43 protein-coding genes and 1 pseudogene (1 of these 44 running past the window's edge) are annotated in these 57,671 nt (G+C 46.7%); 10 read left to right on the top strand and 34 right to left on the bottom strand.

Annotated features, from left to right (window positions below; translation table 11 throughout):
* The 7 genes from AAHF22_RS18325 to AAHF22_RS18295 all read right to left on the bottom strand — a co-directional run.
* Positions 1-581: the 5' portion of an agmatine deiminase family protein gene (locus AAHF22_RS18325; RefSeq protein ID WP_347326473.1), read on the bottom strand. Its footprint begins 448 nt before the window's first position; 581 of the gene's 1,029 nt are visible here — the first part of the coding sequence; its start codon is at positions 579-581; the stop codon falls past the left edge of the window.
* Positions 582-883: 302 nt separating this feature from the next.
* Entirely contained in the window at positions 884-1,756 is an 873-nt protein-coding gene (locus AAHF22_RS18320; RefSeq protein WP_347326472.1) for a carbohydrate ABC transporter permease, read from the bottom strand.
* 14 nt (positions 1,757-1,770) lie between these two features.
* On the bottom strand, positions 1,771-2,679 hold the full coding sequence (locus AAHF22_RS18315; protein WP_347326471.1) for a carbohydrate ABC transporter permease: 909 nt from the start codon (positions 2,677-2,679) through the stop codon (positions 1,771-1,773).
* Between the two features lie 194 nt (positions 2,680-2,873).
* Positions 2,874-4,253: an extracellular solute-binding protein gene (locus AAHF22_RS18310; protein ID WP_347326470.1), complete on the bottom strand. Its 1,380-nt coding sequence runs from the start codon at positions 4,251-4,253 to the stop codon at positions 2,874-2,876.
* Positions 4,254-4,335: 82 nt separating this feature from the next.
* The gene (locus AAHF22_RS18305; RefSeq protein WP_347326469.1) at positions 4,336-5,646 is read right to left on the bottom strand and encodes a glycoside hydrolase family 125 protein; all 1,311 of its coding nucleotides are present in this window, start codon (positions 5,644-5,646) and stop codon (positions 4,336-4,338) included.
* Positions 5,647-5,967: 321 nt separating this feature from the next.
* The gene (locus tag AAHF22_RS18300; RefSeq protein WP_347326468.1) at positions 5,968-7,200 is read right to left on the bottom strand and encodes a GntR family transcriptional regulator; all 1,233 of its coding nucleotides are present in this window, start codon (positions 7,198-7,200) and stop codon (positions 5,968-5,970) included.
* A gap of 297 nt (positions 7,201-7,497) precedes the next feature.
* Entirely contained in the window at positions 7,498-7,698 is a 201-nt protein-coding gene (locus AAHF22_RS18295; protein WP_017813974.1) for a cold-shock protein, read from the bottom strand.
* 589 nt (positions 7,699-8,287) lie between these two features.
* On the opposite strand from AAHF22_RS18295, the gene AAHF22_RS18290 reads away from it, so the two are divergent.
* A complete protein-coding gene (locus AAHF22_RS18290; RefSeq protein WP_347326467.1) occupies positions 8,288-9,412 on the top strand; it encodes a GGDEF domain-containing protein in 1,125 nt (374 codons plus the stop codon).
* Between the two features lie 373 nt (positions 9,413-9,785).
* Here AAHF22_RS18290 and AAHF22_RS18285 read toward each other — a convergent pair whose 3' ends face one another.
* From AAHF22_RS18285 to AAHF22_RS18260, 6 genes are all read right to left on the bottom strand, one after another.
* On the bottom strand, positions 9,786-13,007 hold the full coding sequence (locus AAHF22_RS18285; protein WP_347326466.1) for a DUF5704 domain-containing protein: 3,222 nt from the start codon (positions 13,005-13,007) through the stop codon (positions 9,786-9,788).
* A 217-nt stretch (positions 13,008-13,224) separates the two neighbouring features.
* Positions 13,225-14,268: a copper amine oxidase N-terminal domain-containing protein gene (locus AAHF22_RS18280; RefSeq protein WP_347326465.1), complete on the bottom strand. Its 1,044-nt coding sequence runs from the start codon at positions 14,266-14,268 to the stop codon at positions 13,225-13,227.
* Positions 14,269-14,666: 398 nt separating this feature from the next.
* Positions 14,667-15,644 carry an aldo/keto reductase gene (locus tag AAHF22_RS18275; protein ID WP_347326464.1) on the bottom strand — a complete coding sequence of 326 codons (978 nt, stop codon included), beginning with the start codon at positions 15,642-15,644 and terminating at the stop codon, positions 14,667-14,669.
* Between the two features lie 431 nt (positions 15,645-16,075).
* Positions 16,076-18,844, bottom strand: coding sequence for a stalk domain-containing protein (locus AAHF22_RS18270; RefSeq protein ID WP_347326463.1), 2,769 nt, complete (start codon positions 18,842-18,844; stop codon positions 16,076-16,078).
* Positions 18,845-18,850: 6 nt separating this feature from the next.
* Complete coding sequence (locus tag AAHF22_RS18265) at positions 18,851-19,012, bottom strand: hypothetical protein (RefSeq protein ID WP_347326462.1); 162 nt, start codon at positions 19,010-19,012, stop codon at positions 18,851-18,853.
* 493 nt (positions 19,013-19,505) lie between these two features.
* Positions 19,506-20,459 carry a CorA family divalent cation transporter gene (locus tag AAHF22_RS18260; protein WP_347326461.1) on the bottom strand — a complete coding sequence of 318 codons (954 nt, stop codon included), beginning with the start codon at positions 20,457-20,459 and terminating at the stop codon, positions 19,506-19,508.
* A gap of 377 nt (positions 20,460-20,836) precedes the next feature.
* On the opposite strand from AAHF22_RS18260, the gene AAHF22_RS18255 reads away from it, so the two are divergent.
* Positions 20,837-22,573, top strand: coding sequence for a glycoside hydrolase family 13 protein (locus AAHF22_RS18255; RefSeq protein ID WP_347326460.1), 1,737 nt, complete (start codon positions 20,837-20,839; stop codon positions 22,571-22,573).
* A gap of 132 nt (positions 22,574-22,705) precedes the next feature.
* On the opposite strand, the gene AAHF22_RS18250 is transcribed toward AAHF22_RS18255, so the two are convergent.
* From AAHF22_RS18250 to AAHF22_RS18200, 11 genes are all read right to left on the bottom strand, one after another.
* Entirely contained in the window at positions 22,706-23,959 is a 1,254-nt protein-coding gene (locus AAHF22_RS18250; RefSeq protein WP_347326459.1) for a DUF445 domain-containing protein, read from the bottom strand.
* A 221-nt stretch (positions 23,960-24,180) separates the two neighbouring features.
* Complete coding sequence (locus AAHF22_RS18245) at positions 24,181-25,605, bottom strand: sensor histidine kinase (RefSeq protein WP_347326458.1); 1,425 nt, start codon at positions 25,603-25,605, stop codon at positions 24,181-24,183.
* Positions 25,596-26,258, bottom strand: a complete 663-nt coding sequence (locus AAHF22_RS18240; RefSeq protein ID WP_347326457.1) for a response regulator transcription factor — start codon at positions 26,256-26,258, stop codon at positions 25,596-25,598. The genes AAHF22_RS18245 and AAHF22_RS18240 overlap by 10 nt, the downstream gene beginning before the upstream one ends.
* 39 nt (positions 26,259-26,297) lie before the next feature.
* A complete protein-coding gene (locus tag AAHF22_RS18235; protein WP_347326456.1) occupies positions 26,298-27,068 on the bottom strand; it encodes a lantibiotic immunity ABC transporter MutG family permease subunit in 771 nt (256 codons plus the stop codon).
* Between the two features lies 1 nt (position 27,069).
* Complete coding sequence (locus AAHF22_RS18230; protein WP_347326455.1) at positions 27,070-27,822, bottom strand: lantibiotic immunity ABC transporter MutE/EpiE family permease subunit; 753 nt, start codon at positions 27,820-27,822, stop codon at positions 27,070-27,072.
* Positions 27,819-28,535 (bottom strand): lantibiotic protection ABC transporter ATP-binding protein, encoded by a 717-nt coding sequence (locus AAHF22_RS18225; RefSeq protein ID WP_347326454.1) that lies wholly within the window; start codon positions 28,533-28,535, stop codon positions 27,819-27,821. The genes AAHF22_RS18230 and AAHF22_RS18225 overlap by 4 nt, the downstream gene beginning before the upstream one ends.
* 12 nt (positions 28,536-28,547) lie before the next feature.
* Positions 28,548-29,036, bottom strand: a complete 489-nt coding sequence (locus AAHF22_RS18220) for a NisI/SpaI family lantibiotic immunity lipoprotein (RefSeq protein ID WP_347326453.1) — start codon at positions 29,034-29,036, stop codon at positions 28,548-28,550.
* 158 nt (positions 29,037-29,194) lie between these two features.
* On the bottom strand, positions 29,195-29,368 hold the full coding sequence (locus AAHF22_RS18215; RefSeq protein WP_347326452.1) for a gallidermin/nisin family lantibiotic: 174 nt from the start codon (positions 29,366-29,368) through the stop codon (positions 29,195-29,197).
* A 124-nt stretch (positions 29,369-29,492) separates the two neighbouring features.
* On the bottom strand, positions 29,493-30,830 hold the full coding sequence (locus tag AAHF22_RS18210; RefSeq protein WP_347326451.1) for a lanthionine synthetase C family protein: 1,338 nt from the start codon (positions 30,828-30,830) through the stop codon (positions 29,493-29,495).
* The gene (locus AAHF22_RS18205) at positions 30,812-32,650 is read right to left on the bottom strand and encodes an ABC transporter ATP-binding protein (protein ID WP_347326450.1); all 1,839 of its coding nucleotides are present in this window, start codon (positions 32,648-32,650) and stop codon (positions 30,812-30,814) included. Before AAHF22_RS18205 ends, AAHF22_RS18210 begins: the two co-directional genes overlap by 19 nt.
* Positions 32,641-35,754, bottom strand: coding sequence for a lantibiotic dehydratase (locus tag AAHF22_RS18200; protein WP_347326449.1), 3,114 nt, complete (start codon positions 35,752-35,754; stop codon positions 32,641-32,643). The genes AAHF22_RS18205 and AAHF22_RS18200 overlap by 10 nt, the downstream gene beginning before the upstream one ends.
* A gap of 275 nt (positions 35,755-36,029) precedes the next feature.
* On the opposite strand from AAHF22_RS18200, the gene AAHF22_RS18195 reads away from it, so the two are divergent.
* The 3 genes from AAHF22_RS18195 to AAHF22_RS18185 all read left to right on the top strand — a co-directional run bounded on the left by AAHF22_RS18195 (position 36,030) and on the right by AAHF22_RS18185 (position 37,609).
* Entirely contained in the window at positions 36,030-36,539 is a 510-nt protein-coding gene (locus AAHF22_RS18195; RefSeq protein ID WP_347326448.1) for an antibiotic biosynthesis monooxygenase family protein, read from the top strand.
* Between the two features lie 228 nt (positions 36,540-36,767).
* The gene (locus tag AAHF22_RS18190; protein WP_347326447.1) at positions 36,768-37,112 is read left to right on the top strand and encodes a TM2 domain-containing protein; all 345 of its coding nucleotides are present in this window, start codon (positions 36,768-36,770) and stop codon (positions 37,110-37,112) included.
* A gap of 41 nt (positions 37,113-37,153) precedes the next feature.
* Complete coding sequence (locus AAHF22_RS18185) at positions 37,154-37,609, top strand: NINE protein (RefSeq protein WP_347326446.1); 456 nt, start codon at positions 37,154-37,156, stop codon at positions 37,607-37,609.
* A 335-nt stretch (positions 37,610-37,944) separates the two neighbouring features.
* Here the strand turns inward: AAHF22_RS18185 and AAHF22_RS18180 are convergent, their stop codons facing one another.
* The 3 genes from AAHF22_RS18180 to AAHF22_RS18170 form a co-directional block, all read right to left on the bottom strand.
* Complete coding sequence (locus tag AAHF22_RS18180; RefSeq protein WP_347326445.1) at positions 37,945-39,798, bottom strand: ABC transporter ATP-binding protein; 1,854 nt, start codon at positions 39,796-39,798, stop codon at positions 37,945-37,947.
* Complete coding sequence (locus AAHF22_RS18175) at positions 39,779-42,013, bottom strand: ABC transporter ATP-binding protein (protein ID WP_347326444.1); 2,235 nt, start codon at positions 42,011-42,013, stop codon at positions 39,779-39,781. Before AAHF22_RS18175 ends, AAHF22_RS18180 begins: the two co-directional genes overlap by 20 nt.
* A 155-nt stretch (positions 42,014-42,168) precedes the next feature.
* On the bottom strand, positions 42,169-42,870 hold the full coding sequence (locus AAHF22_RS18170; RefSeq protein WP_347326443.1) for an FHA domain-containing protein: 702 nt from the start codon (positions 42,868-42,870) through the stop codon (positions 42,169-42,171).
* A 428-nt stretch (positions 42,871-43,298) separates the two neighbouring features.
* Between AAHF22_RS18170 and AAHF22_RS18165 the strand changes: the two genes are divergently transcribed.
* Both AAHF22_RS18165 and AAHF22_RS18160 read left to right on the top strand, forming a co-directional pair.
* Entirely contained in the window at positions 43,299-43,487 is a 189-nt protein-coding gene (locus tag AAHF22_RS18165) for a hypothetical protein (protein WP_347326442.1), read from the top strand.
* Positions 43,488-43,709: 222 nt separating this feature from the next.
* The gene (locus AAHF22_RS18160) at positions 43,710-44,147 is read left to right on the top strand and encodes a DUF6376 family protein (RefSeq protein ID WP_347326525.1); all 438 of its coding nucleotides are present in this window, start codon (positions 43,710-43,712) and stop codon (positions 44,145-44,147) included.
* A gap of 109 nt (positions 44,148-44,256) precedes the next feature.
* Here AAHF22_RS18160 and AAHF22_RS18155 read toward each other — a convergent pair whose 3' ends face one another.
* Entirely contained in the window at positions 44,257-44,604 is a 348-nt protein-coding gene (locus AAHF22_RS18155; protein WP_347326441.1) for a DUF4870 domain-containing protein, read from the bottom strand.
* A 256-nt stretch (positions 44,605-44,860) separates the two neighbouring features.
* Between AAHF22_RS18155 and AAHF22_RS18150 the strand changes: the two genes are divergently transcribed.
* On the top strand, positions 44,861-46,234 hold the full coding sequence (locus tag AAHF22_RS18150; protein WP_347326440.1) for a tetratricopeptide repeat protein: 1,374 nt from the start codon (positions 44,861-44,863) through the stop codon (positions 46,232-46,234).
* A 219-nt stretch (positions 46,235-46,453) separates the two neighbouring features.
* Here AAHF22_RS18150 and abnB read toward each other — a convergent pair whose 3' ends face one another.
* The 3 genes from abnB to AAHF22_RS18135 all read right to left on the bottom strand — a co-directional run bounded on the left by abnB (position 46,454) and on the right by AAHF22_RS18135 (position 51,401).
* Positions 46,454-48,982 (bottom strand): arabinan endo-1,5-alpha-L-arabinosidase AbnB, encoded by a 2,529-nt coding sequence (gene abnB / locus AAHF22_RS18145; protein ID WP_347326439.1) that lies wholly within the window; start codon positions 48,980-48,982, stop codon positions 46,454-46,456.
* Positions 48,983-49,837: 855 nt separating this feature from the next.
* Complete coding sequence (locus tag AAHF22_RS18140) at positions 49,838-50,917, bottom strand: C40 family peptidase (protein ID WP_347326438.1); 1,080 nt, start codon at positions 50,915-50,917, stop codon at positions 49,838-49,840.
* Between the two features lie 31 nt (positions 50,918-50,948).
* The gene (locus AAHF22_RS18135; RefSeq protein WP_347326437.1) at positions 50,949-51,401 is read right to left on the bottom strand and encodes a hypothetical protein; all 453 of its coding nucleotides are present in this window, start codon (positions 51,399-51,401) and stop codon (positions 50,949-50,951) included.
* A gap of 433 nt (positions 51,402-51,834) precedes the next feature.
* On the opposite strand from AAHF22_RS18135, the gene AAHF22_RS18130 reads away from it, so the two are divergent.
* Positions 51,835-52,680 (top strand): AraC family ligand binding domain-containing protein, encoded by an 846-nt coding sequence (locus tag AAHF22_RS18130; protein WP_347326436.1) that lies wholly within the window; start codon positions 51,835-51,837, stop codon positions 52,678-52,680.
* Positions 52,681-52,892: 212 nt separating this feature from the next.
* On the opposite strand, the gene AAHF22_RS18125 is transcribed toward AAHF22_RS18130, so the two are convergent.
* Entirely contained in the window at positions 52,893-53,921 is a 1,029-nt protein-coding gene (locus AAHF22_RS18125; protein ID WP_347326435.1) for an AraC family transcriptional regulator, read from the bottom strand.
* A 280-nt stretch (positions 53,922-54,201) separates the two neighbouring features.
* On the opposite strand from AAHF22_RS18125, the gene pyk reads away from it, so the two are divergent.
* Positions 54,202-55,617, top strand: coding sequence for a pyruvate kinase (pyk, locus tag AAHF22_RS18120; protein ID WP_347326434.1), 1,416 nt, complete (start codon positions 54,202-54,204; stop codon positions 55,615-55,617).
* 233 nt (positions 55,618-55,850) lie between these two features.
* Here the strand turns inward: pyk and AAHF22_RS18115 are convergent, their stop codons facing one another.
* A complete protein-coding gene (locus tag AAHF22_RS18115; protein WP_347326433.1) occupies positions 55,851-57,383 on the bottom strand; it encodes a methyl-accepting chemotaxis protein in 1,533 nt (510 codons plus the stop codon).
* Positions 57,384-57,518: 135 nt separating this feature from the next.
* A pseudogene (locus AAHF22_RS23915) lies at positions 57,519-57,671 on the bottom strand (methyl-accepting chemotaxis protein); the annotation flags it as partial.

Below are 57,671 nucleotides of genomic sequence, written 5' to 3'. Positions count from 1 at the left end.
ATGATCTGTTCTACATTCGTATAGTCCTTCACATACTGCTCAATCTGTGCACGGCTCAGCTCTGGATTACGGTTTACGTTCAGCAGACATTCTTCGGTCGTCAGCAATGTGCCTTCGCCATCCACATGAATAGAGCCGCCTTCCAGTACAAGTGGTGCATCGAATTGACGTAAGCCTAGATGCTTCAACACTTCCGGTGCAACCGCGTTATCCAAATCCCAGTTTTTATATTTACCACCCCATGCATTAAAACCCCAATTAATACCGGCACGCTCACCCTGTTCATTCATCACGATCGTTGGTCCATTATCGCGCATCCAGGCATCATCATGCTCCAGTGGCAGGAAATCGACAGCTTGACCGACAAACAGACTCTGTACCTTTTCCAGATCATCCGGACTTACGACAAGCGTAACCGGTTCAAATTCAGCAATCGCGCTGATCAGCTCCTGATAGCCATTGCATACATCCGCATAATCATCTGGATATGACATCGAACCGATCATTGGCCAGGCAAGAATTGTTCTTTCGTGTGCTTCCCATTCGGCAGGCATCATATATTTCAAATCGATTGGTTTCATGATCTATGTTCACCTTTATTCATCATAGGATAGTCCGTTGGCGACCCGGCTCAGCATCAATATGAACCCTACGCCTCGGAACAACCTATATCATACAATATGAGCGCGGTTGTACCAAGCGATTTTCGTAAATTTTATGCAAGTACGCGTGAAAAAGCCTGTAGCACATTCCGCTACAGGCTCATCCATTGCATAACCAATTATTTCCATGTTCGACTTCTTGCTATCTGTCTGTACGCTTCGTATCGAAATGGATCGACAGCGTACTGAGAGACTCCGCAATCGCTGTTCATCCCGCGAAATCAACCTTTCGATGCACCGCCAAAGCTAAAGCCTTGCGACATGTAGCGTTGACCGATAATATACAGCGCAACTGCTGGAATCGTATACAGCACCGAGAACGAAGCGAGCATACCGTATTGCACCATACCATTTTGACCAAAATACTGATAGATCGTAACCGCCGCAGGCAGCTTATCCGCACTTTGCAGCAGGATGAACGGAACGAGGAAGTTGCCCCAGCTACCGGAAAAGGCGAAGATCCCAACGGTGAAAATACCTGGCAGCATCAGTGGCACGATGACCAGACGCAGTGTCGTCCAGATCGATGCGCCATCGACCCATGCCGCTTCTTCCAGCTCAATCGGCACCGAATCCATAAAGTTTTTCATCATCCAGATCGAATACGGCAATGCCGAAGCGGTCAGGAACAAAATGGTGAAAAAGAGTGAATCCTGCATACCGAAGTACAGGAAAAATTGATACACTGGCACCATTACAGCCGTCAATGGCAAGCCAGTTGCGAACAAAATAACATACATAAATGGACGTTTGTAACGCATCTGATAACGGGACAGCGGATACGACGCCAGACCAGCTACAATAACGACGAGCAATGCTTGCCCAACCGCCAGAATCAGACCGTTGGCAAAGGAAAGTTGATTCTCATGATTCGTTACCGTATCCCGATAGTTATCCAGTGTAAATTGAACCGGAAACTTAAGTGCCAGTGTTGCGTCCTTGTCAAACGATGCAAAAATTAGCCATAACAGCGGAAGCAAAAACAGAACACCAATAATCGTCAAAATGATATAAGGCAAAACCCGTGCAACCGCGAACCGATTCAGTTTGCGCTTGCGGGTGGTTGTACGTGGGGCATCATGTACTGTGCTCATCTGTTTTCCTCCTTTTACAGCTTCACTTTAAGCATTCGCATATACACAAGGCTGGCAATAATACCGATCAACAGCAGCATCAGCGAGATCGCTGTTCCATAACCTAACTGATAATTAACGAAAGCCTGATGATACATATAGATAGGGAGCGTCTCGGTTGCAAGACCTGGACCACCGCCGGTTAGAGCATAGATCAGTGTAAACGATCCGAGTGTTTGCAGCGTAACGAGTACCATATTGGTCGTGACGGAGCTTACGATCATCGGAAGCGTAATCCGTGTCAGACGTTGCCATGCATTCGCGCCATCGATCATCGCGGATTCTTCCACCTCACGCGGCACATCGCCAAGCGCTGCCTGAAATACCATCATCGAAAAGGCAGTACCATGCCAGATGTTGGCAATAATAACCGATACCATCGGGAACGTGTACAACCAGGCGATCGGTGTAATGTTAGCCGATTGCAGGAATGTGTTCACCGTACCGGTATCATTCAAAAATGCAAACCATACAAACGCACACACCACTTCCGGTGCAACCCAGCCCGCGATCACAATCGAGCCGATCACACTGCGAAAGACGCGACTGCGTCCGTTCATCAATACCGCGATAATAAAGCCCATCACCTGCTGCCCCACGACTGCCGAAAAGATCAGGAAAATGATCGTATTCCAGACAGATGTGCGGAAGCTGGCATCCTGAAACATATTTTTAAAGTTCTCAAAGCCGACAAATTGCGTATCCGCTGCCGCAGCACCGGTCAATGCCATATTCGTAAAAGCAAAATAAAACGTCAGAATGGTCGGTACGAAAAAGAACGCCAGCAGCAAAACAAAGCTTGGCGACAAAAATACCAATGCCCGCCATTGTTCAGCATTATTTCGGCGTTTGCTCGCAGTGTTGCGCGCTTGTACAGCCTCCATCTTCAGTCTCCTCCTCCATTGCGCGATCAGGTCCCTTCACCGACACGTTTTGTGCCAGCTTATGCACAGCCCCATCACGGTTTCTCTATCGTTCCTATACGCTCCATCCGTAAACAGATCAGGCAGCCGGGCTGCCCTGCAACCCTGGCGACCGGCTACCTGTCTGAATCGGCTACATTACGTAAACTTCGTCGTTAGTTAGCTGCTGGCGCTACTTTGTCAGCACCGAGGCTTCGCTGTACACTTTGCGTGAATTGATTCATCGCATCCTGTGGACTTGCTCCACCCGTTACGACGGTTTCGACCATTTGTTGAATCGCTGTCGATACAACCGGATAGTCGGAGTTACTTGGACGAACGTGAGTATACTTAATGAAATCAGCTGCTTTTGCATACAGTGTGCCTGGCTGACTCAAATACTCTGAATCTTTCGCTACATCTGTACGTGGAGTCAGTGCGCTATCCAGCATGGCGTATTCTTTGTTGTACTTCTCGTTAACTGCCATCTGGATAAATTTCCAACCGAGGTCTTTCTGTTGAGCTTTCGCGCCTACAGCGAGTGTCCAACCACCGGACATCGAAGTGTAACCAGGAGCCTGACCGTTTTCTGTTGGCATTTTCACGAAATCATACACATCCAGCGCTTGTGGCCACGGTTTGCTGCCTGTGGATGCCCATGTAGATGGCAACCAGCTACCGTTCAGTACGATACCTACTTTTTGATTTGGCATCAGATCGGTTTCCAGTACCTGTCCAGCTTGCGCTGTCATAATTTGAGACAATTGTGGACCCAGACCTTTGCTGTATACATTATTGATAAATTGCAGGGAGTTCAGCACACCAGGGCTTTGTGTTACCCATTTGTTGTTTTCAAACAGTGTGTTTTGAGTTCCGTACAACAGCATTTCGAACGTCTGCATCGTTGTTGCTTCCTGTCCGGCTTTGCTGGAGTTCATCCAGAATGGGATGATGCTTGGTTCTTTATCTTTTAACGTTTGCGCAGCTGTCAGGATATCCTGCCAGTTTTTCGGTTGCCACGGTACAGGCAGACCGGCTTTTTTGAATAGCTCTTTATTGTAGTAGAGACCACGCACGTCAGTGGAGAATGGAACGCCATAGCTCTTATCGTCTTTACCTACAACGGCTGCTTTAATGCCGTCATTGAACTTGCTCCAGTCACTCCACTGGTCAACAGCGAGTGGCTCCAAATAACCGGCAGCACTATCTGCATTGATCATAAAGGAATCTTCAGCGAGCACTTCAGGTGCGGTTTTTGGGTCGGACATGAGCAGCGGAATTTTCGTTGCATATTGTGCGCCCTGGATAGGCTGCAACTCTACAGTCACGCCTGGATTTTCCTTTTCAAATTCCGTTTTAACATCGGTCAGCCATTTGCCCCATACGTCGGTATCGTTCCATTTGCCGTAGGCGACTTTGACCACTTTGCTGTTGCTGGAAGATGAACTACTGTCAGCAGAACCTGTTGTTGCTGTGCCGCCGGAAGAACAAGCTGCGGTGAATACGGATAGAGTGAGTAGCATACCTGCTGCCCATTTGTAACTTTGCTTTTTCATACTGATCGCCCCTTTGTGGAAATGGTAATTCAGTAAGTCTCGCTTCTTCTATTCACGAATCCATTGTTAGGTGAACAATCTTTTATTTTAGCTTGCTGCTTGGCACATCATAACCACAATGCGTCAAGATCAACTCGCTAAATAATGAATTCGCCCAGGAAAACCATTCCCGAGTATATTGTGCCGGGTTATCGGCGTGGAAGCCTTCATGCAAAAATCCAGTGTCTGCGTCGGTGTTTTCCAATAGGGTGAGCAGCTGTTCCTGCTCTTCCGTATGGAGTGAAGTGAGCGCTTGCATCGCCAGTGAAATATGCCAGATATACTGTGGTGGCGTATGCGGACTGCCGATTCCTTTCGCTGCTGAACCGCTGTAATAATACGGATTGTGCTGGCTCAGGATAAAGCGCCTTGTATTTAAATAACGTTCATCATCCGGTTTGCAATAGCCTAAATACGGCAAGGATAGCAAGCTCGGTACGTTGGCATCATCCATCAGATTGTAATTGCCGTGACCGTCCGTTTCGTAGGCATACATCGGTCCAAATTCGGGGTGGGTAACGATTCCATACTGCTCGATGCCCTCACGAATTTCCGCTTGTAATGCGGCAGCCGATTGGGTCAGCTCATGATCGCTGTATACGTCAGTGGCAATCTGTTGCATATAGCCCAGTACAACGACTGCAAACATATTAGCAGGTACGAGATAACCGTATTCGCACGCATCATCACTTGGACGAAAACCTGACCAGGTCATGCCTGTGACAGCGACCGGATTGCCTTTGCCCTCGTGTGGAAGCGTATCCGAAGCCGGACAATCAAAACGTTCAAATCGATAAGCGGAATGGACATCGTGATTTTGCTCGGTGCGCCATACATCCAGAATCGTCAGACATGCCTGACGGAATTCATCATCAAAGTGATCGGTGCGTCCTGTCTTCTGCCAGAGCAAGTAAGCAAGCTGAAGGGGATAGCAGAGCGAATCAATTTCGTACTTGCGTTCCCAGATCCACGGGGTCATTTCCGTTCGATCGTCCTGATGGCCACTACCATCGGCACTTTCATTAAAGGCATTTGCATAAGGGTCCTGTAAAATATAACGAATCTGCCGCTTCACTACACCGCTGACCAGATCGCCAAGCCCTTCATCTTCATTCGCCAGTAGCAGATAAGGGCGTACCTGCGCGGCAGAATCGCGTAGCCACATCGCCGGAATGTCGCCGGTAATGACGAATACCGTGCCGTCTTGCTGAGGTCGTAATGTCGTCGTTAACGTATTGCGAATACAATTGCCGAACATATGCGCCAGCTTCGGTCGTTGTTCCAATTTGCTAGCGACACTGGATATGAGTTGTTCCACAGAAAAGGGGACAATCGCTTGTTCCTGTTCGTTCATACCTTGCCTCCTTGTGTAAAGCGCTTTCATTTATGGCATTATCATAATTCACTCTAAATAACATGTCAATATATTATATTATAATATTTAAATTAAATTACGCAAAACACCGGATAATATTGTCATATCATCCGGTGTTTTGTATATCCTATTGTATTATCCAATTATTGCGTATACATTGCTGGTCAACTGCACAGTAATGTTACGTGATTTTCTATATATATCTTATCGTACCAAGCAATGGGTATTCGGGTATTCGGGTATTCGTTCAGTCTGTTATGCGATAGATATATCGCTTAACATAGGCACAGTTACTCCCGTTTAATCGGTTCCGGTTGCTCGCTTGGACTGCATAGCTCCAGGCAGTTGTGGTGCGGGTGCTGTGGACAGACCGTGAATCAGATCCGCAGTGAGCGATAGGCGTCCAGGTAATGTTTCGCCGGCAATAAGCTTGAGTACATTTTCTACCGCAAGTCGACCGAGTGAATGCTGATCCTGTTGCAGATGTGTAAACGGATACAATGCTGCACTCGCCTGTGGGCTATCAAAGCAGATGAGCGAAATTTGCTCCGGTATTTTCACACCAGCATGCTCCAGCGCCTCTTTCGCAAATAGTGCTAATTCATACTGCATCGCAAAAATAGCTGTCATTTGCGGATGCTGCTCCACCATACGCTGGATAGTATCCACGTTGTTGCGCACACGTTCCTGTTCTTCCGCTTCCGTCTCCCCGTTCCACGTCATATCGGTTAACCAGTACGAGCGATCCAGTATGACGCCGCGTTCTGCATGAGCACGTACAAAGCCCTCAATCCGCTCCTCGATCGCTACATTGTCCATTACTTTGGAGGCAAGCAGACCGATATGACGATGTCCCAGATCAAGCAAATGATTCGTCCCCTTGCGCGCTGCCTCTACATTGTCTGTGCTGATCGAAGCCGATTCCGTCCCTTTAAAATAACGATCGACCAGTATATGCGGGAACCGATCAATCACAAGCCGTAAAATTTCTGGATTGAAGCTCTGTCCCCGTGTCGGATAAATAATGAGTCCGTCCACTCCATATTCACGCAGACTACGAATCGCATTTTCCTCAATATCCGGCTGTGAAAAAGACATACGAATCATCAGATACACATTCAGACGCTGAGCCGTGCGTTCCATCTCGGCCAGCATTTCTTTACCATAGCTATCGCTAAAATCTTCCAGAATCAAGCCAATGACGACCTGCTTGCTGGCAAGTCGACGCTGCGTCCCCGTCTGTTCCTGCGGCTCAAAAGGCAACCTGGCTGGAGCAGTATACGCTTCAATCGGCTCTTCACCTGCCCGAATCACAAACGATCCACGACCCGGCTGGCGCACAATATAGCCCTCCTGCACAAGCATATCGAGCGCCTTTTTTGAGGTGATCCGGCTCACGTCAAACTGCTTCATTAGCTCTTTCTCGGAAGGAAGCTTGTCGCCTACACCGTAAATCCCCTTTTGCAAACGTGAACGAAGCTCAATATACATCTGTTCATACCGTGGTTTTAAAGATAATGGGCTATCTAGCATAATATCACCTTTGGATTAGGATTTATGTTTAATATTAACATATATTATAATATGTTATATCATTTATGTAAATCATAATAAAAATAAGCCGGACTGATGTAGGTTGAAAGGAGATATTATTGATACAATAGTGTGGTTGCCTACATCCCGATGTAAGCATAGAAAATAAATACGGAAAGTAAGCACAAATAGTAAACACAAATAGTAAACACAAATGGTAAACATAAATAGTAAACATAAATAGTAAACACAAAAAAACACCCTTAACGATTGTTAAGGGCGTTTTTATAAGCTGAATTACAGTTTTACAACGTTCTCAGCTTGTGGTCCACGGTTACCTTCAACTACGTTGAATTCTACGCGTTGACCTTCGTCCAAAGTTTTGAAACCGTCGCCTTGGATTGCGGAGAAGTGTACGAATACATCGTTGCCGCCTTCAACTTCGATGAAGCCGAAACCTTTCTCAGCGTTGAACCATTTAACTGTACCTGTTTGCATGTGGGGTACCTCCAAAAATTAAATTTACATGACCTTCTTTATTCAGAAAAAAACATCCGATAAAATGAAAAATCACATATAACACAAGGTTATTGGTTTTACAAAATAACAACCCTCTGCCATATGTGAGTTCAGGTCACGATTTCGTTATACTCATTATAACCGATCATTCTCTTAAATACAATCACCGGAAGGGAATTTTTGTAATTTAATTTTAAAAAAAGAAACCGCTTTTACTTGCGCCCCTATTGCGTTTGTCGATTTTCGGCTAATCGGGATTATGGGACTATGAAAACGCTCCTATTTCTCAGCCTAAGGTCTATATTCGTCTTGATCTGGCGTCCATTTATACCTCCATCTGTTCCATAAATAGTTCTATCGTTGGTATCTCATTCGTATTCTGTATGTATAGAATGACATCTCAAGTATAAAATTCTCAAAAATTTGTCAAAAAAGCGCTAATTCTCACGTTTTATACTGTATACTGTGCCAAAAATTAACTTCTTTCCGGCGAAGTAATGATCTATAATAACTAGGTAAATACGTATATGGCTTGGTAATTTAACTAATGAGGCAGTATGGTGATGTTATGAAATCCTCAGATTCTGTGTTTGACCATCTGGAGCACATCAATAAGCGGCAAAAATGGATTCGTAATTTCCTGAGGTCCTACTGGGTGGTTGTTTTTATTCACTTTTTTGCCCAGCTTGGGGCTTTTTTATTTTTGGACTATCCGGCAACTGCTTATCACTTTTTCGTTCATATTTTATTGATTCCGACGTCGTGCATGGTGTTGATGATCGTATGGGCTGATTGGATTCATCGCACCCGGTTACAGTTTTCGTTCTATGCTTTATTTTCAACGAGTACATTTATTACATGGACGATTATTTATTTGAACTACGATATCCGTATCATTACTGCCCTCTGCCTGATGCCCATATTCTCGGCAGTCATTTTTTTTAATAAAAGGTTGATCTGGATTCCGGCATTTTTGCAGATGTTTGCATTCCTGACCCTATATTTCGCCGATCCCCACTTTCGCTGGTTTTTAACTCCTTTTGATGTTATTTCGATCCCTTCATTTATACTGGGAGGTACATTTGTTGCGCATGTCATCGTCTCAAGTGGTAGCGAGATTTTAAGCGATTTGCATCATACGATGCAATCCAAGCAGGATCTAATCGTCAAAAACGCAATTATGAGCAAAATTTCCAAAACGGACGGTCTGACTAATCTGTACAATCAAGTTTCGTTTAAAGACTATTATGATACCGCGTTTGATTATGCCAGCCAGGGCGTTACACTGCATCTCGCTTTGCTTGATATTGATAACTTCAAGCTGATCAATGATACGTATGGTCATCAGATTGGCGATAAAGTGCTGGGAACCGTAGCACAGATTATTCAGCAGCATATCCCTTCAAGCGATATTGCGGCACGCTATGGCGGCGAGGAATTTGCCCTGCTTATTTTTGACAAAACGTTTGACGAGGCTTACGCGCTCGTTGAAAGTATACGCCAGTATCTAGCTCGCCTTCACTGGCAAGAACTGGACAATCAAACGGTAACGATTAGCATCGGGCTACATAGCTGCGAACCAGGATTGGATAAAGATCAATTGTTCGAACAGGTCGATCAATATTTATATCATGCCAAGCGTTCCGGTAAAAATAAGACGATCACCGCTAAAAGTGTCGGTGATATCGCCTGATGAAATACAATCATGGAACCGTTTATGATCAAAAAGCACCGTCATGCCATAGGCATGACGGTGCTTTTTTGTAATTCCGTCCATGTGTCGACTTGCTTATGACTTTACGTACAGTTGCTTCCTTCTTCACGAGTCGTCTATTTACGTTGACTACAACAACATTCTTGTACTAGCTTCCTTGCTGATATGACTACGATTGTTGAACTGATTCATGTAATTTCTGTCATTAGTATAATTTTTTCGCGGTTTTTAATTGTTCAATGTTACTACGCACTTTTATACTTAGTATTTTCATATTTAATATTTTTATATTTAGCATTTTTATATTCAGTCTAAGGTATGTTGACCGATATATAAGTTTATCGAATCAAGCTTAATGTGTACCACGGCTAGTGTAATCATCATAGACGCTATGGTCGGTATCGTAGAACAATACGTCTCCATCAGCTATTTCATACTGCACACCGTAGGGGTCGGTGATCTGGTGATCACGCTTCCCATCGGTGCCGTCATAGCCTTCCATGTGCCACCACTGGTTACTCAGCGGCGCATGGATGTATTGCAGGTGCGGATGGGCTGTATCGCCATTCACAATCGATTCAATGTCCAGGTTGACCACGATAAAGCCCTGCTTTAAGAAAATCGGCGACTTTTCATCCAGCATATGACGGCGTCCGTAGGCGGCCAGATCGGTGCCTTGTGGCACCGCGTACACCCGAGCAGGCAGACTGTATTCGCCATACCATTGCTGGACACTTGCATTCACACGGGCTGGACTCGCCGAAGCCTGCGCTGGGCGACTTGGTGGCTGAATGAATGTGCGCAGCGGTGAGGGCAGGATCTGAACATCATAGCCGCCGGTGTACGTAGGTTGACTCGCTCGTTTGAGGAAATGGGCGAGATACTGCTCCTTCGAGATCAGCCAACCGCTGGTGAGGGCGTAGATCGATGTGGCGGTTTGCTGTAAGTCTGCTAATGGCACATTGCGCAGCCGCTCCTTTAGCGTCACCTGTCGTCGCTGCACATCCGCCGCTGAACCGATACGAATAAACGATTCGGTGTCCGAATGGTAATACAGGTCGACCGGAATCCGCTTCGGTGATGTCGCTGCCGAGCGATCCTGGTAGTAAAAACGTGGCGTGAGCCGAATCGCATCCCGATCGCCAAACATATTGCCGATCGTTTTTAGATCGAATTTGAAAGGGTAGCCCGTTTTGACGGTTACGTTTTTGAAGCCGGGCTGGGGGTGACTGCCGCGTACAATCGGTAGCACATAGGGACTCGTATGACCACGTGGCTCACCATCGATGGTGTTCGGTCCGACCCAGTATGAACGTCTCGTTGGGAGCGGACGGCCTACCGCTTGCCGAAACACCGTTTCCCACGCGAAATCAGCGATATCGGTGACATGGAAATCGTATAATCGTCCGATCACCTCCACGTTGATCGTATCTTTGGCCACATGATGACTGAGGCTAGTATTGGCATCCTGCTGGGCGGTAAAGCGAGTCGGTGCATTCTCAGCGACCGTGCGAAAAGCGATCGTATAGTGGCCTTCATCGACCCAGACGGGAAGCTGAAACACGGTATCCAGTTGCTGCACCGGAATGTCGATCCACGTTTGCTGCGGATAGAAGGTACTTCGGTCTTCGCTGTACACGTCAAACGGGAACCAGACCTGTTTGACCTGGATATATTTCGCATAGTCTCGTTTGCCATAACCCGGATAGTCACTACTGTCCAGATGTTGTCCAATCGTGGGGATACGCACGATGAAAGGACGATTCAGGATTAGTGCCATGCGATCCGTGCTTGGAACGGTTTTCTGGTTGTGGGCTTGGTCGTCGGAGACGGATGCGTAGTCGACGACGGGTGTATGTACGGTGACATTGTTGATATTCGTAATTGGATAGCTCTGATCGCCTTCTCCATTCACATCGCTATCTACCATCGTATAAAAAATGACGCCGCTTGATGCAGTATTGGCTTTGTTCACGAGTCGTTTGCTAATGAGCTGTGAACCTTTGTAAAGAATTTGCTCGCTTCCATCTTTGTAGGAACGGAGCTTCGTAGGTGCTGGAATTGCCTTGGGTGCTGGTGTCGTCGCTTGGTTCCAGTCGCCGTTCATGACTTCAGTGTCCTGGTTTTTATAACTAAACTCAATCGCATCATTACGAACGTGAGGTGCATCCGTTTTGCCTTCGGCCCTACTTTTGAGCTTACTACGATCATTCGGTACGGACGGGCGACCGTTTCGTCCTCCATCGATTGTACCCGGACTATAGCTAACATCGCCTGTCTTTGCTGGACGAACATGATCCTTCGTTTCCGCACTGGCTTCCGTAGTTAAAGCAGGTGGGGTGTAATTGGCTACTTGCAATGTGACCGCGCCACATGGCAAAGCATAGTTATGTAGCTTCGCAGAATCAATACCTAGCACTTGCAGTTGATTGATCTGCCAGTACGAATAATCTCGGGTAAAGTCAAATGTATACGTTTTAGATTCGCTCGCGGTTTTCGTCTTCCACTGGTCTTTACTATTTTTCTCTTTCCACTTCAGACTATAGCGCACCTTCACTTCACAATCGTACTTGATCTTGCCCTGCATTTCACTGAATTTGTACTGGAATAAGTAGTCATAGCCCCAGGCATTGGCGTATAGATTCTCACTCGTAGGAATGCCTTTGGTTGCATCAAAATGACGTCCATTCGCGCGATCATCAGCTAAAATATGACCAGCAGCCTCTGGATTCATCAGCCCTTTGGTTACTTCCTGTGATGGAGTTGGCGGTAGAATCGTATATTCACAAGCTCCCATTCCATCCGAGGGCAAGTCGGGATCATCGCAGTTCTCGTTCTCTGCATTCGTTTGGCCAGGTTTACACGGTTCTCCAACCTCGTAATATTGATAGATCCGGTATTGTTCAAAATTACCTTTGTAGGGATCTAGTTTCGGTGGATCACCTTTAGTAATCTCTTTCGCTTTAGAAGGATCACTTCCATCCGTAGTTTTCTTGTAGCCAGCATAGGTATAACCCTCATGTGTTGGTGGCTCAAACGTATACGATTGGCCTGGCTTCATTTCTTCGATACGTGGTGGGAAGATGTCATTCAGTGACTTGCCATCCACAGTTTTGTAGTAGACGCTGAGGTCAGCGGCTAGCTCGATTTTAAATAGAACGGCAGCATAGATTCGATGACCTTCTACACCTTTATTACAGCGATCTTTACAAAGAAATGTGATATCTTGTTCTGTTCCAGATTTAGTATCTAGACCAATTTCTAACTCTACAGGTACTGTAGCTGTATCTGTGCCAATGCCAGATATAACAGGTTTGATTTTAAGAGCATCACTTCGCATGGTACTACTGATAAATTCCGAATAATCATACCAATCATCAGTGCGCGATTCAGTAAAATATTCTAGCAATTTTTCTTTTTCAGCTTTTTTAGCTGGCTCTTCAGGAGGATCAAATACAACGGCCTCAACACTTTTTACAGTACGATTCGGAAACTGAAACGCATATTTTTGTTCAGCTATTCCATAATTTCCTCTTTGTGGAGCCTTATTATCCCATGTAGATCCTTTCCACATATCGAAGTACATCATACCTACAAAATATCTGTAGTTAGCCTCTGTAGTGTTTGCATCTTTATCTTTGTAATACTTTAATGGAGTAATTGCTTGGGTCTCTTCTTCTGCATATAATTTAGGTGTTGAAGGAATAAGAAGATTACATAAAATACAAATAACTATAGCGACAGAAACATAGCTCTGATAACGCCGTATCCAGCGTGTAATATTAGTCATTTTAACTTTTCCAAGGACTCTCAAGAAGAATCATAGAATCCATATTGGCATATTTAATTAAAATAAAATTAAAGTCCTTAGGAGAAAGGGGCGTTGCATCTGTAATTCCTAGACGATCTGAATCGTACCAAGAATCAATTTTAAAATAGTTAAATCGTGTACCATCTGGATTCTTAGTCTGCAATTGACTAATTGCAGAACGATTACGGTAATCTTCTTTTTTTGTTAAATACGCAATATGAAAGTTTCGCAGGTCACTTCGGTTACGAATAGCAGAAATTCCATCTACTTTTACTTGTTGTACATCAAACAAAGTTCCGTCATCAAACTTAATAGGCAAATCTGATTGTTTTAAGATGATCACATTTTTATACGGTTCTTCATATAAGTTGTTCAAGTAATAAGAGTCTTTACGTTGATCGAAGTATTTAGTTATAGTCGATACTGGTTGTTTCTTCAAATTCAATTCCTCCAGCGTCGGCACATCCTTACTCCCAATCCACACCCACTTCCCAACCTGATCCCAATCCACCGACTGCCCCAGCCCTTCACTCACCAATCGCAAAGGTACATACGTCCGCTGTTGCTTCACAATAATCTTACTGTCATACGTCTTGCTCTCTCCATCCACCACAGCAGAGGCAGAATCGACAGTCAGTGTCACACTATGCTTATCCGTTTTCAGCGTAACCGTTTGTTTCCCACTGCTCTGTTGATACCCGACCTTCGCCCCCAGCTTTTCCGAAATAAAGCGAATCGGTACCATCACGGCACTATTCTCATCCTGAAAAGGTTTCGCATCCGGGAAAGCCATTTTACGAGCATTCAGTAATACTTCCACTTGTTGCGTTGGCACCGTAATATTATAGGCAGCATGCGCTTGCGGATTACATACAGGTATTGCGGCTAGGATCATACTGACAGCAAGTAGCGATACCATTCTTTTTTTCCATCTTTGTCGTCTCCATTTCACATTTTGTTGTCTAACCGATGTTACACGTAGTTTTTTATTTGCGGATAATAGTGTAGCTAGTTGTACTGTCATATGGATTGCCCCCTGAAATGAGATATAGTTTTGATCTTTGTCCTATTAAAAGTTAATCCTTCTGTCTTATATCTGTCTTATCAGTAATGTTGTTTACTAAACCGCTCTAATTCTAGTACTCCCCTCCCCTATCTCCTATTTGACCTATGAAAAAGTAAACTAAAATGTATGTATGCAAGCAAAAGAATATATGTTTGATAACGATGAATAGACGATTCCTATCGATTGTACTTCTTCTTTTTATCGGTAGTCTATCCATTTTTTGTGACCAGTTCTATACATGAACGCTAAAAAGCACACACGATCCCTATGTCGGATCATGTGTGCTTCACATGTTAATAGCTATTTAAATTACTGGTAGCCTAAACGATTTAGCCGGTTTTGTCAATAGATTACGACTAGAACCCGGTCACCGGATGCGGCACATAAGGTTCTTCCAGCCGTGCGATCTCCTCCGCTGTCAGCTTAATATCCAGTGCGGCAACAGCGTCCTCCAGATGGTGTAGCTTTGTTGCGCCGATAATTGGTGATGTTACAGCAGATTGCTGCAACACCCATGCAAGTGCAATCTGAGCGCGTGGTACGCCTTGCTCAGCGGCGATCTCAGCCACACGTCCTACCACTTCACGGTCGGCATCGACCGCCGCTGTATAGAGCGTTTTACCAAATGCATCGCTTTCAGAACGCGCCGTCTGATCATCCCAATCGCGGGTTAAGCGTCCGCGTGCCAGTGGACTCCACGGAATAACACCGATCCCTTCCTCCAGACAGAGCGGAAGCATTTCGCGTTCTTCTTCACGGTAGATCAGATTCACATAGTTTTGCATCGAGACGAAGCTCGCCCAGCCGTGATGACGTGAAATGTCGAGCGCCTTCATAAATTGCCATGCGTGCATGGAAGAGGCTCCGATATAACGTGCTTTTCCAGCGCGTACAACATCATTCAACGCTTCCAGCGTCTCCTCAATCGGTGTCAGCGGGTCCCAGCGGTGAATCTGGTACAGATCAACATAGTCGGTGCCCAGTCGGCGCAAACTGTTATCGATCTCGCTCATAATGACTTTACGCGATAAGCCGCCGCCGTTCGGACCAGAGCGCATTTTGCCATGTACTTTGGTGGCGATGACGATATCATCTCGATGCGCATAATCTTTGAGCGCACGACCGACGATCTCTTCACTCGTCCCATCTGAATACACATTTGCCGTATCAAAAAAATTGATGCCCAGCTCCAATGCCTGTCGGATAAAAGGACGACTTGTCTCTTCATCCAGTGTCCACGGATGAGCACCCCGATCTGGAATGCCATAGCTCATACAGCCTAGACAGAGTCGTGATACTTCAAGACCGGTACGGCCCAGTTTAACATAGTCCAATATAATTCCCTCTTTCCGCCACAGGGGCACAGGATAATATGACCTGCTCCTATCTTACCCTTTTCCGGGTGCTTACAGTCAATAGTAGTGCTGTGAAGCGATGTTATCATTCGTAAAAGGTAAGCTGTAGCTCCAACATACAACGAGCAAAGCGATAGAAAAAATACAGACGCTCGTATAACATTAGATCGTCTTGCTCGATAATATGCAAAAAGCCGGCTTGCTCTCTGGAATAAAGAGCAAGCCGGCTTTACATAAACTGTTCACCTTCGTGTTTCTCTAGCGTTTCTTGATGTTTCTCCAGTGCTTTCTTTATGCTTCTTTCATTCTTTGTTAATGTCTCATTCGTGTATATGCGTTAAACGTCAGCGCTTATTAAATATTTTCCCTGACGATACTCCATCCTGCTGCTTCCTGTGCTGTACTCATTTTTATTGCGGAACAATCGTCGCTTCACGTGATGCGACAGACAATGCATTCACCGTAGCGGTGCTACCGTTAGCAATGGACAATACGAATGCACGATATGCGACATTGGCACGAATCGCATTACCGGATGTATCGGTATTCATCGTCGTGAATGACCATTCGCTATACGTGGAGCCTGTTGCCGTCTTGTAATTCGGTGCAGTCACTCGATTGGCATCGGCCAGCGTAAAGTTATTTGCATTACCGGATGGCACGAGCATAATCGCATACGAGCTAATGCCGGCCGTATTCGCTGGTGGTGTGAAACTCACGCGAATCGCGCTATTGTTGTTCACGAGGTCAGCAGATACCGAAGTTACTGCTGCCACTGCTTTTTCAGTCAGTGTAAACTCACCGGACGCAGCGGACAATGCGTTTACCGAACGAACCAGTCCGTCCGCTACAGTCAGCACATACACACGGTAGCCCACATTACGTACAATCGCGTTGCCGTTATTGTCGCGTGTAGCAGAGGTAAGCGCCTGTGTAACAGCTGCCCCTGTCTTCGCAATACGTGTATAGTTGGCGGTGGCTACACTATTGGCTGCTGCCAGATTAAACGAGCTTGCCTGATCGCTACGCACTACGATCATGCGGTATTCCGACACGCCCGCATCATTAGCAGGAGTGAAGCTTACCGTAATATCAGACGCATCACCACGTGCACCGCTGTTCGTTGCCGTTACAGCGGATACAGCCAGAACTGCGGTGCTACCGGACAATGTTGCCGTGCCGGATGCGGAAGACAGTGCATACGTATCGGCAGCATCGCCTGTACCGACCGCCATCACAAATGCACGGTAAGTCACGCCATTTTTGATGGGATCGCCATCGGTGTCACGTGCGCCAGTCGTCAGCGTGACCGTCTGATTCGAACCGTTTTTGTTAACTGACGTATAACGGGAACTGGTCATGCTCTGTGCTTGACTTAGTGACAGGGAACTGGACGATTTGGTAATAAAAATACGGTACTGACTCACCAGGTTCTCGTCACTCGCTTTAGTAAAGCTTACCTGCACGTCGCGTCCATCCCCATAATCACTCACATCACTTAGTGTCACACCGCTCACACTGCCAACGGTCTTGCTGCTAGCCGATAAGGTGATCGTAGAAGATGCAGAAGACAATGAATCGCCATACGAACCTGTACCGCGGCTCATAATGTACACACAATAAGGGACATTGTTCACAATCGCATCACCATTGCTATCTTTCAGTCCTGCCGAAAGTGTCACAATACGCGAATCGCCGGTTTTGGACACATCCATATAACGAGCAGAAGCAAGCGAGCTAGCCGTGGTCAGATTGAAGTTGCTCGAATCTTTGCTGCGCACAACGAAAATGCGATAACCGCTAATTCGCGATTCATCGGACACTTTATCAAACGATACTTGCAGGTCGCGTGAATCGCCAAAGTTGCTCACATCGGCTACTTTAGTAATCGTTGCTACCGGTGCAGCATTGCCCAGCGTAATGCTGTTGGACATTGCTGATAGACCGATGCCATCATTGGCTGTATTGATCGCCATTACATACGCGGTGTAGGAAATTCCACTTTGAATAATCATGCCCGATGTATCGCGTGCTGTCGATTGCAGACGCACCGTTTGATTAGAACCTGTTTTACTGGCAGCGGTGTAGTTGGCTACAGGCATAGCGGTTGCCTGGGACAGATTGAAGCTGCTCGCACTATTCGTTCTAACGATAAACACACGATAGCCAGATACCTGACTTTCGTCAGAAGCCTTATCAAAAGATACGGACAGATCCCGTCCATCATTAAAGTCGGCGACATCCACCAGCTTCACATTGCTCGGTGTTGCCGTTGCAGATACAACACCGCCGATCGTAATGGAGGATTGTGCTGGTGTCAGTGCGCTCGTGTATCCTGTGCTCCCTACAGCCATAACGTACACACGGTAAGATGTGCCTTTTTGAATAAATGCACCATCAATATCGCGCGATTGTGGCGTTAATGAAATCGTATAGGCACTCGTTGTACCTGCCGGAATCGCCTGATAGTTAGCTGCTGGAATCGTCAATGCACGTGATACGGTGAATGGATTGGCATCTGACGTTTTGGCAACGAAAATGCGATACTGGCTCAGCCCGGTCGTACTTGAAGACGATGGGAAAATCACCTGAATATCGCTACCATTGCCCTGTTGTGCAATGACACTTGCATTCACAAATGCCACCGGCATCACCGCACCTGATGGAGTCGGGGTTGGCGTTGGGGTTGGAGTAGGCGTCGGCGTTGTTGTTTCAATCGTGACGGTCTGTGTAGATGAATTCCAATCCACTTTGCTGCCCATCGCTTCGGTTACAAAGCGAAGCGGCACCATCGTCCGTCCTTTGATCACTTTGGCAGGTACATCCATTGTGGTCGTTTTGCCATTGATTTGGGCGGTCTTCGAGCCTACGGGCAAGACGACCGTTGTTCCATTTTTGCTAGCGGTTACGGTACGTGTGCTCTGCTTCCAGTCTACCGTCGTATCCAGTGCTTCAAACACACCTCGCAACGGTACCATTGTACGACTTCCCGACATGACGGCAGGTTGATCTGTGTTCAGCTTCACTCCGTTGATTACAATTTGAATCGGCGGCGTTGCCGCGACCGCGTACGGTATATGAACGCTTCCACTTACAGTTAATGCTGCTGCTATTACGGCCATACTCATTTTCTTTTTCACTTTGTCATCCCCTGTCCCCTGATTACAAACTTTTTCCATATTCCCCTATCCTCTGGCATGCTGACCACCATCATGATACTGACCAGGCGCTCCTGTCTCTATACAGCTGTGTATAGAGACGCTAACGATCAGACGAGAGTCGGTATGTTCTACATCGGCTTTGTTCCAGCAATGACGTACTGCCAATGCGCCATCTAAGCCAATCATGTAGATGCGTTCTGCCCGGACTCTAATGTACGTTATCATCGTTATGATCAGCGAACAACCTGAGTAAAGTTACAAATGGAAACAATTCATTTACTAAAAAGTGAGATGTTTTGCTGTGCAAAAATCCCCTTTCGCTACACCTCGTGTTAGGAAATAACTAACACTAGAGCAGTACGATATTTTGCTGTGCAAAAATCCTTTTTCATTGCACCTCGTGTTAGGAAATCGCTAACACTAGAGCAGTACGATATTTTGCTGTACAAAAATCCCCTTTCATTGCACCCCGTGTTAGGAAATCACTAACACTAGAGCAGTACGATATTTTGCTGTGCAAAAATCCTTTTTTATTGAACCCCGTGTTAGGAAATCACTAACACTAGAAGCAGTTCTATACGTATAACACGCGAAACATCGGAAATGTTACATCCCGTTGCAATAAAAATAGCCTTTCTGTAGAAAGGCTATTTTCGCTCCATGATCAGGACATAGGAAGTTAGAGATTATCCTCATCTCCGTCTTTAATGTTGATTTTCAAAATGTCATCGGTTAGACCTGTACTCTTGAGCCACAGATATGTGATCAATGTGGTCAGACCAATCAGTCCAAGTGCTCCAGCATAGCCCCACGACCAATCCAGCTCCGGCATGTTTTTAAAGTTCATGCCCCAGATCGCGCCCAATGCGGTCATCGGTGTGAGCAAAACGGTGAATACGGTCAATGTCTTCATAATCATGTTAGAGCGATAATTGCCGATATTGTCATCAACTTTGAGCAAGGAATCGATCTCGTGCTCATAATTTTGCTGGAGCATACGGATGCGTTTCAAATAAATTTGCATAATCCGGCATGTGTTGGAATGTTCGATCGTATCGGGAAACGTCTCTTCAATCGCATATTCAATTTCGCGCAGCGCAATCGTATGTAAATTCCAGCGCGTCAACTGATTGCGCAGATCGATAATTTCTTTCAGTAGTCTGCTGCCGTTATTGCTCTGCATCCGATCCTCAATCTTCATTAAATTTTGCTCGATCGTATCCATACGTGAGAAGAGTGCACGAATGAAGGAATTAATAATAAAAATAAAGCCTTCAATCGGACTATGCTGATTCCGCACATACTCCTCCCATTCCGTTACCCCAATGACTTGTTCTAACCAATCGGTATCCCCTGTAGTAATGAGCTTGTTGTCATTCACATAATAATGAAAAATCCAGCCGTCTGCCGCACTATCTGCCAGCCGGGCAATTAGTGTGCCATTCATCGCATTGTTTCCTTCTACATACGAGATCGTCGAAATATGATTATGCCGACACATCACACTGTCAGACGCCCATGCCTGTATACGCTCATCAAAATCTTCATGCTCAATCAATTGCCTGCTGTCTTGCAGACGATACCATGTCCACTCATGCTTAGAATGGATAACTTCAAGCTCCGGACTACCCATTTGGATCATCTCCCCGATCGTATCTGTTTACTATATACCCATATTCACTTCCACTCGCATTCGTTTCGGATTAATCCGAATCGATATCGAGCAGATCGAATCTGACATCACCGATTGCACGGTGCGGGAACAGGGTATTTACAACTAGAGGCTGTATTACATTTTGCACAATAGATTGGATAGCAATTATGAGCAGGCAGAAACAGCATGATTCTCTGCTAACTGCTCTGTTCAACACTCGCGATCATGCCTATACCAATAAAATGATCAACAGACAGACGTAGCCATGAGTCCGGCGTACATCCCACGTACACGTACCGCACAGTAGATGCGCCCCTATCATAGCTTAATTCATTATAGGAATAGGAGAACCGTATATGAAAAAAATAATGAAGCCTGAATTTTGGAAGGAAAGTGTCGTGTACGAAGTGTATCCGCGCAGCTTTCAAGATAGTAACAATGATGGTATTGGTGATCTGCCTGGTATTCTATCCAGACTTGATTATTTGCAAGATCTGGGGGTCGATGTCGTCTGGTTACCGCCGATCTACCCAACGATGAATGTCGATTACGGATATGATGTGATCGACCATTGTGACATTAATCCAGAATATGGAACGATGGAGGATTGGGAACAGCTGTTAGACGAGTTGCATCAGCGCAATATGAAGCTAATTATGGATCTGGTCGTCAACCACACCTCGGATCAGCACGAATGGTTCAAGCAAGCCCGTTCTTCTCGTGACAATCCATATCGTGACTATTATTTCTGGCGTGATCCGGCACCGGATGGTGGCCCACCGAACAATTGGACTTCATTTCTCGGTGATTCGATGTGGCAGTATGATCAGGAGACCGAGCAATATTACCTCCACTCTTATAGTGTGCATCAGCCGGATCTGAACTGGGATCATCCAGATGTACGACGTGAAATGCACAATATGATGCGTTTCTGGCTCGACAAAGGCGTAGATGGCTACCGCATCGACGCGGTTAATGCCATTTCCAAAGATACAAGCTTTCCACCGGCGACCGATACGGATAAAATGCAGGCGAACTCGTCTGAGTTTTATAAAAATGGGCCGCATATTCATCAATACTTGCACGAGATGTACACCGAGGTATTTTGCCATTATAAAATGTTCACTACAGGCGAAGCATCGGACGTATCGCTGGAAGATGTGAAGGAATATACGAATCCAGAGCGCGAGGAAATGAATATGGTACTCATGATCGAAGCGTCCAAAATATGCGATGATCCAAAAGATATGTGGAAGAGCAAGACATGGGATTTGCACGAGCTAAAAGAAATTGTCGCCAAGTGGCAAAACGATCTGTACGGTGAAGGCTGGATGGGTACGTATTTGAGCAATCATGATCATCCGCGGCTCGTTTCCTATCTTGGTGATGAGGGCGAACACCGGGTCGAATCGGCGAAAATGCTCGGTATTTTCCAGTTGACGTTGCGCGGAACACCGTATATTTACCAGGGTGATGAGATCGGGATGACGAATGCCGTCCATTTGCATACGATCGACGATGTAACGGAGCAGCAGGCGCGCATGTATTACGAGCTAATGGTGAATGAGCATGGCGAAGACTCGGAGAAGATTATGAAGCGTATCCGTACCAAAGCGCGCGATAATGCACGGACGCCGATGCAGTGGGATGATAGCACCTATGCTGGCTTTTCCGAGCATCAACCGTGGATGCCAGTTAATCCAAATAAGGATGAAATCCATGTGCAAGATCAAGTCGATGATCCGCAGTCGATTTTTAATCTGTATCGCACCCTTATCCATCTGCGTCGCAAAAGTGCTGCGCTATTGTACGGAAAATACGAGTGTATGTTATCGGAGCATGATCATATTTTCGCGTATACACGGGAATGGAATGATGAGCACTGGTTTATTGTATTGAACTTCTCACGCTCGGAGACGGAGCTACAGCTACCGCAGGAATTAGCGTCACGGCTGGAAACGGCGGAGTTGATTTTGTGCACGCATGAGGATCATTCACGCGATGTGGCACGGGCGTTAATTTCGCAGCAGCCGGCGACGATGAAGCCCTATGAATCGTTGGTGTTCAGGGGGATTTCGATTTTGGACAGCTGAATGGTGTGTTGTCACATTAGATGGTGTGAAGGTACAACATATAAAAGCCCATCTGCGACATTCGGGGAGAAATCCCCTGATGTGCAGATGGGCTTTTGCAGTTGTGAAGCGGTGATCCATATCACTAAAGTGTTACAGTGCGCCTAAGCTCAGATGAATGAGCGACAGGATGATACCGACGATAAAGCCGCAGATGGCGCCGTTGACGCGAATCCATTGTAAATCCTGGCCGACTTTTTCCTCTAGCATATGGACGAGTGTGTCGTTGTCCATCTGGTCAAGGTTTTCTTTGACAAGTTGACCGAGCCGGTAATGGTTGCGGCTAACGGCATGGATGATCCCGTTACGCAGGCGGTCTTCCCAGCTGTGTACTTTCTCCTCGTCTTTGCCCAGCTCGCGCACGACGGTGCGGTACACGCGGAACAGGTTTTTGCCGCCGGTATCGCGTTCTTGTTCCAACATGCGAATCGCCATGCCGCGTACTTCTTCCAGACGCTCGATGATGAACAGTTGAGCGGCTTCGCCGCGCAGCATGTCGCCTGCCCAGTCTTTGACGCGTATCCATGTGTTCTCGTCGTCGACGACCTGGAACATTTGTACACGCATTTCACGCAGCAGGGATTCACGGTATTCATTGCTAGGCTGTTGCAAATTATCCATCGCGGATAGGATCGCATTTTGCAAAATGCCGCCGACCATTTCCTCGTTGATCATACCGGCGAATGCTTGGAAGGCAAAGCCTTTAAAGCCGCCGAGGTTGATATTTTCTAATTGCTCCATCGCGAGTTTACCTAGTTTATCGCGGTTTTGCGGCTTTCTTGCCCAGTTATTCACCTGTTTGAGAATATGATCGAGCGCCTTTTCATCGTAGCGTTCGGTCAGCATATGAGTGAGCACTTTGTTGCCTGCGGCTTGCAGATCGGCTTTTTGCATATAATCGGCCAGACCGGATGTGACAAAATGGGCGATCGGCTGCATATCCATCCGCTGGACGGGTGGAATGACCAGATTCACCAACTCACGCCGAATCGCTTTTTTACCAAGCTGGCGTGTGATCGCAGACAGGGCAAACGGAAATAGTTTGAACTGACGCAGTTTATTTTCAATACTTTCCTTATTCAGCAATTCGTTCTCCATCGCTGAGATGAGCAAGCGAATAATCTTCTCGCGATTGCGGGTTAATAGCGATGTATGCGGGATCGGCAATCCAAGCGGATGCCGGAACAGCGCAGTAACGGCAAACCAGTCCGCAATCCCGCCGACCAGCCCGGCTTCAAAGCCGCCCTGAATCAGCAACACGAGTGTCGTTTGCGGTAGAAACAGCGTTGCAATAAATCCGGCTGCCATGACCGCAAGCGAAATACTCGCCAAATACCTTGAGTTCATAAGTTTCCTCCTCCAACGCTTCACTCCACGTCGACCAAGTGGCCGGATGTGCAATAGTATAGCACACTTCAAAATCCCACATACTATTAAGTCAATCCGGCGCAGCATGAATCAACAGCGGTTGTGCTCTAAATATAGATACGTTGAGAAAGGGCTACAGGGTGTCGTTTATTTATTGGCAACCTATCTATACTCTATACTGTACAGCCTGAACGTAAACGTTATACGCCTCCATCGTCCACGGCAGGCGCAGGCTGTGTATCCTCCGATATCACCGGCAGGCGAATCGTCACCTGTCCGCCTCCGCCTTTCAGATCGTTTTGCAATTGTAACGATCCATGATGCAGTTTGATAACATATTCGGCAAACGTCAGTCCCATCCCGTAATGACCATCTGCATTGCGACCTTTGTCGCCCCGGTAAAATAGCTCGGTCGCCTTTTCCAGCGCCTCTGGTGTAAAGCCTGGCCCGCTGTCCGTAATGACGATCGTTAACCTGTGTCGATCACAATGGATATGAATATGCATGCTCGCACCTTCCGGCGTGTGATCCAGTGCATTGGCAATAATATTCATCAGTGCACGGTGAAATAACTGCTTATCCAGTGGCACGACGCTATCGATACACTGTGCTTGCTGTTCAATCGCGATATGTTTGCAGCCTGCATATGCACGGGTATCACTCAACAGTTCATTCAACCAGTCTTGAATGACGATATTCTCTTTGTTTAGCGTCAAACTGCTGCCGGTACGCGACATCATAATCAACATGCGCACATGCTGGTCAATTTTGTCACTGGCATTCAAAATGTACCGGGTGTACATGTCCTGCTCCTGATTTTGCTCGGATAAACTGAGTAATTCCGCATTGCCACGAATGATCGTGACCGGAATTTTGATATCATGGGCAAGCGCGGCAATTTGTTCCTGCTTCGTCTGTTCCATTTTCCATTGCGTCTCCAGCGATTGCTGCAAAGCATCCTTCATTTCCAGCAATGCCTGTGCCACATCATCAAACTCTTTGATGCCTGATTTCTTTTCCGCAAAATCGAGATTTTGATTTTGAATATGACGGGTAATGCGCGTTAGCGTTTTGAGGCTATTTTGAAATCTTCTGGCAAATATAGTCGTCACCAGAAAAGAAATGATCACAATCGATAGCCCTAGCAGCACATTGCCTGTTAATTCATAATTGGGCAGATGACTGCGTAAATAAGGCGAGCTGAATTGTGGACGCAGATCGGATTGCAGCACACAGTAATCGTTAGGACGATCGATCAGGGTGTACACGGTCTGTCCATAATACGCGGGAGATCGTCCGTTCACGAGTTGACTCGCCAGCTTGATCTCGGCATCATCCATATTGCCATACAGCACAGCATGAGTCTGTTTATCCAACACGACGTATTTGGAGCCAAGCGGAAGCATATCTTCACGAACCGTTGGAGCTTCGCGTATGATCGATTCACCCTGCTTGATCAGTTGTTCACTGTAGTTGGCAGGGAACACCCAGCCTGCACTAATGGCAAACGTTGTGAGTGCCAGATACAGACCGATGATCAGCACAAAACTGAGTCCGAGCGAAATCAGGTACTTGAACAATTCTCGACGCAGTGTCGTTTTGCGTGTATGTAGTTTTATTCCCACCGGTATCCAACACCCCAAACGGTTGTAATCGGCATTCGGTTATGTTCTTTGCATTTTTTGCGGATCGACCGGATAAATTCCGTAATGGTCGAATACAGTGCATTACCGTCCATACCGTAAATTTCCTCGTAAATTTCTTCCCTCGTGAACACATGATGACGATTACGAGCCAGACATTCGCATATTTTATATTCGTTTTTGGTCAATTGTAATGGCAGATCGTCGATCCAGATTTGCCGCAGATCAAAATCAAAAGTGAACGCGCCAATCTGCTGGCGAGACGGTCGTTTCTCCCGTTTCTCCCGTCGCAAATGCGCATTCACTCGTGCTCTTAATTCTTTGACACCGAACGGTTTCGTAATATAATCGTCGGCTCCGGTCATTAGCCCTTGCACGATCGCTTCCTCTTCCGAACGTGCCGTCAAAAATAAAATAGGACAATCGACCGCATCTCGAATGGTCGAGCAAAAATCAAAGCCACTCAGTTGCGGCATCATCACATCAAGCAAAATCAAATCATATCCTTGCACATCTTCAATTGTAAGTTGATGAACCTGATCATGAACCGTAATAAGATGCTGATCCAATTGCAAAATATTACGGATCAGTGTAAGAATATCCCGATCATCATCGATCGCTAGTATTTTGAACATGACCATCACCCCTACCTCGTAATTGGTCTCCAGTTCTGCTTATTCATACGCTCGTTTTCCTTCCCAGTGACGGAACCACAATAGACTGCCCAGTAGCGTAATGATGCTGGCTACGATGACCCACAGCCATCCTGTGGCCATATCCTGTTCCAGATACGACTGTACCGTTCCGGTCAATGTGGACATATGCAGCAACGCAATACTGTCGGTCATACGCACTCCCCAAGCCCAGGGAATATAGTGCCAAATATGATCGCCCAGACCGGTGATCATAATCGCAGCAATCAACGTACCTGAACCGCCCAGTAAAATAGACGCTCCGATACCGAATGTAAAACTTACCCATAACTGGATTACATACAGTATAACACTAGTGAGCAGCAAATAGACGGCTCCCAGCAGAAATGCCGCATACGGAACTTGCACCCCTGGCAATAACAGCATAATGCCGCCGCCAAGCAGCAAGACGGATAAAATAATTGCCAAACTGCCGCTGCCCCACACAAGTAGCAATTTGCTGACATATCCGGTTTCTTTAATCCGCGTGCGGGTCAATACATTTTGAAAATGACCTGCCTGCTCTTCCTGTGTGGCGACCATACCGCAAATGATGCCTGATAATAGCGGCATCATCGCCCCCAGCACTTCCATATAGCCGGTATACACATTGACCATCGTATACGTTCTTCCTTGCACATACAGCAAATACACAAACGTCCAGAACAGCGGCAAACCGATATGCATCCACACAAAAGGCGTTCGTTTCACTTTGTACCAATCTGCATGAAGACAACGCCAGACTGCGATCATCTTAATTCACCTCCGTTTGCATACGGGATGAGCGCGCCACCCCTGCGAATACAAATCCCGTCCAGACGATCATCAGGACAAATAACACAAGTGCCAGTGGCGTAGCGATCGAAATGACCGCTGGATTCCACAGTGCATCTCCCGGTGCAAGCGGTACCCCATTCGGATGCACGCCAATCGTCGGACACATCATCCGAATCGACCAGCTCCACGGATTGAGCCACCATAGAGACAATGGTGCAACATACGTACCTAAACCAATGCCACCGACAGCGTTAACGAGCAGCGCCGTAACCAATCCCCATTTGCGTGCCAGCCATAAGCAAAATGGAATTTGCCATAGTGTACCGATCCAGAGCATGCCTGCGGCAAGCAGTGTCATCGACCATTGGCCGCCGATCGGCATGACCATTTGAAACAGCAGCAAGATCACTTCGAAAAAAATCAGCATCGCCAGCGTATAGCCGGCAATCACGATCACTTTGGCATACCACACTTTAGACAACGATACCGGCAGCGAAAAGATGCGGTTATAGCCGACCGACCGTTCCTCTCTCTGATGAGATAAGCCGCTGAGCAGCGCAATCACGAGTGGCATAAAGAAAATAGACCACCAGTTAAACGTATTCGTCACCGTATACATCGGATTCATAAAAAAGGAAAATAGCAGCACCAGCACAGGCACGACCAGCAGCAATTTGCGCGAAAATGTTTTTTTGAATTTGAGATGTTCTGCACGCACATAGCGAATCATACAGTTACTCCCTCCTTCATACGGTCTGCCTGTACCACATTCATAAACAGCTGTTCCAGATCATCATCTGGATGAATTTCGCCCTGATAGCCCAGTTTCCCATTGTTGATAATGCCGATATGGTCAGCAATCAACTCCACTTCAGATAAAATATGACTGGATAAGATCACCGTCATCCCCATTTGCGGAAAAGAACGGATCAATTCGCGCAATTCTTGAATACCGATCGGGTCCAGACCGTTCGTCGGTTCATCCAAAATCAACAGCTGCGGATGATTCAGTAAGGCGATCGCGATGCCAAGCCGCTGCTTCATCCCCATCGAAAACTGCCCTGCTCTTTTGCGGCCGGTATGATGAAGAGCGACCATATCCAGCACTTCGTCAATGCGTTTATCAGGTAGTCCGAGCAAAATGCTATGCACTTTTAAATTTTCGCGCGCAGTCAAATTGGCATACAGTGGTGGTGATTCAATCAATGCGCCGATCCGACTCAAATCGCGCCGACTCCACCGATGATCATCAAATATGATGTTACCGGAAGTCGGTGATAACAATCCTGTTAACATTTTCAAAGTGGTCGATTTCCCGGCACCGTTAGGTCCAAGCAGACCGTACACGCTATTGCGCCGAACTTGCAGACTGACATCGGCAACAGCCGTCTCGCGTCCAAACGTTTTGGAGAGCTGTTGCGTTTCTAAAATATATTCACTCATATGATCCATCCTCTATCCTTTAGATTTGCTAGCCAGCATATATTGATCATTGAAACGAATGATGACCGATTGATGATCAGCGTTAGCTTCTGCCTGTTTAAGCCCATAGACGACTCCGTATTTTAATGATTTTTTCTCGCGTACATGTTCTGGATTAGAATATACATACGGCTGCTTCAATTCCTGCTTGCTCCACCGTTTGCCCTCTTGATCCACAAAGTACATTTCACCCACTGATCCAAGTGCACGTCCAACTTGATCGGATTTTACCTCATGCTGCATCTGATATACTTCGCCATTAAACACAAAACAATCCAAACGACCACTATCAATCAATTGTTCCATCGTTATAGGCTCCACATCTGGATCAACCGTGTAACTGGCTGTTTTCTCCGTTTCGGTAATGACTTTTTGCTTGTATTCATCTACACTCTGACAGCCCGTAGATACGGCAACGAGCAGCATACAAACGACTACAGATATCCCTTTAACCGCATTCATTGCTTCACCCTCCTTGATCCCATATAAAGTTCAAACGATATAAAAAAAGCGGAGTACGCCGCTTACCGTAAAGGTAGCTCTCGTCCCCCGCTTGCAATCATTTCATACACAGGTCGTGCCCTAAGTTTATAGTATACGTATGTATACGACCTGTTTGATTACTTACTGATATGACAGTTGCAAGTCGCAGTTTGGATAAAACAGGTTTGCAGTGCACCGGTTACACAACCTGGTGTACAGAAACTTTTGCTTTTCCATTGCGGCTCGACGCCCAGCGAAGATTGCTGCGGGTTTTTCACCAGATCCAGATCGAAATCATCGAATTTTGCCATTGTACTCACTCCTTTTGTTTGGGATGAGTTCATTGTATCCGGCAAATATCAGGATTTTATCAGAATATGGAATTAAATTATATATTTTTCAAATGAGTAAAATTAATACTCGCACAACCTCTCTTCACAGCATAAATGCCTGCTGCCACGGTGTACGTTGCCCCAATTCCAGATGCAATAATGTTAGTAGCGTACCGGCAGTGCCATCCAACAATCCCGCATATTGCACAGCTGTCATTCCTCGTTGCTGGAAATGCTCCAGATTGGAAAATCCAAACGCATACTGTGGATCATCGTGTTCCATCATCGTCTCTTTTAAACGATCCAGATGTGTTTGTATTTGAGTTGATCCGCTCCACAGCTTGAATTGGCTGGCGATTTGAGCGATACCTGCAAACCCGTGGCAAAAGGTCGGCGAATAAATATGATGAATATCTTCCAGCGTATGCTGAAATGTATCCAGTGCGAGCTGCTTCCAATCGTCCCGTGGCAGCACTTCTCCGGCATGCCAGAGTGCCACACATACCCCTGGGCTGCCGTAGCACCATGCGTCGCGCCGAAATTCCGTCTGTGCATGGGCTTTGCCTTGCAGGAATTCATCCATCCCAATACAGCCTTTCCAGAATAGATGTCCGGATGGATCGGTACTGGCAAATTGGATTACGAACGCTGCCATATTCTGAATAGCTTCCAGCTGGTTCGTTCTGCGCACACCTTGTTGCCAGGCTTTGCATAAAATTAATAGCGGACCTGGAATACCATGCGACAAACCAAGATTGAAATTACCGTCTGGATATTGCTCTTTCTCGCGCTCACTAAATTGGTTCTCCGCTGGAATATGCCAGCCCGGTACAATGTGATGTCCAACTTGAACAGGCTGTGCTAGCTTGATCAAATCATCCAGCACCCTTTCTAGCAATGGCCGAATCTGCTCATCTTGCTGGAACAATAACAGATAAGCAGCGATGCCGCTCAAGCCTTCGATCACATCATAATCTCCACTACGCACACTGCCTGTTTTGGCATGGTGTAGCATAAGGGGAACATGCACGAGCAAGTAATCATGAATACGCTGCGTAAATTTGCCGTATAGCTGCCCATTTTGAGAGAGACAGACCGTAGCCAGACCGATTCCGGCCGCTCCCGAAAAGAGCGATGGGCTATGTATTCCTTCACTGGCGATATGCTGCACCAGAATGGACAGATAATGATGCCCCCTTTGATCCCAGCCTTCTTCAGGAAAATGAGCATGCAGTTCAGCGTATAACATACAGATGCCCGGAATCCCATGACTTAATGAAGACACATTCCACGGACTCATCCGCTCATTACCAATCTGCACATCGTTATGAGGATGCGTAACGATATCCAGCAAGCGATCATAGTCCTGCATATTGAGCGCGATCTGCTTGATCCGATCGACGATCGGCAAACCGGTTGCGGTTATTGCACTTGTTTCCATTCGGCTTCACCTCCCATATCAATCTCGTAATTTTCCGATTCATACATTTGCCGGTAGACTGGACAGTCTTGTAGCAGCTGTTCATGTACACCTTCGCCCACAATTCGTCCCTGATCCATCACGATAATTCGGTTGGCTTGTTGTGCGGCTACGAGCCGATGCGAGATAAAGATACCGATCTTGTGCCGGGATAATCGGAAAAAGGTATCAAACGTTTCTTTTTCTGCAATCGGATCAAGCGCTGCACTCGGTTCATCCAAAATATATACCGAAGCGTCGCGGAAATAAGTGCGCGCAAGTGCGATCTTTTGCCATTGTCCACCGGAAAGTTGACGTCCTTCGTCAAACCATAAGCCAAGCTGCATGTTCAAATTGTAATCGCCATTTTCTTTCACAAAATGAGCCTGCATCCGTTCCAGCGTCGCTTTCATATTGTCAGTGTCCTGCATGCGATCCACCTGACCGAAGCCGATATTTTCTTGCAGCGTCATCTCATATTTCATATAATCCTGAAACAATACCGCCAGCTGGTTGCTATAGTCGGCGGGATGAATATGTTCCATGTCATGACCGTTAATCCGAATACGTCCGTGCTGCAACCGATACAGACCCGATAATAGTTTGATCAATGTACTTTTGCCTGAACCATTCGGTCCGACAATCGCCACCCGTTCACCTGCGCGAAAGGTAAGACTGATATGTTCCAAACTGCGTTGTTCACTGCCTGGATAAGCAAAGCTCACATGTTCAATTTCAATCTCGCGGATCGCTTCCTTATACTCCCCTGCTTGCAGATGCTCGGCAATGACTTCCTCCCGATATTCCAGAAATTCAAACAGCTGATTCATATACAGATTGCTATTATAGATCGCATAAATCTGATTAATGATCGCCTGCGAATTGCTTTGCACCATGCCGACAGAACGAATGCAGCTTAGCACGTTACCGACCATAATCCGACCGGCATAAGCGGACAGAATCGCCAGCAAGATGACAGCCGCCCCGACCAGCTGCACGATAATCTCATACGTAAAATTAAACGCCGTCTTGCGCCGCAGCACAGCTGTATCCTGTTCCAGAAATTTGCGTTTGATCCGCAAATAATGCTCCAAAATATACCCTTTTAACCCGTAAAGCTTCACTTCTTTAAACGAGAAATCATGCGTCAAAATGTAATTTAAATACCAGGCTCGGCGCTCTTCCCCTGTACGCTTCCACTGTATAAAAAACTCCTGCTGACCGATCCGCAAAAAATAAAACAGCGATAAGATCGGTACGAGCAAAAGCAGTATAGCGATCATCCAGTTCCAGGTCATCAGAAAAATAATCGCCGATACGAGCGTGACCGCGGCTGTAATCATGGCGATAAACGATTGAAAAATCTGAAACGGTTTATACGAAATCTCCCGTGTAATACGCTCCAATCGATCGTATACTTCTGGATTCTCAAAGTCCTCCAACGCCAGACGTCCACTTTTCTCCATAATCATATAATTTAATTTGTAATTCATACTGAACTGAAAGCGCGTATTATAGTAATCCATCGTTTGCGAGATCAATTCCGCGATCAGCGTAACGACGATATACGTGGCAAACAACCATAGGATCGGCTTCATGCCTGACTGGATGTGCACCAGTGAGTTGATCAGTTCCTGCGAAATGTACAGCGTCGCAATCGGCGCCAGCCCTGTAACCAAGCTCAGTATGGCAATGACGCTAAACAGTCTGCCTTCCAATCGAAAGACAAGCTGTAATGTTCGTGGAAGCTGGCGCAGCGTGAACAATAAGTCACGCAGCCGAAAAGTTTCGTTTACTTCCATAACAAACTTCCTTCCCGATTGCGGCTATGCAGCGCATGTAGCGTATGAGCGGTCAATGCCAGCACTTTGCGTTCCTTTTCCCGATCCGTTCCGAGCAGGCGGTTGCAGTGCAAATGGAGGACGCTCCCGATCATATCTGCCGGATGTGCAGTTAATGGCAGCTCACCATGCAAATAGGTCGCATATTCGTGTGCATGGGCATCACGGAGCGCGAGCAGATCCAGCAGTTCCTTGCCGCCACCTTCTTCTGCACCCAGCTGCTGCCAGTGATCCGCTGGATCGCAAAGTCGGGTATAATAAGCGGCCTGCTGCTTGAACTCCTGCCGATATTCACGATTGGATATGCCCTGACGACTTAAAATATCCAGTTGCTGAGACGGATTCAGCTGCAATTGCTGTAACAGACGAATGATCGAAACGATCGCAACCGTATCCAGCTCCAATGTCAATTGTTGCAGTCGTTGTCCACGCAAAATCGATTCCACAACGTAGCTGTCTGCACTAAACAGTCGTTCTACCGCTCCAATCGCATGCACGCCACCATAACGTTCCAGTTCGCGGTCATACGAAGCAATCACATAATCCGCAATCAATCCTTGTTGCTTCAGCCCTTTCAACCAGTCCAGTACATCCGGCAACATCGACAGCAATGTAGCAGGATCGGAAGCGAAACGAAGCCGGATATGCGGTTTAGGGTCCATATAACGCATAAAGAAATGCTGAACCGGCAAATTCGCAGATAATTCACGACAGAAATCCAACAGTTCAAAAGCAATCAGTTCTTCCTCTCTTGCCTGCTTACCGTACAGCTTAATATAGAGCCAATCATCCAATGGCATTTTCAATCGTTGCTGCTCTAGCTCCATACTGCACAATTTGGGCGGAATGGATTGTGGCTGCTCTGCGGCGATCCGTACCAGCGGTACGACCACTTCTGCCACATACCCGCGTCCGTCCATATCATAAATCGCTGGTTCGCCTTCTTCCAGCGCGACCAGTTGGATATTTTGCTGGCCGGCTTTGCGAAGTTCAGCGAACAACATACACATAGAGCGCTCGTCTTCCGTATCGACCATGAGTCGATGATCCGAGTTAGCAATATAAAAGCGGGCTGGCAAACGATAACGCAAACGGAACGTTTGGAATCGTTCTGTAAAGTCCGACTCATCCGGTTTGTCATGGTCATACAGATCATGCAAGTTGATCTGCCATTGTTCGCCGGACAGTACAATACCTTCGTAACGAATTTCCGGTATATACTTAAATGCTTTGTACACATCGGTCCACGGAAAATAGCTCCAGTTGCGACGGCGATGTTCTTCCATTTCTTGCAGAAACCGAATCGCATTCGCCGTCATGAGCGGATTGAGCATATTGTTGGCGCCAAACACTAGCAATTCTCCACTCTGTCGATGGCGAGCATAAAAGCGATTGCCATGTATACCGATGCCGATATCCTCGATGCTCACCTGATCTTCTGTATGACGCGAACTGTTCGTAAACAACGCCATTTCTTTCGTCCGTCCGCTCGCATTGCGCGTGACATTGCCAGAACGAATCTGATGGGGAATAAAGCTAAGTTCGCACATCTGTTCATCCTGCTGACTGCGTATTCGCTGTTCGTGACTATGGATATGCTCCAATACCGTATGCATGCCTGGCGATAGATGCGCGAAGCGCCCAAACGTTTTACCTGCCTGTCTGGAACCGATATTCGGCCCAAGATATAGCAGCGGTTGCCCCTCACGCATCCGCAGCAAAAAGTTCAATTCTAGCGACACCGGAATTTCGCGATAATCCGGCTCCGCATCGATCATATGGGCAAAATGCTGACGGGTCCACTGAATCGGCGTTCCCGTCTGCACCGCTTCCGTGTAATCCAGCAGCAGCTGACTTTTGAGTGCAGGTGTAACATATTCGCCTGGCTGGGTCTGTTCAAAATAATCATTGGCTGGATGTGTGTACGAGTAAGGTGCGCCAATGCCTGTAGCCGTATCAAGCATTTCCAGCAAAGGCACTTCACGATCGACGCCGTATTTTTCAATAAACTTGTTTTTATACTGTTCCCAGTAGCCCTGTCTCTGCTCCAGTGGTATCGCCACAGCGGATAACATAGAAGCCAGATGTGCCATTTGTCCGGCGATATCACTATCCAGACTTAGCTCGGAATCGCTAGACTCGTCATGATCCATACCGGTATCAATCTGTAACGGCGAGGCGGAAGATTGAACAGACTGCATCGCATCGATCAGTTGCAAATAGGCTGCCTCGCCCTCTCCCGGCTTCGTGGCATTGTAATTACAGATCAGGCGCTGAATCTGCCCCAGCTGTGCGATCAGTTCCGTATCCAGCTGGCATATTTCCATTTGCTCGATTACAAAGGTAAATTGATCGCTAACGTTAAGCGGAGGACGCAGATTGGAAATCAGAAATTCCTGATCTACCATCTGCTGTACATAATGCTGGATACGCTCTGCCGGTGTATCCGGATAATAACGCAGTAGTGTGTGCACCAGTGCTGGGAACGAAATGGCCATCCGGCTATGCTCATACAAAATCTGAAATGCAGGCGTGGCGCGAATCTGCACATCTTCGGACTGACCGTCCAGACTATATAGCAAATACGCACGGTCTCCCTTTATATAACAAGCAGGATTTAATTTGAAATGCAGGTGTACGCTGCATTCCTGTTCCAACCGTTTGATGAGTAAAAACAACCACTCCAGATCGACTCGCGCCGTTTTGCGAATTTGCCGCTGATCATATGTCCATTGATGATGCTCTGCAAACTGTCCTACACCTACCGCTGTAAACAGACCAAATGGAGTTGTGCGATGAGCACGCCGCCCCGCATATTTCATCATCGCCTGTACAAAATTACGCTTCTTTTTTCCGGTTAATTTATCCGGGTCATTCCTATACGTATTCATCGTGTCATACAATGTACGACTCGCAATCAAAACCTGTTCGCGAAATAGCGGGTCCCGGCACCATTGTGCTAATTGTTCGTCCGTTTCCTGCATAGGAACAGCGGTTTCATCGGAAACAGGACTGAGCGGAAGGCGTACCATATACTGTCCGACTGGCTGAAAAAGTGGCTTCATATTTATGACCTCTTTTCGAATAAATGTATTTTAAGCAGATGCAATTGGTTGTGTTCGATGGATTCCGTACAGACGATTCAGTAGACGGGCAGTCAGGTTGCCGTGTTGGTGAATTTTAAACACGGGTTAAAATAAAAAGGATTTTTGCGTAGCAAAAGATCGCACTGGTTATGTAAGTAACAGTTACCTGGCGTTGATAAACTGTGGAATTTATTTTAAGGTATAAATATCAGGTTTTTATCAGAATCGTATTGAACCTATTGGAGGAATATTTTATGTACATGTACATTAGCTCTCACAATATTCATGAGCAATTTCCAGAAGCTGCTCATTTGCCAGAGGTGATCTCGATGCGACATGACGGCGATGTGCGTTATGTGATGGAGATCGACGAGATGTTGCCAGTGGATATTCGTTCCCAGCATACGTTTAGCTATGAGGTGCTCGACAGCGGCGGCCGTGTTGGCGGTCACTTTGCTGTACTGAACAATATTCCGGTGACCGCAGACGGACGCTCTGCGTTTGAACAGCGCTTTATGAATCGTGCGCGCAAAGTGGAAGAGGAGCCAGGCTTTGTCGGTATTCGTGTTCTGCGTCCGCTCGATGACGATACGTATGTCATTATGACGCTGTGGGAAGGCGAGCAGGATTTCAAAGCATGGCAGGAATCTCAGGCTTACAGCCATGCGCACCGCAAGCGCCATACCGAGGAAGGCATCGATGTACAGCAGCCGTCCATTTTCCCGCGTCCATCCTTTGTCAAAACGTTTACAGTTGATATGTAAGCAACCTGCTTCCATAACATATAATCCAACAGCCTGTTCTCCAAAAGAGAGCAGGCTGTTTACATTTGACCTATCCGATTATGGACATAAAAAATGTAACCCATTCAGCCACTCCGCGTAGATCATAGTAGATTCCAACGCCTATTCTTGTTAAAATGGCATTACATTGGAAGCCATATTATTGGTATTCCAGACTACTTTTAGAAATCGAGGGGTTTAGAAATGGGAATGAATTATAATCTCCAGCGTAAAAGCCAGCTTGACGCACGCGAGCTAATGCTGCTGGAATCGGAAGTGAAAACTTACGGTAAAAATATGGTCGTTGCTTATGTACTGTGGTATTTCCTGGGCATCTTTGGCGCACATCGCTTTTACATGGGTAAAATCGGTACAGCTGTAACACAATTGATTTTATCACTAACTTTTTTTGGTATGGCTGTCACAATGGTTTGGTGGATCGTGGATGCGTTTCTCGTACATACATGGGTGAAAGAGCGTAATGCTTATGTGGAAAGCAACATTATCGATCAGATTCTCGTGCAAAAGCCAATCTCTTCGGATTACCACTACTAAGCCGGATGTTGACACGTTATCAGCTCTCTCCACAGGAGCTAATGTTGCTCAATTCCGAAATGCGTCCGCGTGAGAAATCATTGGGACTCGCTTATCTGATGCTGATTGGCGGACACTTAGGTGTCCATCGCTTTTACCTGAAACGGACGGCGACAGCGATTGTACAGCTTGTGTTGTTCCTGATTGCCGCGCTTGGTTACATAGTCATGCTGGTAACGACTGCCGGTTTTGAAGAAACGGAAGCGACTGCTGGTTTATTTGTAGGTCTGATTCTGTTCTTTGTTGCAGCAGCGCCATTATTCGTCTGGGTCGTTATCGATCTGTTCTTAATACCTGGTATGGTACGCGGCATAAATGCTCAGTTGGAACAGGAAATTATGCACCAATTGGAATGGCTTCGCAACCATCCACAGGCAGCGCGCGGAAATGATGGCGGTCAACCGCAAGGTGCACCATCTCAGCCTTATCTGCCACAACCACCGTATCCACAAGGATAAGTTGATCGAGCTATGATGTATCATTAAATAGACTAGCTGCTCATTAGATGGATCGAAGCATACTTGCAACTCACTCTATAAGCAACAGAGTTCCTGCCTATAAGTACGATATGTATACATAAAAGACCTTTTCCATATGTACGTGGAAAAGGTCTTTTTTTGCGTTTTATTTGTTGTTTAGCGGTGAATCGCTATTTATACGTATGCGAGTTTGCATACATGCTCTAGTTCATCTTTGCTTTTATCCTGATGCTTTAACGTAACGAATTGCCGCATAATGAAACACCTGCACGATAGCAGCATGTTGAATCATCCGTGTATACGTTCATGCCTGCTCACGACGATATTTGCAGCTGGCTATGGAACAACTCGCTATAAAATCCGCCTTGCTCCAACAGCTCATCATGGTTGCCGCGCTCTACAATCTGCCCATCACGCAACACCAGAATTTGATCCGCCGAGCGAATCGTATTCAGTCGGTGTGCAATCACAAAGCTGGTACGCCCTTGCATGAGCCGCTGTAAGCCTTCCTGAATACGAATTTCGGTAACCGTATCAATACTGCTCGTTGCCTCATCCAAGACGAGAATCGCTGGATCAGCCAGCATCGCACGCGCAATCGTCAACAATTGCCGTTGTCCCTGACTAATCCCTCCACCGTCCCGACTCAGCACATGGTCATACCCATCGGGGAGCTGGCGAATAAACGTATCCGCGTTCGCCATGATCGCTGCTTCACGTACTTGCTCATCGGTCGCTTCCAGTCGTCCATAACGGATATTGTCCAGCACTGTCCCTTCAAACAGAAACGAATCCTGCAATACAAATGCCATATGCTGCCGGAGACTGGAACGACGTAGCGTCCGAATGTCCCTGCCATCCACCATAATCTGTCCTTGATCGGCATCATAAAAGCGCGAAATGAGCTGAATAAGCGTCGTTTTTCCCGCACCGGTCGGTCCAATTAAAGCAATCATCTCGCCAGGCGCGGCGGTAAATGAAATATGCTGCAATGTATCTCCGCTTCGCTCTGTATCATAGGCGAACGACACATCTTTGAACTCCACCGCGCCGGACAATTGCTTGACCTCGGTCGCGCCGTGCTCATCCGCTTCCTCCACATCCTCATCCATAATTTCAAACACACGCTCTGCACCCGCAATCGCAGATAATAACGTATTCCACTGGTTCGCCAGATCATTCAGCGGACGTGTAAACTGCCGTGCATATTCGACGAAAATGACGATCACACCGACCGTAATCGCACCACGAATGGCCAGCATACCCCCAACCAGAGCAATCAGCGCAAAGCTCAAATTGTTCAGCCCGTTCATCAGCTTGGGAATAAAACCTGAAATCGTCTGCGCCCAGAAGCCGGAAAAGCGAATCCGATCATTGCGCTGAGCGAAGTCATCGATCACCTGTTGCTCACGTCCAAATGCTTTAATAATCTTTTCGCCAGATAATGTTTCCTCAATATAACCGTTCAGCTCGCCCAGATTACGCTGGCGCTCGCGAAATAGCGGGCCTGTACGCTTCGTAATCCAGCGCATGCCCAGCGCCATTAGCGGCACGACGATAAATGTCAGCAAGGTGAGCAGCGGGCTAAGCCACAGCATGACGACGAGCGTACCGATTAGCGTGAGCACACTGGAGAAAATCTGAATCGCTGAACTGTTCAGCGTACTGCTCACATTTTCAATATCATTCGTTACCCGACTCATTAACTCGCCCTGCTGACGTTTACCGAAAAACGGAATCGGCAATCGATGTAAATGAGCAAACAAATCAGAGCGCATCCGGTATACCGTTTCTTGCGCGATTTCGATCATCCATACGTTCTGCAACCAGGACGTAATCGAATTTAAAATATATACAGCGCCCAGCGCAACCAGAAACCAGATCCACAGCATGCCACTGTCACGCGCTAGAAAATCATCAATGGCAATCCCGATCAGATACGGTCCCAGCAAGGTCAGACCGGACGTGAGCAGCACCATGAACAGCACTAGAAACAGCTTTAACCGGCGCGCCGACAGGTACGTCCAGATGCGCGCTAACGTGCCACGCCAGTTTTTCGCACGCTTGCGATCAGCCTGATAGCTACTTGCTCCAGAAAGCTGTGCTTCATTGGCACGTGGGGCAGACGGACGAGCAACACGAAACGGATCAGTGAACGCCTTCCACATGCTGTAGCTCCTCCTCTCCAAATTGCGATGCATAAATGCGTCGATACAGCTCCGATGCTTGCAATAGCTGTTCATGACCACCCTCTGCGATCAGACGACCATCCTGTAACAGCAATACTTTATCCGCACGAATCGTCGAGCTGATCTTCTGTGTGATTAGCACTGTCGTACAGGATAACTGTCCTAGCTCTTCCAGTAGCTTCGCTTCGGTACGTACATCGAGCGCGCTGGTGCTATCATCGAGCAATAGCAATGATGGCTTGCGCACGAGCGCACGCGCGATCGAGAGCCGCTGCTTTTGTCCACCTGACAGATTGACCCCGCGTTGTCCAAGCCGCGTCTCGTAGCCGCCTGGCAAGTTTACGATCGTATCGTGAATTTGCGCAATTCGTGCTGCCTCCTGAATTTCGTCGAGTGTAGCGTGCTCATTGCCCCAGGCGATATTTTCGCGAATCGTGCCCGTGAATAGCACAATTTCCTGTGGCACATAACCGATATGATTCCGCAGTTCGTGCTCCTCAATTAATCTTATATCCTGTCCATCCATACAAATCGTACCTGCATTCGGATCATATAGACGCAACATCAGTTGGATTAAGGAGGACTTGCCTGACCCTGTAGCCCCCATAATGGCAGTCATCCGACCCGGACGCGCGACAAACGAAATATCCTTTAGAATCGGACGCTCCGTATCGGGATAACGGAAATGCACTCCTTGCAGTTCCACTTCTGCCGCATGACCCGTCTGTCCGGGGAATACGACCCGATCTCGTGTCTGCTGCTGAGAACGGGCAACATAGGCACGATCAGTAGCGTGCTTATCTTTTCCCGTCGCCTCACCATATCTAGCGCTGGACTGTATCGTAATCGGTGCTGCTTGCATCCCGACCGATGCGGATGGTTGTGGATGTCTGAATACGGTTTCAACATGGGATTTTGCTGCTGCTCCATTTGACCGTGCAGCTACGTGAGTCGATTGTCCAGCTGCTTGATCTGCTTGCACGGATGCTTGCTCTGGTTGTACATCTACTTGATTTGCTTGTACAGATGCTTGATCCGGTCGCACAGCTACTTGATTGGTTTGTGCAGATGCTTGATCCGGTCGCATAGCTACTTGATTGGTTTGTGCAGATGCTTGATCTGATCGCATAGCTACTTGATCCGATTGTGTAGATGTTTTATCCAATCGTGTAGCTCTTTTATTCCGTTGTTCAGCTCTTTCATACACTTGTCCACCTACTGTAGACTGCGCTACTACCGCATCATGCACTGCTTCTTCCGCAGTTAGCACCTCATCCATGCGTCCTGCCGATGCACGCGCACGCGAGAACGATGCGACGATCATGGAGAACGCCGATAGTGCACCCATCGTGCGCATCGAATAGTTAATAATCGCGACCACTTCACCGACCGAAGCCGAACCGGTCAAAATATCCCGATGACCGAACCAGAGTACCGCAATAATGCTCGCATTCATAATGAATAAAATAAATGGCATCGTCGTCTCCGTCAGCCGCAACGCGGATACCGTATCATTCATCAGCTCGCTGCTATGCTGCTCAAACCGCCGCCGTTCATGCTGCTTACGCACAAACACACGAATTAGACGCATGCCGGTCAAATTTTCCTGCATCACATTGTTGACCGTATCCAGTCGCCGCTGCACCCGTTCAAACGATGCTGCTGCACGCTTCATAATCGCCATCACGAACAATAATAAAATCGGCACGCCTACAACTAACAGCAAGCCAAGTTTCACGTTCACAATCAGCGCCATCATACTACTTCCAATGACCAATAGCGGCATACGCAGCATAAAACGCAGCCCCATAAACAGCATATCCTGCAAAATAGTCACATCATTCGTCAACCTTGTAATGAGCGAAGATGTCGCAAATTGTCCAAACAAGCTATACGAAAACGACTGCACTTTCCGATACAGTGCATCACGCAAATCGTAGCCAAGCCCTTGACTGGCATAAGATGCATAAAACGAACTAAATATGCCGGCGAGAAAAGCGATTACCGTACCGCCTACCAGAATGCCGCCCCATAACCATACAGCGGGCATATACTGCTTGCTGATGCCGTCATCGATAATTTTGGAGATCAAATAAGGTTGGATCAGCTCCAATGTCAATTCGATCAGCATCATCAGTAGCGCGAGAATCGCAGCGACCCGATATTTTTTCAAAAAGGAAAACATTAACGACATTGTGCTCCCCCTTGTCCTCAAATGATGTAGCTCTGTCATCCCTTACGCATGCCATACGCATCGCCAGCGCTAATCTGTATGACTATCCACCATCCAGTCTGTAATCGAAGTCGCCGCTGCCGCCTGTGGATGGCAGACAGCGGCGATACATGTCATCAGGATGGTGATCCTGTGCTTACTTCCTCCGAATCATCCTGCTTCTTCATATATACCCCTTTTTTGTAAACCGAACGTATCGTAAAGTGATCTCCCAGCTTTTTATTTGTACGGTAGATGAGTGAATTGACTTCATCTACGCCAACTAGCTCGGCATCGTCCACACACCGCTCCGGCCATACTTCACGCACAATCTGATCGCGGGTCACAAAATGATCGAGGCAATTGTACAGCAGCTTGAACAGTTGATACTCTTTTTTCGATAACGTGATGCTGTCGCTACCAATCTGAATATTTTGCAAATAGTCATGCAGGCGAATTTCGTTCTCCATCAGATCACTTACCCGATACTCCCTTGTTTCCTCCAGATCGCTGCCACGTTCCAGATGCAGCGCCACCAGACCATTCACCAGTGTCAGCTGATCGCCATCACCGATCCGATACGACTGATTCGGATGCAGCCGTTTTCCATTCAGCTCCGTACCATTTTTACTGCCAAGATCCTCGACGTATACGTCGTTATGAACACGGCTCAAGCGGCAATGCTGCTTGGATACAAGCTGGTTGTATAGCGGCAGATCGGTCTGACCTGTCCCTGTATGTCGACCAACGAGCACGGGTTTATGATTTTCCAAATAAATAAACGCACCGTGGCCCTCCAGGCCGGCGGTATCGACAATAATTTTGATAATGTCCGGCATGTTCATCGCTCACTTTCCGGTAATTTCAATCTGTATGTCAGCATAACGTGATCTATAATGTAGCTCAATGACAAAATCATCAGATTCCTTTCATTGTTTGCTTGCCGTCCGGCTTTTATAGTGTACAAGAGAGAAGTTCTATGAACAGGCAAGCAAGCCCATCAAATGGGCTGTCTTCCATTATACTATACACCGCCTGTCGAATAATTCAATTTTGCTAATTGGGTAGCCGATAACGAATGTCCGTTTATCATGTTCGTTTGCGGACATACCAAAATAGAGCCTACACCAAACCGATACAGAAATATGCACAACCGATATAGAATGTATGACTAACCGATATAGAACATATTCATCATCTACACAACATATATAAAAAGCCTGCCGAAGCAGGCTACCATACGATTGGAAAAAGTGGGGAATCGATTATGAAACCAAAACAAATTGTGATCTACGGCTTATTATCGTTTCTAATTGCCAGCAGTCTGGCGATGTATGTGTATTTGGATCACCGTTTGCCAGCATACGATAAGACAGACACGACGGAATCGATTCAAAAAGTCCATATGGAAAGCCTGAGCGATCTACAGCAACGAATCAATTACGAATTGAAATAAGCTTTTTGCTAAATGGCTTGATGGAGCGACACCTATCGCTTCATAGATACTGCAAACGAACCAAACTCAAAGCGCTTCAACATGAACAGATTTAAAAATGAACAGGATTCACATCCAATAACATCACAAAACAGCAGATTCATACATGTTTAAATGAAACCATCCCCCTCTCCGGGAAGTATTATACGATATCCCCGTTCAAAGGAGTGCATTCATTTGAAAATGTATACACTAACGCTTATTCTGCTCGTCAGTCTGTTATCCGGCTGTTCAGCACTGGACAGTGTGAATCAATCGGTCAACTATGTAAGCAGCGTAACGACGTATATTAACCATACATCGACTCTGGCGCAGGAACTACCTCAGCTTACCCAGCAATCGTTAACCGATGCACAAGCACGACAGCAATTGACTCAGGAGTTGCAAAATGCACAGCAGCAAATTAATACATTTAACCAGTTGGAGCCACCTGCATTTGCCAAAGAGCTGCATCAGCAGTTATCCGGTTATAGCGATACGCTGAACACCGAAGTGAACTCGCTGATCGATCAGGCGCAGGCTGGCAAGTTAACCGTCCAAAACTTGAACAACTCGCAAATTTTCCAGACGATCGACCAGATCAATGGTTTGTTGAATCAGTTTCAGCAGCTGGGGCAGTGAGGATGAAGATAGACACAAAAAGGCAACCTTTCCTGAACCGGAAGGTTGCCTTTTATTAGTGTAAGCAGCAGTATACATTCTCTCTATGTAGCATGGTTCTGATGTGTACTCACTTGATCAGCTGGAAGTTACCGATCCATGGCAGTGGCTTCATCACACCGTTTGCCGCATTGATAATACCGATGATCATAAATACAAAGATCGCAATCGCCACAAGCGGTGACAAAATCCAGCCCACAAACGGAATGATCATTGCAACGATATTAGCAGCTAAAGCCGCAAGGAACAATACCAGTCCCTGGTTTGCATGATACATAGCAAAGCGCGAATTTCTCGCAGCCAGCAGGGGCACGAAAAACAAAATGTACGCGAGAATCGCCATTACTTTATTCGCTTGCACATCATTGGGATCACCTTGCTGTTGCTGTTGATACGAAGGATCTTGATAATTAGACATGTTCTAACCTCTTTCCTGCGTGATTTGTGCTGTGTACTACAGCGATACCAGAAGTACGATGTTTATTATGTAAAAGTTTCATATTGATGAAATGCACCTTGAGTATACCACCTGATACCGGAGATGAGTACTATGTATTATGCAGTTTGGGCAATGAATTTAAAAAGAATACAGCGGCAGGCAAATTAACATTTGCTAGATGACCTCCATGCTTTATGATATTCGTATCTTTTTATAGAGAAAGCAGGTGAGCAGCATGGATGCGGAGGATTGGCTACCGTCCGAAATTGAACGTTTAAACGCATGTGCCGATTCCGATGAGGTGGTACGTGATATTGAGCAGCTCCTACTTCAAACTGATACGTTTGACTATGTATTTCAACTGCGAACGCGGCTGGCGATTCTCTACAAACGTCAGCACCAATGCGATCTCGCCATTGATCAGTACACGATCCTTATTGCTTTGAATGCGGACGAACCGAGATATTATTATGATCGTGGAAGTGTCTATCAGCTCCTATCAAACTTCGAACAGGCACGAGCTGATTTTGAAAAAGCGCTAGCTCTGGAAGAAGACCCTGCCTATTATCACAATCTGGGCATCGTATGTAAGCATCTGAATGATACCGCTACCGCTTTGCACTGCTTCGATGCGGTCATTCGATTGCGGGGAAACGATGCTACCGCCTATAACGAGCGGGCAGAATTTCATTTATGGATGGGTAATGAGGAGGCTGCATTAGCGGATTTGACTGCTTCACTGGAGTTAAATCAGGAAGAAGACTACATATTTTATGAGCGAGCCCATTTGTATGCTACCCGTAAACAATACGAATTGGCTATTCAAGATTACAGCGCAGCGATTACTTTAAACGATACCCATGCCTCTTATTATTTGGAACGTGGTTATTATTATGAGATGCTGGAACGTTTTGAACAATCGATACTGGACTATCAAAAAGCGCTTGAGCTTCGTCCATCGTGGAGTTTACCCTATAATAATCGCGGTAATCTATACATGGAAATAAAGCAATATGACAGAGCGCTACAGGATTTTAATACGGCTATTGAATTAAACGATCAGGATGCTTTGTATTATCACAACCGCGGTTTTGTCTATCAATTAATGGGGAAATGGGAGCTGGCTGTTCAAGATTATTATCGCTGTCTGGAGTTAGAGCCTGGCCGAACCCAAATCTATTACAATATGATGGAATACCATCTCGAACGCGGTGAACATAATTGGGCGCTGCAAGTGTGCAGACAACTGCTTAAAAATGACCCGGATGATTGCGAACATTATATGAAGATGGCGCATATATTGCTGGAATTAAAACGCTATGATGAGATCGAATGTTTTGCACAGCATGTGATCGATCACGAACCAGACCATGATCAGGCTTACAATATAATCGGTTTGGCTCATTATCGACGAGGTCATTTGAAGCAAGCACTCCTGTACTATAATCGTGCGATTGAGCTTGTGCCTACGATGGAGATTTATTTTCGCAATCGAGCATTAGTATACAAAAATATAAACAAACCGACCGAAGCAGCAAGGGATCGTATGACAGCAGATCGTTTGCGACGCTATCGCCATTTAAGTCCGGTTCCAGATAATACGAAGTGACCGAATACTGCTCACATGAGCAAGTCCAATTAAACAATTTTAACAGAGAGCATGTGCAAATAAACCCCTTCATAAGCAACCGATTGCAATTAGATTAGATATGACAAAGCTGGCTGTTCCGTGATAAGAACAGCCAGCTTTTTGTCTATTATTTCTACTTTCACTTAGCCTATGGTTTTGTTTAGCTTATATTGTTCACTTATCTTTCAACACCACTATTTACTTCGCCAGCTCCCCAATTTCCTGCTCACTCAGCGCCCGATTGTAAATATTCACCTCATCCAGACTGCCTTTGAAATACGGATCGGCTGCGAAGCGGCTTTTGCCTAGATACGCTTCACGGGTCATCAGATCATGTGGGTTGAAGCTCATCCGGTCATTGCTGCCTGCCAGCTTACCGTTAATATACAGCTTGCCTGTATTGCCGGACAGCGTCACCGCCACATGCACCCACTGTCCGCTTGGCAATGCAGACGAAGTGATAATGTTCTGGTCGGTATTGTTGCTGTGCATCGTAAACTGCACGCCTGTTCCCTGGAAAGGTGTCAGGAACATAAATCCATTCATCCCATTACCAAAATCCAAAATTCGCTGCCATGCAGCACCACCATCCCATTTCACCCAGCTCGCAAACGTGTAATCTTCCGCATCCGTAATCGTCCCTGGTAGCTGCACATAATCGTTCACACCGTCCAGTGTGATGCCTGCGCCCGACTTGCCATACACATCGCGGGTTACACCACCAATCAGCGTACCGTCATAATGATTGTAGGTGCTATCGGTAACGGTCGTTCCGTTGGATTCATTGAATGTATACTGACCGAGTAATGGACCACGCGCCTGTTCCAGCACGGTCACTTTAAAGTTTTTGTTCTTTTTCGCACCGTTTTTCGTGATCGTAGCGACCAGCGTCACACGGGCATTGCCCTCACCTGCTGCTGGACGGGTCACTTTACCGGTATCGGAAATGATGTCCGGTTTGTTGGAATGCCAGCTAATCTGCACACCACGTGTTCCGGTCAGCGGCAAATCCAGATCGTAAAATATACCCTCTGTCTCGCCCAGATTCAAGTCTTTGTCAACTGCGGAGACGAGCTGTTTATCCTTCTGTACTTCACGCTGACTTCCCCATACGCTCGTGCCGTCTGTAGACAACGCGGTGAGTGTGAGCACGGTTTTGCCAGAGTCAGCATTGATTTCATGTAAAAAGACACCAGTGTATGTGTTCCCGCCTATCGTTAGTCGGGCCGTATTGCGGTCTTGTAACTTCCATGTACCCGTGACATCACCGGTGATCGTACCGTCTTCGTTCAATGTTGCCGATACAGCTTTGTGGATGTCGGCGCTAATATGTTTGTCCTGCGTAATCCACTGGTAATCACCAGGAATGTCATTAGCACTTACTTTTGCCTGCGGATTTTGCTCGCCTGCATAACGATATGGCGCTACAGTTAGCCAACCGTCGGCGTTCATAAACATCTCATGTGTACGCACTTCATGCTCCTCACCACGTCCAGGGAAACGGGAATGGAAGATGAGGAAATAACGTCCGGTTTGCTCATCATAATAAGCGGAGTTATGCCCTGGTGACACCGCACCTGCACCGGTACCTGTACCCGGATCACCAATCTGGCGTTCAAACTGATAATTACCGATAATTTTTACTCCATATGGCTCGATGGAAGCATCATCAAACAGCGGCTTGGATGGGTCGGATTTTACATTCGTCATATCATTGCCGGCCGCATCGTAAAATGGACCATCTGGCGTTTTGGAGCGAACAACACGCAGATTGTAACCGCCTGTCGCATCCAGACCGCCGAACGACAGGAACATGTAGTAATAATCCGTTTGTGGACTGTACAGCATATAGGCGCCTTCGATCCGACTATGGTTGCCGCCGATCAGCTTTTTACCATAGCCTTGCTTCGGTAATGGTTTGCCGGTCGCCGGGTCCATTTGCATAACGAAAATACCGCCTGAATATGAGCCATATACCATCCACAGCTTGCCATCTTTATCGAAAAACACATCCGGGTCAACCGTATTCGGATGAATGCGAGCGTCGTAAATCGTACCATCTTCGCTAATTCCATCCCACATACCGGATTTGAGGAAAATGCCTTGATCACGGTATGGCCCTTCGATGTTATCTGCAACCGCAATGCCCATCGCGGAACGAGGCGAATCCCCTTTACAAGCGTTATAGTACATATAAAATTTACCATCGGCGAGCTGAATCACATCGGCTGCCCATAATGTGTTGCTTTGCGCCCAGCTCAGTGCATCTTTCAATTCGGTGGTGACATTCGGGATCAATGGGTTGCCATCTGCCACGCCAGAAGAAATCATACTCCAATTCATCAGATCAGACGATTTGGCAGAGGCAAGGTGAGAACCGAATATGTAAAATTCATTGCCAACTTTGATGACCGATGGATCGTGGACGGATGCCTCCTGATATACAGGTGCTCCAGTGGATGCAGTCGCAGCGTTAACTGTGCTGGTTGAAGCAGATGAAATCGGTGAATACAGGTTGTTAGTCGATGATGTAGATAGAGCTACCGCTTTAAAATTGCTTCCATTTACCTGCGCAGTCTGATCTGCTGGAAGCGATGTTTGGGCTATTTTCAGAGAATCGGTATAGCTAGGAGCAGCAAAGATCGGTGTAGATGGCAATAACATCGGTACAACTAGCGTGGCAGCGATAACGGTTAGACTGGCTTTTTTACGGAAGTGGGATGTCATACATTATCTTCCTTTCTCATTGGGAAATCAGATTGGTAAGAGATATGAACAGGACAAGCTACAGTAGCAAGGCAAAGTCGATCGGACGGCTTCTTTTCGTTGATTATGCGTCCTTTTTAAGCGCTTACATAAATGCGATGTTTACGATTTCGGATTCGCTACAATGCGCTTTGTTGTATGAAGTCAGACTTATCATACATGAACATTTTACTCTTTTTCAAGCATTAAATTTATAAAAATACGAATTATAAACAAATATATAAACTAAATATACACTCGTTAATATTTTTGTATTCATTGGATCGTTGAAAATTGTAACCGTTCAATCTTGTAATCGTTGGAGCTTGTGATCCTATACTGCCCTCTACCGTATCTTTTGCAGTGCAGCTCATCAAACAGCGTACATATACACTGTTTGATAAGCTGCACATTCTTCTTCATCCCACACTACTTTCGACTCCCTATCTTCACCTATACAACATCTATACAACATCGCAAAAAACCCCTTATCCTGTCCTCCATCATGCCAGATACATTGCTTAGTCTGCATCATAAAAGTAACGAAGATAAGGGAGCTTTGAACATATGATGGCGCACCTATTTACTGTACGTTATAGCCTAAAATTACTATCTTTTATCGTATGGCTGTATTGCATTTTTAAACATCTACGCCCTTAAAAGGGGGGAGTTTTCGCCAGTTAACGGACGCATAGGTTTGCGCTTTATCCAACTTCGAAGTCGTACACACTTCTACTTCGAAGTCATATACACTTCCACTTCCAAGTCATATACACTTCTTACTTATGTTGTGACAGCTCATAAACAGCCGGTATATTCCCTTTGTTCTGTATGGGCTTATTGAATATACCGTCTTGCTCCAGCAAATTCCGATTTATACGCCGGTGTGTTGATCGAAATGATCTCGACCGTTTTGCCTGCTTTGGGTGAATGCATCATTTGGCCATTACCGATATACATCGACACATGATGCACACTGCCTTTGCCCTGCTTGTGGGCAAAGAACATCAGGTCGCCCGGCTGCAAGTTATTCCAGCTGACCGCCTGACCTTCCTTGATTTGAGCGGAAGCATCGCGTGGCAAGTTGATACCGTGAAAGCCATAAATCGTCGACGTAAAGCCTGAGCAATCAAATCCATAAGCCGATACACCTGCCCACAAATACGGCAAACCGAGGAATCGTTTACCGGTCGCAATCACTTCGGCTGCTGTCGGCTGGGACCTGTCTTTGCTCGGATCGATAATTTCGACGGTGCTCTCCTTCAGCCAGCCCGTCTGATCATCTGGTAAATGTACACCGACCCAGCCATTTACGCGCGCTGTGATCGGCAAGCGTGTATTAAAGCTTAAGGTCAGCCTACTTGTGCTGCGATCGTCGCCATATAGCTTTGTCGTCTTGTCTGATACGACTGCAACCGGACAATCAGCATACGCGGAAGCATCCGTCACCGTGAGCATTTGTGCTTTGGGCATCCAGCCTGGATAACCATAATTGCTCTTCGGTGTCGATTGACTAACAACCGCCACATACGCCCAGTCACCTTTAACCTGTAGCAAACGAAGCTCCTGTCCGTACAGCGCCTGTGTTTCCGTTTTACCTGTCAGCCAGCGGCGCTTCTCTGCCGTGTTCATCGCCTGCGTCCATTTATCCATATCTACTGGGCTTGTTAGCGATGGCGCATCCAGCTTGCGTGCTAAGCCTGGCTCTGTCCACAGTGTAGCGACCGCGACGTTCACCAGATGTTTGCGTGCAACCGCGTTCGTTTTACAATCGAGATCTGCCACCGTTTGCCCTCCTTCCGCTGCATTCGCGCTGGCAGGCAGCCATGCGCTGCATATGATCAATACGCTCATCATCCACAGCATCATCGCTGTCGCTGTGCGCCTGTGAGCATGTCTCTGCCTCTGTTCGTTCATTCGGTTTACCCCTTTCCGTATGCTCCTGTTGTTAATCTTCTTTATCATGAGGTTGCCCGGACTGAACGTCCTCATCAAACCGAATACATTGTAACAATTGAAAAATAGACGCAAGTCCCAGCGCGCCCCATATGCCCGGAATATGCACCCCATGCATAATTTCCGCCAGTGTGTACAGCAGCAGCGTATTCCGTATGATCGCGATCACCTGCGTGTGCCAGAAGGCGAGCGGACGTCGCAAGAGTGGATAGAACAGCTCTGCTGTAGCAGGCTGAATGTAAATCGCCAGCATAAACAATCCAGCGCTCGTCCAGATCGAGTACACCATCGCAGTCATCCGACTATCAAAAGCGATCAGATCAAGAAACGAAGCGAGATAAAAAAAGCCATACGCCGCAAACGAAGCCGCCGCGACTACAATGAGCAATCCAAACGATAATAGCGCGGTCATCGACACCCGATCAAACAGACTCGAAGGGCGCATCATCCCCCCAAGCGGATCGCGTGTATCCTTCTCCTCCTCTGCACGCGGAAAGCGGGCAAATTTGAAATAGGAGAATAAACAAATCAATAAAAAAATAACGATACATGTGCCGAGCAGATTTTTCTCGATATGCTTCCCGCTCCCTTCATCCTATCCAATGCGATCCGTGCTGTCCCTATTGGCTCAGGGATTTATGTATTCCATACTATCATAAATACAAACCGCTTTCCCTTCTGTAAAATAATGGATTCCACAATCAATGATACATTCTTCCGATCGATCTAAAATGAACGTCTACTATGCCGCATATACGCCATCTTCACCTGTGATCATCCATTTTATATAAAATAGACTGCTGCTGTAAGCTTGTTTTCATACGATTCATCACATGTCATAATATAAGTATCATCCAACGAAGGGATTGTACACGGATATGCCGCTAAATCATACTATTTATATCGCATCCGAAGCCCAGCAGCCGATGGATCTAAATCTGCTCTTTTTTGGTAAAGAAGAGTGTTTGCCCGGACATGCCTGGGGCCCCGGGGTACGCGACGCTTATATTTTACATTATATCCATGAAGGCACTGGCGTATTCCGACTCGCCGACCACGAATACCGGCTATCTGCTGGCGAAGGCTTTCTGATCCCACCGGATACCGTCGTTAATTATGAAGCCGATACCGAGCAGCCCTGGGTTTATTCATGGATCGGCTTTCGCGGCTTGTATGCACGCACATTGATGGAGCGTGCTGGACTGACGACAGCAGAGCCGGTCTACCGCATGCCTGCTGGCATGCCGCATACATTAGGTCGCTTTTATGAGTTGTTGCTGGAAACGTCGACACAGCCTGCCGGGGATATTCATGCTCAAGGTATTTTATACGGCATCATGTATGAACTGATCTCGCGTCTACCTTCTTCCGAGCGAGGCGCTTCCCGTTCGCGCTCTAAGGAAATGCATATTCGGCAGGCGATCGAATATATCGAGAACAGTTATAGTCAGAAGATTACGATTCTGGATATTTCACGCTCGGTCGGTCTGGATCGGACGTATCTGTCCAGCCTGTTTAAGGAACGATTCGGCGTCTCTCTGCAAGCGTTTATGCTCGAATATCGCATGAATCGCGCGATGGAGCTGCTTCACCATACAAGCCTGTCGGTCGGTGAAGTGTCGCGTTCGGTCGGTTATGACGATCCTTTTTTATTTTCCAAAATGTTCAAAAAACTTAAAGGTGTGTCACCGAAAAAAATGCGTAATGAGGCGCATTCATCGTGAGGCGAATGTAGCATATCTTCTGCTGCAACTACGGCGTGTAAGCAAACGGTTTATACTGGGAGGTACACCACAGTACCTTAACCAAGATTAATTTCAACTTGAATTTCATGTCAAATCCCGAACTGTAAACATGAAACATGCCTGCCTATGATCAAAGTTCCGATTTAACCTGGTCTACATCTAAGCTGTATGTATCCAAACAAACAGCTTAATTACAGCAGTGGCGGGCGATCCTGCATCCATCCAGTGGGCGGTACACCCATCGTCTTTTTGAATATACGGTAAAAGTAAGACACGTCCGTGTAGCCTAGAAATTCGGCAATCTCTGCTACGGTCAGATGCGATTCGGTCAGCATATATACGGCGCGTTTCATCCGCTCCTGATGGGTGTATTCACTAATCGTCTGTCCGGTAATCGTTTTGAACAGGGTAGCTGCATAGTTTGGCGTCCGCTGGATCACCTCTGCCAGCTGTTCCTTGCCGACACGTGAGCTGTAGTTTTGCTGAATATGTCGCTTCATTTGCTCTACCAGACGATGACGATCTTCGGAGATGATACCGCGGTCATATTCGCGGTTCAGCAGGATGAGCAGTTGAGTGAGTAGCGAAGCTGCCATTAGCTCATAATATGGCGAACGCTCTTCCCACTGTACCGTAATTTGCTTCAATATGTCGTGAATTCGCTCATAGCAGCCTGGCTTCATATGAACAGGCTGCTGTTGTTTAAGTAGCGATAGCGGTGTTGTTTGCTTGTTGTCCAGGTTGTGGATGTGATTTGAACGACTTGAGTCATTTGAATTATTTGAATTATTTGAGTCACTTGAGTCACTTGAGTCACTTAAGCACTCCAAACTATTTAAGCTATTTAAGCTATTTAAGCTATTTGATCTATTTAAACGATCTGAACGACTTGCACGACCTGACACAGCTTTATGACTACTATTGGATACATGTGCATGGCTATCGCTACTATTGGACAGATCCATGCGATCCAACACATCCTCCAGCGCAAAGCCAATCGTCTGCTTCGTATGTACACGTGTTGGAACGCTTTTGCCATAATAAGAACATTGTGGTGGTACGAGTAGCAGCTCGCCTTTTTCGATAATGTACTTTTGCCCGTTCACCCAGTACACACAATTGCCATATGTGCACAGGCTAAGCATATAATGGCCCGGTTGAAGGAGCTGTTCTTCATACCAGTTCATATGGTGATCTTCCTGTACATAGTGCACCTTCATCGCTTATCGCCCTTTCTTTCGTCTAGCTGCCAGTTAAGGTATGCTGGAGGGGGAACCCACAGTCGCTTTTCTAACTATCGATCGTACTATAGTGCACTCATCGTACCATATTTCATAGCGAACTGTGTGTATTACAGCTAAAATGAAATAGATAGTACAGGTTGTCGGGTAACGTTCTTTCCCTGCCCCCAGGCTCAGGACGTGTTCGAACAGCCACCAATGAGAGGGCTGACAGAGCAAGTCGTTTGCAGCCTACACATGCGAAGGAGGAACAGTTGGAATGCTGAGAACAAAGATTATTTGTACGATGGGACCTGCTTGTGATTCGGTTGACATGTTGAAAGAAATGATTAAGGCCGGGATGACGGTAGCACGTTTGAATATGGCGCATGGTGAGCTGGAAGATCATGTGATGCGTATTCGCAATGTACGTCAGGCAGCAACAGAGCTAAATACATTTATTCCGATTATGATGGATATTAAAGGACCTGAAGTACGGATTGGTAAGCTGAAAGAAGCTTCGTTCGAGCTGCATACAGGCAACAAGCTGATATTAACTACGGAAGAAATTCTGGGCGATGCCGCGCGGATCGGTGTCAACTATCCACAATTGAATCAGGACGTACATCAGGGTGACCGTATCCTGCTGGATGATGGTCTGATCGACCTGACTGTACTGGAAGTGAAAGATAGCGAGATCGTCTGCGAAATCGTAAGCGGTGGTACGATCAAGCCACGTAAAGGTGTGAATCTACCAGGCATTCATACTTCACTGCCAGGTGTAACCGAGCGTGACGTGATGCATATTCACTTCGGACTGGAGCAAAAGATCGAGATGATCGCGGCTTCGTTCGTGCGTAAAGGTGATGACATTAGAGAAATCCGCAGCATTCTGGCGAAAAATGATGCGCAGGATGTACAGATCTATTCCAAAATCGAAAATGCGGAAGGGATGGAAAATCTCGACGATATTATCGAGGCTTCCGACGGTATTATGGTCGCTCGTGGCGATCTCGGAGTAGAAGTGCCGATTCAGGACGTACCGGCGCTACAAAAGGAAATGATCGATAAATGTAACGTAGCCGGTAAACCGGTTATCGTAGCTACCCATATGCTGGAATCGATGCAGGTAAATCCGCGTCCAACTCGTTCTGAGGTGAGTGACGTGGCGAATGCCGTGCTGCAAGGCGCTGACGTGATTATGCTGTCCGGCGAATCGGCTGCGGGTAAATATCCGGTGCAATCGGTACAAACGATGGCAGCGGTCGCCCGTCGCGCGGAGACAATGATCGATTATCAGGAGCAGTTCTCCCGTAAAAGAGCGCTGCAATCAACGAATATTACCGAAGTCATTAGTCAGGGCGCAGTTAGCGCATCACTGGAGCTGAATGCGAAAGCGATCATTATCTCGACCGAGAGTGGCTTTACTGCGCGTATGATTTCCAAGTATCGTCCTAGTGCCCCGATTATCGCGGTTACGCATAATGAAGCGGTGTTGAACAAAGTATGCCTGCTGTCTGGCGTCATTCCGGTTCATGGTGAAGCGGTATCGACAACAGATGAAATGTTCGAATCGGCGATCCGTAATGCGATTACGACCGGCCATATCGCGACTGGCGATATCGTCGTATTGTCTGCCGGTGTACCGATTGGACAATCCGGTAATACGAATCTGCTCAAAATTCAACAGGTTTGATCGTGTGTAACCATGCACTGTAATCGTCTGCTGATCTAAAAAAACCGACCTTTGCGTAGGATACGCAAAGGTCGGTTTTTTTACAATGAGAATAGTAGAGCCTACCTATACATGGATAGGAATCGCTCGGACATAATACCGAAATCACGCCTTATGACTGCCTATACAGGCAACATAATGATAGCCCGAATGCTGTTCCCTTTCATCCAGACACGTAGACTTCAGTTCATTGATCATACCTGTTCAATCTGCCTCGCAAAGGCAACGAGCGATTGCGCCATGCTATTCACATCTTCCATAGAGGCGCTAAGCTGCTCCGTTAATGCTGCCTGAGATTGTGTCATCGTCGTCATAGTGTCAATATGTCCTAAAATTTGATCGATCAGTTGCTTCATCTCTTGCAAACTGGACTCGATGTTTTCAGTCGCATGTGCACTATTCAGCGCCAGTTTGCGCACTTCATCTGCCACGACGCTAAAGCCTCTGCCCATCTCGCCTGCACGCGCTGCTTCAATCGCCGCATTCAGACCGAGCATATTCGTCTGATTGGCAATTTCGCGGATAAACGCAGATACATTTTTAGTTTCTTCTGCACTTGTACCTACTTGATTCGCAGCAGCCATCGATTTCTCTTGCGTCTCCGCAATATGTTGCGCCTGTTCCGTAACTGACCCGATCGCTGTCGTCATTTCGCCAATCGATTGCGATAATTGACCGATCCGTTCGGTAATTCCCTGTGCAACCTCATCGCGCGTCTGCTCATGGGTAATATCCCGCAATGTACCTGCAACGCGTCGTATTTTACCTTGTTCATTAAACGCTGCATTGGCACTCGACTCATACCAGCGATAGTGTCCCTGACGATTACGCAAACGGTATTTCACACCTGTGCCACGTCCCACCGGTTTTCCGCCGATCATCTTTTCTACAAATTCTCGATTTGCACGCTCTGCATCTTCCGGATGAATCAATTCATTCCAGCTCGATAATTTGTTCGGGAAATCATGTTCATCCTGAAAGCCCAACACGTTACGAAACTGGGTAGAATACCAGATCGTATTATTGGGATTTTGCATATTACCGTCCACGATATTAATTTCCCACGGTCCTTCTACCATAACGCTATCAATTAGATCGTAGCGCTCGATCAACATTTTCATCTGCTCGTCCTTTTGCTTACGTTCGGTCACATCGACCGAAGCACCGGACACACGGATCGGTACGCCCCTTTGATCCAAAATCGCTTTGGCGGTACTATGTATCCAGCGAATGTCTCCATTGGGCGTAAACACCCGATACGTGGCATCATAAAATTCTTGACCTGTACCCCCTTCCACATACTCGACAATAAACTGCATCACACGCTCGATATCGTCAGGATGCAAATATTGAGTAAAGCCTTCAATCGTATTCGGAAGCTGTGCCATCGTATAGCCGCCCAGCAACGTTCTGAAGTCATTTGACCATATATACTGGTTGTCAGGATGAGTCACCTGTCCACCTACGAGATACACATCCCACATCGCCACCCCAAGTGCACCAGACACAAGTTGCAAACTCTGATTTAAATTTACATTTTGCCGTTGTACGTGATCCAAAGTCTCATTCAACACGCCACATACTTCACTCAGCTCGGCTGGAGCATCGGGATATGCCAGCTTGGAGTTTGTATTCCCCTGTTTAGCTTGCTGTAACAGTCTATTGCTTTGGTCTGTTAACCATTGAACGGATGAAGATTGTGCCCTGCTTGATGTAAACAATCGCATAGGAATATCGCTCCTTCGACACCAATATAATATATCAATAAAAAGCAATGGCTGTTGCCATTGCTTCCTGCGAAAACACGTAACACACTAATACCAATGGCTCGCCATAGAAATCGATATTAGCTATTTGATTCATCAAATCTGATGCGTCAACTCTGAAATGGCACGAGCCATATGATTCACTTCATCCATTGATGCGTTCAATTGCTCGGTTAATGCTGCCTGCGATTGCGTCAGTGTCGTCATATTGCTAATTTGGAACAAAATTTTCTCGATCTGGTCTTTCAT

Origin of the sequence: Paenibacillus wenxiniae, from assembly GCF_039822605.1 — a bacterium.
GTDB classification, from domain to species: Bacteria; Bacillota; Bacilli; order Paenibacillales; family Paenibacillaceae; genus Saccharibacillus; species Saccharibacillus wenxiniae.
The sequence above is the reverse complement of the archived record's forward strand: the minus strand, read 5'-3'. Positions and strand labels throughout refer to the sequence as shown.

What these genes read in the sequence shown, in the direction of transcription:
- AAHF22_RS18320 (WP_347326472.1), bottom strand. Translation starts at nt 1,756, where the DNA reads ATGAGCACAGTACATGATGCCCCACGTACAACCACCCGCAAGCGCAAA.
- AAHF22_RS18315 (WP_347326471.1), bottom strand. Translation starts at nt 2,679, where the DNA reads ATGGAGGCTGTACAAGCGCGCAACACTGCGAGCAAACGCCGAAATAAT.
- AAHF22_RS18310 (WP_347326470.1), bottom strand. Translation starts at nt 4,253, where the DNA reads ATGAAAAAGCAAAGTTACAAATGGGCAGCAGGTATGCTACTCACTCTA.
- AAHF22_RS18305 (WP_347326469.1), bottom strand. Translation starts at nt 5,646, where the DNA reads ATGAACGAACAGGAACAAGCGATTGTCCCCTTTTCTGTGGAACAACTC.
- AAHF22_RS18300 (WP_347326468.1), bottom strand. Translation starts at nt 7,200, where the DNA reads ATGCTAGATAGCCCATTATCTTTAAAACCACGGTATGAACAGATGTAT.
- AAHF22_RS18295 (WP_017813974.1), bottom strand. Translation starts at nt 7,698, where the DNA reads ATGCAAACAGGTACAGTTAAATGGTTCAACGCTGAGAAAGGTTTCGGC.
- AAHF22_RS18290 (WP_347326467.1), top strand. Translation starts at nt 8,288, where the DNA reads ATGAAATCCTCAGATTCTGTGTTTGACCATCTGGAGCACATCAATAAG.
- AAHF22_RS18285 (WP_347326466.1), bottom strand. Translation starts at nt 13,007, where the DNA reads ATGTGGAAAGGATCTACATGGGATAATAAGGCTCCACAAAGAGGAAAT.
- AAHF22_RS18280 (WP_347326465.1), bottom strand. Translation starts at nt 14,268, where the DNA reads ATGACAGTACAACTAGCTACACTATTATCCGCAAATAAAAAACTACGT.
- AAHF22_RS18270 (WP_347326463.1), bottom strand. Translation starts at nt 18,844, where the DNA reads ATGGAAAAAGTTTGTAATCAGGGGACAGGGGATGACAAAGTGAAAAAG.
- AAHF22_RS18265 (WP_347326462.1), bottom strand. Translation starts at nt 19,012, where the DNA reads ATGATTGGCTTAGATGGCGCATTGGCAGTACGTCATTGCTGGAACAAA.
- AAHF22_RS18260 (WP_347326461.1), bottom strand. Translation starts at nt 20,459, where the DNA reads ATGGGTAGTCCGGAGCTTGAAGTTATCCATTCTAAGCATGAGTGGACA.
- AAHF22_RS18255 (WP_347326460.1), top strand. Translation starts at nt 20,837, where the DNA reads ATGAAAAAAATAATGAAGCCTGAATTTTGGAAGGAAAGTGTCGTGTAC.
- AAHF22_RS18250 (WP_347326459.1), bottom strand. Translation starts at nt 23,959, where the DNA reads ATGAACTCAAGGTATTTGGCGAGTATTTCGCTTGCGGTCATGGCAGCC.
- AAHF22_RS18240 (WP_347326457.1), bottom strand. Translation starts at nt 26,258, where the DNA reads ATGTTCAAAATACTAGCGATCGATGATGATCGGGATATTCTTACACTG.
- AAHF22_RS18235 (WP_347326456.1), bottom strand. Translation starts at nt 27,068, where the DNA reads ATGATCGCAGTCTGGCGTTGTCTTCATGCAGATTGGTACAAAGTGAAA.
- AAHF22_RS18230 (WP_347326455.1), bottom strand. Translation starts at nt 27,822, where the DNA reads ATGATTCGCTATGTGCGTGCAGAACATCTCAAATTCAAAAAAACATTT.
- AAHF22_RS18225 (WP_347326454.1), bottom strand. Translation starts at nt 28,535, where the DNA reads ATGAGTGAATATATTTTAGAAACGCAACAGCTCTCCAAAACGTTTGGA.
- AAHF22_RS18220 (WP_347326453.1), bottom strand. Translation starts at nt 29,036, where the DNA reads ATGAATGCGGTTAAAGGGATATCTGTAGTCGTTTGTATGCTGCTCGTT.
- AAHF22_RS18215 (WP_347326452.1), bottom strand. Translation starts at nt 29,368, where the DNA reads ATGGCAAAATTCGATGATTTCGATCTGGATCTGGTGAAAAACCCGCAG.
- AAHF22_RS18210 (WP_347326451.1), bottom strand. Translation starts at nt 30,830, where the DNA reads ATGGAAACAAGTGCAATAACCGCAACCGGTTTGCCGATCGTCGATCGG.
- AAHF22_RS18205 (WP_347326450.1), bottom strand. Translation starts at nt 32,650, where the DNA reads ATGGAAGTAAACGAAACTTTTCGGCTGCGTGACTTATTGTTCACGCTG.
- AAHF22_RS18200 (WP_347326449.1), bottom strand. Translation starts at nt 35,754, where the DNA reads ATGAAGCCACTTTTTCAGCCAGTCGGACAGTATATGGTACGCCTTCCG.
- AAHF22_RS18195 (WP_347326448.1), top strand. Translation starts at nt 36,030, where the DNA reads ATGTACATGTACATTAGCTCTCACAATATTCATGAGCAATTTCCAGAA.
- AAHF22_RS18190 (WP_347326447.1), top strand. Translation starts at nt 36,768, where the DNA reads ATGAATTATAATCTCCAGCGTAAAAGCCAGCTTGACGCACGCGAGCTA.
- AAHF22_RS18185 (WP_347326446.1), top strand. Translation starts at nt 37,154, where the DNA reads ATGTTGCTCAATTCCGAAATGCGTCCGCGTGAGAAATCATTGGGACTC.
- AAHF22_RS18180 (WP_347326445.1), bottom strand. Translation starts at nt 39,798, where the DNA reads ATGTGGAAGGCGTTCACTGATCCGTTTCGTGTTGCTCGTCCGTCTGCC.
- AAHF22_RS18175 (WP_347326444.1), bottom strand. Translation starts at nt 42,013, where the DNA reads ATGTCGTTAATGTTTTCCTTTTTGAAAAAATATCGGGTCGCTGCGATT.
- AAHF22_RS18170 (WP_347326443.1), bottom strand. Translation starts at nt 42,870, where the DNA reads ATGCCGGACATTATCAAAATTATTGTCGATACCGCCGGCCTGGAGGGC.
- AAHF22_RS18165 (WP_347326442.1), top strand. Translation starts at nt 43,299, where the DNA reads ATGAAACCAAAACAAATTGTGATCTACGGCTTATTATCGTTTCTAATT.
- AAHF22_RS18160 (WP_347326525.1), top strand. Translation starts at nt 43,710, where the DNA reads ATGTATACACTAACGCTTATTCTGCTCGTCAGTCTGTTATCCGGCTGT.
- AAHF22_RS18155 (WP_347326441.1), bottom strand. Translation starts at nt 44,604, where the DNA reads ATGTCTAATTATCAAGATCCTTCGTATCAACAGCAACAGCAAGGTGAT.
- AAHF22_RS18150 (WP_347326440.1), top strand. Translation starts at nt 44,861, where the DNA reads ATGGATGCGGAGGATTGGCTACCGTCCGAAATTGAACGTTTAAACGCA.
- abnB (WP_347326439.1), bottom strand. Translation starts at nt 48,982, where the DNA reads ATGACATCCCACTTCCGTAAAAAAGCCAGTCTAACCGTTATCGCTGCC.
- AAHF22_RS18140 (WP_347326438.1), bottom strand. Translation starts at nt 50,917, where the DNA reads ATGAACGAACAGAGGCAGAGACATGCTCACAGGCGCACAGCGACAGCG.
- AAHF22_RS18135 (WP_347326437.1), bottom strand. Translation starts at nt 51,401, where the DNA reads ATGCGCCCTTCGAGTCTGTTTGATCGGGTGTCGATGACCGCGCTATTA.
- AAHF22_RS18130 (WP_347326436.1), top strand. Translation starts at nt 51,835, where the DNA reads ATGCCGCTAAATCATACTATTTATATCGCATCCGAAGCCCAGCAGCCG.
- AAHF22_RS18125 (WP_347326435.1), bottom strand. Translation starts at nt 53,921, where the DNA reads ATGAAGGTGCACTATGTACAGGAAGATCACCATATGAACTGGTATGAA.
- pyk (WP_347326434.1), top strand. Translation starts at nt 54,202, where the DNA reads ATGCTGAGAACAAAGATTATTTGTACGATGGGACCTGCTTGTGATTCG.
- AAHF22_RS18115 (WP_347326433.1), bottom strand. Translation starts at nt 57,383, where the DNA reads ATGCGATTGTTTACATCAAGCAGGGCACAATCTTCATCCGTTCAATGG.